Origin of the sequence: Nonomuraea cypriaca (assembly GCF_015645445.1) — a bacterium.
In the GTDB taxonomy this organism is placed as follows: domain Bacteria; phylum Actinomycetota; class Actinomycetes; order Streptosporangiales; family Streptosporangiaceae; genus Nonomuraea; species Nonomuraea cypriaca.
In genome coordinates, this window is the sequence record NZ_JADOGI010000049.1 from 1 (window position 1) to 54,882 (window position 54,882).

General features: G+C 70.1%; 49 protein-coding genes and 1 pseudogene. 18 read left to right on the forward strand and 32 right to left on the reverse strand.

The genetic code is table 11. The annotated features are described in order from the left end of the window. Positions 1–2: 2 nt before the first annotated feature. From ITP53_RS18115 to ITP53_RS18150, 8 genes are all read right to left on the reverse strand, one after another. On the reverse strand, positions 3–701 hold the full coding sequence (locus ITP53_RS18115) for a class I SAM-dependent methyltransferase (RefSeq protein WP_195896582.1): 699 nt from the start codon (positions 699–701) through the stop codon (positions 3–5). 5 nt (positions 702–706) lie between these two features. Then, a complete protein-coding gene (locus ITP53_RS18120) occupies positions 707–1,915 on the reverse strand; it encodes a glycosyltransferase (protein WP_195896583.1) in 1,209 nt (402 codons plus the stop codon). 120 nt (positions 1,916–2,035) lie between these two features. Then, positions 2,036–4,147: a hypothetical protein gene (locus ITP53_RS18125; protein WP_195896584.1), complete on the reverse strand. Its 2,112-nt coding sequence runs from the start codon at positions 4,145–4,147 to the stop codon at positions 2,036–2,038. Positions 4,148–4,150: 3 nt separating this feature from the next. Then, a complete protein-coding gene (locus ITP53_RS18130) occupies positions 4,151–5,359 on the reverse strand; it encodes an acyl-CoA reductase (RefSeq protein WP_328814905.1) in 1,209 nt (402 codons plus the stop codon). A 117-nt stretch (positions 5,360–5,476) separates the two neighbouring features. Next, positions 5,477–6,502: a LuxE/PaaK family acyltransferase gene (locus ITP53_RS18135; RefSeq protein WP_328814907.1), complete on the reverse strand. Its 1,026-nt coding sequence runs from the start codon at positions 6,500–6,502 to the stop codon at positions 5,477–5,479. A gap of 151 nt (positions 6,503–6,653) precedes the next feature. Next, the gene (locus tag ITP53_RS18140; protein WP_195896586.1) at positions 6,654–7,964 is read right to left on the reverse strand and encodes an AMP-binding protein; all 1,311 of its coding nucleotides are present in this window, start codon (positions 7,962–7,964) and stop codon (positions 6,654–6,656) included. Continuing rightward, positions 7,961–8,719: an SDR family NAD(P)-dependent oxidoreductase gene (locus ITP53_RS18145; RefSeq protein ID WP_195896587.1), complete on the reverse strand. Its 759-nt coding sequence runs from the start codon at positions 8,717–8,719 to the stop codon at positions 7,961–7,963. The genes ITP53_RS18140 and ITP53_RS18145 overlap by 4 nt, the downstream gene beginning before the upstream one ends. After that, on the reverse strand, positions 8,694–8,942 hold the full coding sequence (locus tag ITP53_RS18150; RefSeq protein ID WP_195896588.1) for an acyl carrier protein: 249 nt from the start codon (positions 8,940–8,942) through the stop codon (positions 8,694–8,696). The genes ITP53_RS18145 and ITP53_RS18150 overlap by 26 nt, the downstream gene beginning before the upstream one ends. 368 nt (positions 8,943–9,310) lie before the next feature. Here ITP53_RS18150 and ITP53_RS18155 point away from each other — a divergent pair, with 368 nt between their 5' ends. The 3 genes from ITP53_RS18155 (at position 9,311) to ITP53_RS18165 (ending at position 13,809) form a co-directional block, all read left to right on the forward strand. After that, positions 9,311–9,976, forward strand: coding sequence for a hypothetical protein (locus tag ITP53_RS18155; protein WP_236050937.1), 666 nt, complete (start codon positions 9,311–9,313; stop codon positions 9,974–9,976). Positions 9,977–10,261: 285 nt separating this feature from the next. Beyond that, on the forward strand, positions 10,262–11,884 hold the full coding sequence (locus ITP53_RS18160) for a methyltransferase domain-containing protein (RefSeq protein ID WP_195896590.1): 1,623 nt from the start codon (positions 10,262–10,264) through the stop codon (positions 11,882–11,884). 38 nt (positions 11,885–11,922) lie between these two features. After that, positions 11,923–13,809, forward strand: coding sequence for a glycosyltransferase family 2 protein (locus ITP53_RS18165; RefSeq protein WP_195896591.1), 1,887 nt, complete (start codon positions 11,923–11,925; stop codon positions 13,807–13,809). A 65-nt stretch (positions 13,810–13,874) separates the two neighbouring features. Here ITP53_RS18165 and ITP53_RS18170 read toward each other — a convergent pair whose 3' ends face one another. Both ITP53_RS18170 and pseB read right to left on the reverse strand, forming a co-directional pair. Continuing rightward, entirely contained in the window at positions 13,875–14,999 is a 1,125-nt protein-coding gene (locus tag ITP53_RS18170) for a DegT/DnrJ/EryC1/StrS family aminotransferase (protein WP_195896592.1), read from the reverse strand. Beyond that, positions 14,999–15,976, reverse strand: a complete 978-nt coding sequence (pseB, locus tag ITP53_RS18175) for a UDP-N-acetylglucosamine 4,6-dehydratase (inverting) (RefSeq protein WP_195896593.1) — start codon at positions 15,974–15,976, stop codon at positions 14,999–15,001. Before pseB ends, ITP53_RS18170 begins: the two co-directional genes overlap by 1 nt. A 112-nt stretch (positions 15,977–16,088) precedes the next feature. Between pseB and ITP53_RS18180 the strand changes: the two genes are divergently transcribed. Together ITP53_RS18180 and ITP53_RS18185 are read left to right on the forward strand one after the other, a co-directional pair. After that, positions 16,089–16,802: a cytidylyltransferase domain-containing protein gene (locus ITP53_RS18180; protein WP_195896625.1), complete on the forward strand. Its 714-nt coding sequence runs from the start codon at positions 16,089–16,091 to the stop codon at positions 16,800–16,802. Further along, positions 16,799–17,803 (forward strand): PseG/SpsG family protein, encoded by a 1,005-nt coding sequence (locus ITP53_RS18185; RefSeq protein WP_195896594.1) that lies wholly within the window; start codon positions 16,799–16,801, stop codon positions 17,801–17,803. Before ITP53_RS18180 ends, ITP53_RS18185 begins: the two co-directional genes overlap by 4 nt. 82 nt (positions 17,804–17,885) lie before the next feature. Here ITP53_RS18185 and pseI read toward each other — a convergent pair whose 3' ends face one another. Beyond that, positions 17,886–18,929 (reverse strand): pseudaminic acid synthase, encoded by a 1,044-nt coding sequence (pseI, locus tag ITP53_RS18190; protein WP_195896595.1) that lies wholly within the window; start codon positions 18,927–18,929, stop codon positions 17,886–17,888. Continuing rightward, positions 18,926–19,417: a GNAT family N-acetyltransferase gene (locus tag ITP53_RS18195; RefSeq protein ID WP_195896596.1), complete on the reverse strand. Its 492-nt coding sequence runs from the start codon at positions 19,415–19,417 to the stop codon at positions 18,926–18,928. The genes pseI and ITP53_RS18195 overlap by 4 nt, the downstream gene beginning before the upstream one ends. Before the next feature lie 167 nt (positions 19,418–19,584). On the opposite strand from ITP53_RS18195, the gene ITP53_RS18200 reads away from it, so the two are divergent. Genes ITP53_RS18200 through ITP53_RS18210 form a run of 3 tightly spaced genes read left to right on the forward strand, consistent with a single transcriptional unit; the run spans position 19,585 to position 22,952 of the window. Continuing rightward, positions 19,585–21,030 (forward strand): glycosyltransferase family 2 protein, encoded by a 1,446-nt coding sequence (locus tag ITP53_RS18200; RefSeq protein ID WP_195896597.1) that lies wholly within the window; start codon positions 19,585–19,587, stop codon positions 21,028–21,030. A 47-nt stretch (positions 21,031–21,077) separates the two neighbouring features. Beyond that, a complete protein-coding gene (locus ITP53_RS18205) occupies positions 21,078–21,890 on the forward strand; it encodes a CDP-alcohol phosphatidyltransferase family protein (protein WP_195896598.1) in 813 nt (270 codons plus the stop codon). A gap of 21 nt (positions 21,891–21,911) precedes the next feature. Then, a complete protein-coding gene (locus ITP53_RS18210; protein ID WP_195896599.1) occupies positions 21,912–22,952 on the forward strand; it encodes a sulfotransferase family protein in 1,041 nt (346 codons plus the stop codon). Positions 22,953–23,095: 143 nt separating this feature from the next. Here the strand turns inward: ITP53_RS18210 and ITP53_RS18215 are convergent, their stop codons facing one another. From ITP53_RS18215 to ITP53_RS18250, 8 genes are all read right to left on the reverse strand, one after another. Continuing rightward, the gene (locus ITP53_RS18215) at positions 23,096–24,148 is read right to left on the reverse strand and encodes a glycosyltransferase (RefSeq protein WP_328814917.1); all 1,053 of its coding nucleotides are present in this window, start codon (positions 24,146–24,148) and stop codon (positions 23,096–23,098) included. Next, complete coding sequence (locus ITP53_RS18220; protein ID WP_195896600.1) at positions 24,145–26,775, reverse strand: bifunctional glycosyltransferase/CDP-glycerol:glycerophosphate glycerophosphotransferase; 2,631 nt, start codon at positions 26,773–26,775, stop codon at positions 24,145–24,147. Before ITP53_RS18220 ends, ITP53_RS18215 begins: the two co-directional genes overlap by 4 nt. 91 nt (positions 26,776–26,866) lie before the next feature. Next, complete coding sequence (locus ITP53_RS18225) at positions 26,867–27,547, reverse strand: SRPBCC family protein (RefSeq protein ID WP_195896601.1); 681 nt, start codon at positions 27,545–27,547, stop codon at positions 26,867–26,869. A 79-nt stretch (positions 27,548–27,626) separates the two neighbouring features. Continuing rightward, entirely contained in the window at positions 27,627–28,481 is an 855-nt protein-coding gene (locus ITP53_RS18230) for an FAD binding domain-containing protein (protein ID WP_195896602.1), read from the reverse strand. After that, entirely contained in the window at positions 28,478–30,817 is a 2,340-nt protein-coding gene (locus ITP53_RS18235; RefSeq protein WP_195896603.1) for a xanthine dehydrogenase family protein molybdopterin-binding subunit, read from the reverse strand. The genes ITP53_RS18230 and ITP53_RS18235 overlap by 4 nt, the downstream gene beginning before the upstream one ends. Then, on the reverse strand, positions 30,814–31,296 hold the full coding sequence (locus ITP53_RS18240) for a (2Fe-2S)-binding protein (RefSeq protein WP_195896604.1): 483 nt from the start codon (positions 31,294–31,296) through the stop codon (positions 30,814–30,816). Before ITP53_RS18240 ends, ITP53_RS18235 begins: the two co-directional genes overlap by 4 nt. 71 nt (positions 31,297–31,367) lie before the next feature. Then, the gene (locus tag ITP53_RS18245) at positions 31,368–31,553 is read right to left on the reverse strand and encodes a hypothetical protein (protein WP_195896605.1); all 186 of its coding nucleotides are present in this window, start codon (positions 31,551–31,553) and stop codon (positions 31,368–31,370) included. Positions 31,554–31,584: 31 nt separating this feature from the next. After that, positions 31,585–33,267 (reverse strand): PspC domain-containing protein, encoded by a 1,683-nt coding sequence (locus ITP53_RS18250; protein ID WP_195896606.1) that lies wholly within the window; start codon positions 33,265–33,267, stop codon positions 31,585–31,587. A 113-nt stretch (positions 33,268–33,380) separates the two neighbouring features. Between ITP53_RS18250 and ITP53_RS18255 the strand changes: the two genes are divergently transcribed. Both ITP53_RS18255 and ITP53_RS18260 read left to right on the forward strand, forming a co-directional pair. Continuing rightward, positions 33,381–34,592 (forward strand): ATP-binding protein, encoded by a 1,212-nt coding sequence (locus tag ITP53_RS18255; RefSeq protein ID WP_195896607.1) that lies wholly within the window; start codon positions 33,381–33,383, stop codon positions 34,590–34,592. Next, entirely contained in the window at positions 34,589–35,221 is a 633-nt protein-coding gene (locus ITP53_RS18260; RefSeq protein ID WP_195896608.1) for a response regulator, read from the forward strand. The genes ITP53_RS18255 and ITP53_RS18260 overlap by 4 nt, the downstream gene beginning before the upstream one ends. Positions 35,222–35,248: 27 nt before the next feature. Here the strand turns inward: ITP53_RS18260 and pcrA are convergent, their stop codons facing one another. After that, complete coding sequence (gene pcrA / locus ITP53_RS18265; protein WP_195896627.1) at positions 35,249–37,471, reverse strand: DNA helicase PcrA; 2,223 nt, start codon at positions 37,469–37,471, stop codon at positions 35,249–35,251. 126 nt (positions 37,472–37,597) lie between these two features. Between pcrA and ITP53_RS18270 the strand changes: the two genes are divergently transcribed. Further along, positions 37,598–38,317 carry a PIG-L deacetylase family protein gene (locus ITP53_RS18270; protein WP_195896609.1) on the forward strand — a complete coding sequence of 240 codons (720 nt, stop codon included), beginning with the start codon at positions 37,598–37,600 and terminating at the stop codon, positions 38,315–38,317. Between the two features lie 172 nt (positions 38,318–38,489). Here the strand turns inward: ITP53_RS18270 and ITP53_RS18275 are convergent, their stop codons facing one another. The 6 genes from ITP53_RS18275 to ITP53_RS18300 form a co-directional block, all read right to left on the reverse strand. Further along, a complete protein-coding gene (locus ITP53_RS18275) occupies positions 38,490–38,702 on the reverse strand; it encodes a type II toxin-antitoxin system VapB family antitoxin (protein WP_195896610.1) in 213 nt (70 codons plus the stop codon). A 217-nt stretch (positions 38,703–38,919) separates the two neighbouring features. Then, positions 38,920–39,603, reverse strand: coding sequence for a CPBP family intramembrane glutamic endopeptidase (locus tag ITP53_RS18280; protein WP_195896611.1), 684 nt, complete (start codon positions 39,601–39,603; stop codon positions 38,920–38,922). Between the two features lie 31 nt (positions 39,604–39,634). Then, on the reverse strand, positions 39,635–41,275 hold the full coding sequence (locus ITP53_RS18285) for a transposase (RefSeq protein WP_207756088.1): 1,641 nt from the start codon (positions 41,273–41,275) through the stop codon (positions 39,635–39,637). Further along, positions 41,268–41,846 (reverse strand): IS607 family transposase, encoded by a 579-nt coding sequence (locus ITP53_RS18290; protein WP_195896612.1) that lies wholly within the window; start codon positions 41,844–41,846, stop codon positions 41,268–41,270. Before ITP53_RS18290 ends, ITP53_RS18285 begins: the two co-directional genes overlap by 8 nt. A gap of 275 nt (positions 41,847–42,121) precedes the next feature. Further along, complete coding sequence (locus ITP53_RS18295) at positions 42,122–42,379, reverse strand: WhiB family transcriptional regulator (protein WP_195896613.1); 258 nt, start codon at positions 42,377–42,379, stop codon at positions 42,122–42,124. A 98-nt stretch (positions 42,380–42,477) separates the two neighbouring features. Next, entirely contained in the window at positions 42,478–43,122 is a 645-nt protein-coding gene (locus tag ITP53_RS18300; protein ID WP_328814925.1) for a neutral zinc metallopeptidase, read from the reverse strand. A 678-nt stretch (positions 43,123–43,800) separates the two neighbouring features. Between ITP53_RS18300 and galE the strand changes: the two genes are divergently transcribed. Beyond that, a complete protein-coding gene (galE, locus tag ITP53_RS18305; RefSeq protein WP_195896614.1) occupies positions 43,801–44,778 on the forward strand; it encodes a UDP-glucose 4-epimerase GalE in 978 nt (325 codons plus the stop codon). 96 nt (positions 44,779–44,874) lie between these two features. On the opposite strand, the gene ITP53_RS18310 is transcribed toward galE, so the two are convergent. Beyond that, positions 44,875–45,660, reverse strand: coding sequence for a hypothetical protein (locus tag ITP53_RS18310; RefSeq protein WP_195896615.1), 786 nt, complete (start codon positions 45,658–45,660; stop codon positions 44,875–44,877). A gap of 368 nt (positions 45,661–46,028) precedes the next feature. Here ITP53_RS18310 and sucC point away from each other — a divergent pair, with 368 nt between their 5' ends. From sucC to ITP53_RS18325, 3 genes are all read left to right on the forward strand, one after another. Further along, positions 46,029–47,210, forward strand: coding sequence for an ADP-forming succinate--CoA ligase subunit beta (sucC, locus tag ITP53_RS18315; protein ID WP_195896616.1), 1,182 nt, complete (start codon positions 46,029–46,031; stop codon positions 47,208–47,210). A gap of 3 nt (positions 47,211–47,213) precedes the next feature. Continuing rightward, on the forward strand, positions 47,214–48,089 hold the full coding sequence (gene sucD, locus ITP53_RS18320; RefSeq protein ID WP_195896617.1) for a succinate--CoA ligase subunit alpha: 876 nt from the start codon (positions 47,214–47,216) through the stop codon (positions 48,087–48,089). Between the two features lie 362 nt (positions 48,090–48,451). Further along, positions 48,452–50,086 (forward strand): cell division protein PerM, encoded by a 1,635-nt coding sequence (locus tag ITP53_RS18325; RefSeq protein WP_195896618.1) that lies wholly within the window; start codon positions 48,452–48,454, stop codon positions 50,084–50,086. Positions 50,087–50,128: 42 nt separating this feature from the next. Here the strand turns inward: ITP53_RS18325 and ITP53_RS18330 are convergent, their stop codons facing one another. Then, positions 50,129–50,548 (reverse strand): hypothetical protein, encoded by a 420-nt coding sequence (locus tag ITP53_RS18330; protein WP_328814928.1) that lies wholly within the window; start codon positions 50,546–50,548, stop codon positions 50,129–50,131. 77 nt (positions 50,549–50,625) lie between these two features. Here ITP53_RS18330 and purN point away from each other — a divergent pair, with 77 nt between their 5' ends. From purN to ITP53_RS18345, 3 genes are all read left to right on the forward strand, one after another. After that, entirely contained in the window at positions 50,626–51,255 is a 630-nt protein-coding gene (gene purN, locus ITP53_RS18335) for a phosphoribosylglycinamide formyltransferase (RefSeq protein WP_328814930.1), read from the forward strand. Continuing rightward, entirely contained in the window at positions 51,252–52,790 is a 1,539-nt protein-coding gene (gene purH / locus ITP53_RS18340; RefSeq protein ID WP_195896620.1) for a bifunctional phosphoribosylaminoimidazolecarboxamide formyltransferase/IMP cyclohydrolase, read from the forward strand. The genes purN and purH overlap by 4 nt, the downstream gene beginning before the upstream one ends. Before the next feature lie 130 nt (positions 52,791–52,920). Then, the gene (locus ITP53_RS18345) at positions 52,921–53,097 is read left to right on the forward strand and encodes a hypothetical protein (protein WP_195896621.1); all 177 of its coding nucleotides are present in this window, start codon (positions 52,921–52,923) and stop codon (positions 53,095–53,097) included. Here ITP53_RS18345 and ITP53_RS18350 read toward each other — a convergent pair. The 3 genes and pseudogenes from ITP53_RS18350 to ITP53_RS18360 form a co-directional block, all read right to left on the reverse strand. Continuing rightward, complete coding sequence (locus tag ITP53_RS18350; RefSeq protein WP_195896622.1) at positions 53,094–53,450, reverse strand: cupin domain-containing protein; 357 nt, start codon at positions 53,448–53,450, stop codon at positions 53,094–53,096. The two genes, ITP53_RS18345 and ITP53_RS18350, sit on opposite strands and share 4 nt — an antisense overlap. A gap of 64 nt (positions 53,451–53,514) precedes the next feature. Next, on the reverse strand, positions 53,515–54,612 hold the full coding sequence (locus tag ITP53_RS18355) for an ROK family protein (protein WP_195896623.1): 1,098 nt from the start codon (positions 54,610–54,612) through the stop codon (positions 53,515–53,517). Continuing rightward, positions 54,612–54,882 (reverse strand): annotated as a pseudogene (locus ITP53_RS18360) (hypothetical protein); the annotation flags it as partial. The gene ITP53_RS18355 and the pseudogene ITP53_RS18360, both read right to left, overlap by 1 nt.

Consider the following 54,882-nt stretch of genomic DNA (forward strand, 5'->3'; position numbering starts at 1 on the left):
CGTCACCTTCGCAGCCGCGCCCGCAGGAACAGCGTCACACCCCTGAGCGACTTGACCGGCAGGTACCTCTCCATGCGCACGACCACCGACAGCCCCGCGTTGACCGGTCCGGGCATGCTCCGCAGGTCGCTGCCCTCGGAGCGGCGCCGGTGACAGGCCACGAGTGGCCGCAGCAGGACGTTCCAGCTCCAGACGCGATCGACCTTCAGCCCGGCCTGCTCGACGACGACGGTCAGGGACTCACGGCCGTACCTGCGTACGTGGCCGACGGCGTCGTCATGGGCCGACCACAGCGCCATGTCGCACGGCACCGCGATCAGCGCGTGCCCGCCCGGCGCCAGCACCCTGGCGATCTCCTCGGCGACCAGGTGATCCTCGTGTACGTGCTCCAGCACGTCGAACGCGGTGACCAGATCGACGCTGCCCGGCTCAAACGGCAGCGCCCGCGCGTCCGCCCGTACGGCGTTGAGCCCGCGCTGCCTGGCCAGCTCCACCGCCGCCGCGCTCGAGTCCGTCGCCGTCGCGTCCCAGCCCGCCTCGACCAGCACCCTGGTGTTCCCGCCGCCGGCGGCGCCGACGTCCACCGCCCGCCCTGGACGGCCAAGCCCGCGCAACTCCCTGCGCAGGATGGCCCGGCGCTCGCGGTACCACCAGTGGCGGTCCTCGAGCGCGATCAGGCGGCGGATCTCAGAGGGTTCCATGCGTTTCAGTTCCTTGTGCCGGAGAAGACCCAGCGGTCGAGTGCGATGAAGCGGATGAGGGTGAGCAGGCAGTACGTGGCGACGACCGCGCCCACCTCCGCCAGCCGTCCGGCGCCGGCGGGCACCGCGAGCACGGCCATGGTGGTGAGGGCGTAGTTGGCCAGGAGGAGCACGGCCGCGCGGAACCGCACGGCGGTCCGCCGTTTGAAGGTCCACCGGCGGTTGGCCTCGATGTTGATGATGCCGGCCAGGACGAGCGCGCCGAGATTGGTCATCGCTGGCGACCATACCTCCCGCAGCGGGAGATAGGTAAACGTGTACAGAATTCCGGAAATGACGCCTATGGCGGCGAATATCAGAAATTTCGCCAAGGTCACCGCCCGCGGCCGGGCCACCATCGCGTCCGGATGGGTCGGCGTGGGCTCGGACCTCGTCACTTCGACCCCGGCCCGTCCCATGGCCATCGACCAGCCCACCCTGGCCAGCCCCTTCAGGTCGTCGAGCGCCGTCCTGACGACCCGTACGCGGGAGTCGACGTCCTCGATCCAGTCGACCGGCACCTCGTGCACCCGCAGCCCGTTGTGCTCGGCCAGCAGGAGCAACTCGGTGTCGAAGAACCAGCCGTCGTCCTCGACCTTGGCCATGAGCGGCCGCACCACGTCCGTCCTGACCGCCTTGAAACCGCACTGCGCGTCACTGAACCCCGCGCCGAAGCCGTGCCTGAGCAGGGCGTTGTACGCCCGCGACACCACCTCGCGGCGGAGCGAGCGCCGGGTGCGCGCGCTGTGCGCAAGCCGCGTGCCGATGGCGATCTCGGAATGCCCGCTGGCCACCGCCGCGACCAGCGGGAAGAGAGCGTCGAGGTCCGTGGACAGATCGACGTCCATGTACGCCACGATGTCGGCAGGGCTGTCCAGCCAGGCCGCCCGCAGCGCCGCGCCCCGGCCCCGGATGTCCAGCCGCCGAGCGTGTACGCCCTCGAACTCCCCGGCCAGCGCGGTCGCGACCGGCCACGTGGTGTCGGTGCTCCCGTTGTCCACGATCGTGATGCGCCACGGCAGCGGGAAGCCCTCGAGGAAACCGGCCAGCGTACGCACGCAGCCCGGCAGCGCGCGCTCCTCGTTGAGCACGGGGATGACGATGTCGACGCTCGCCGGCCTGGTCGCCGAATCGAGGGTGCGCCGGCTCGGCTCCATGGCGGCACGCGTGTCCATAGAATCCCTTGATCTTGCTCCGTGGCCGTCCCATGGCCGTACGTCAAGGGAAATCGTGCTGGGGGCGTTCAGCGGGCCGCGTGCGGTTTCTGGTCGCCATTCCGTGAACGGGAAATACTTTTACGTTTGGGATAGCTCGTACACGGATGAGGTGGCGTTCCGGAATCGTAGCTGGGCGAATTTGTCCAAGCGGTGATTTATCCCGGTGAAAAGCCATTTAACGCCATATTTCTGGGCGAGATGTCGGACGTTCTCGGCCGACGGCCTCGCGAACACCGCGTCGTTCGCCGCCAGCCGGCCCGGATCCGCGAACGGCACCATGAGATACGACGCCCCGAACAGCTCCGTCCTGGACAGCGTGCTCTCGGCGTACGCCCAGCCCTCGACCAGCACCCGCCGCTCGCTGAACCCCGACACCCAGAAGTGCCTGCTGTCGCACGCCGGCCACCGGACCGGCCGGCAGTGCAGATCGGTGGCCACGACGTCGCCGGGGGAGGAGTGGTCACGCAGCCACCGCCCGGCCGCCCGCGCCCCCTCGGGGATCGACGGCACACGTACGACGTCCGCGGGCACCACGCGTCCGATCACCTCCCTGACCGACGTCGGAACGGCGTACCCGCCGAGCAGCGCCACCATCACCAGCGCGAACCCGCGCCGCCACACCAGCAGCGCCCCCGCCCCGAGCACCAGGTACGGCACCACCACCCGGGTCAGCGGCCCTCCCGGCACCTCGAACCCCTCGGCCAGCAGCGCCGCGCCGGCCCCCGCGACGCAGGCGGGCACCGCCCACCGCGCCCGCCGCCCGGCCGGCCCCGACACCACCCCGCACACGGCGGCGACCGACAGGTAGGGCCGGACGCCTTCCAGGAAGTAGAGCTGCGACTGCGACGGATGCCCGAGCAGCACCGCCGCACCGACTCCGGCGCCGCCCATCCCGAGCAGGAGCAGCATGGGCGGATCCAGCGCCCGCCGCCCCAGCGCCGCCACCCCGCCCCACACGCAGGCCAGGCAGAACAGATGCACCGCCGTCAGCACCCCCAGGGCCACCCCGGCGCCCGCCCACTGCGTCCGCATGGTGGCGAACGGCGCGAACGCCGTCCCTTGCGCCCCCTGCCCGAACACCACGAAATGCGCGACCACCAGACACGCGGCCGTGAGCCCGGCCGGCACCACCCACTCGGCCCGCAGCCGCCGCTCCACCACCCCCCGCACTGCCGGCACGGCCAGCAACCCGGCAAGCAGCAACGGCAGATACGTGGCCTTCGCCCCGATGAGCGCCGCCAGCAGCACTCCCAGCACCACCCACGCCCGCCGCCCGCCGACCAGTAGAAGCACGACGGGAGCGAACAACAACGCCCCGAACGTCTGCGTCGGACTCGCCCAGGCCGTGAACATCGACCGCGACGTGAACTCCACGCCGTCCCGCAGAGCCGGACTGACCAGCAGGTACGTGACCCCGACCGACGCGACCCCGGCCCACCACCGCCCGCCCAGCCGCCGCCCGAGCACCGCCACCAGCACGACCATCGCCGCCGTCATGGGCAGGGTGGACAGCCGGTAGACCAGCGTCACCGGCTCGATCCCGGTGACCCAACTCGTCGCGGCCATCTCCGCGTAGACGAACCAGTGGTACGCCAGCCGCTCGCCCAGCACGGTCGGCAGCGTGGGCGGCAGGTGATGCCTGACCTCCCCGACCAGGGCCAGGTGGTACGGCATGTCCACGTACGCGCTCGTGACCGGCACCCCGTAGAGTGCGAGCGCGCTCCACGCGATCAGGAAGCCGACGACCGCCGCGAGCGCCCAGGCGCACCACACCGGCATCCGCTCCCCGGCGACGGCCCCGCGCCAGTGCCGCCGCAGCCGGGGCACGCAGGCGAACGTGCCGATGACGGCCACGGGCGAGACCAGCACCAGCAACGGCACCCCCGCCGCGCGGGCCGGGAGGTAGGCCAGCACCTCGACCGCGTACCCCAGTGCCAACCCGGCCGCGATGTCCTCGGCCGGCGAGCTGCCGCCGCCCGTGAACGCCCGCCACAGCAACGTCCCCGGCAGAGCCACCCCGATCCCGATATATGCCGCGAAAACGGTCAGGTCGCGTACGGAGACTCCGCAACACAGGAACACGACGACCGCGCCCACGCACACCACGCCGGCGGGCACCCACCCGGAGCCGAGCCGCCCGCTCGGCACCCGAGGGCCGGCGAGCGCACTCTCAGGAGGGGCGAGGGCCATCCGTCACCGGATCACGGTCACCAGCCGGGTGAACTCGGCCGGCAGATCGACTCCGTCCCACACCCGGTGGAAGCTCAGCGCGCTGCCGACCGGCACCATCCGATCCACCCCGCGCCCGGCCAGCTCCTTGGCCAATTCCTCCAGCTCCGCCTTGCCGAACCCGAAGTGGGTCATCGTCTGGTCCCGCCGCTCCACCAGCGAGACCAGCTCCGCCAGCGACCCGAGCCTGGCGTGCGCGAACGTCCCCGCCCCGAGCCACCGGCGCGGCGCGGCTGCCGCGGCGGCGAGCGTCACGTTGGCCAGCGCGTTCCCGCGGAACTCGACGCTCTCCGCCAGCCCGTCGGCGGCCAGCCCGTACGTGGAGACCCGCTTCTCCACGGCCATCGCCGCGTCGACCCCCCACCCGCGCACGGTGACCACCCGCGACACGTGGTCGGTGAAGTCGGCCCGCGCGGCGTCGCAGTCGGCCTGCGCCCCCACCCAGAACACGGTCCGCGGCGAGGAGCAGGCGGCCTGGTCGAACCAGTAGGTGTCGTTCACGAACCCCTCGGCGGCCGTCACCCGCGCCGCCCTGGGCGCGCACAACCAGGCAGGCGCCCGGACCACGGCGAACGACGACCGGTCGGGGAAGACCAGGTCACGGGCGTGCGGCGGCAGCGCGTGCCGGCGGATCTCCAGCACCGAACGGTCCCCGCCCCACACCACCCGCAGGTCGCAGGCCGCCGACAGCGCCGCGGTCACGGCGTCGGAGCGGTCGTAGGAGATGATCCGCTGCGACCGGCCGACGACCGGATCGGCGTCGGCCAGTGCCTCGTGCAGCGTCTCCACGATGACGTCGGCGACCGGGCCGGAACGCGGTGAGAGGCGTACGACGTTGCGGTTGCCCATCAGCGCCGACAAGGCCCAGGAGTAGACGAAGACCGTGTCCACGTTGGCGGGAGGAAGGTGGAAGACCAGGCCGCGCGGGACGCGGACGTGCTCGCCGGCCAGCCCTTCGACGGTGCGGGCCAGCTCACTGGGGCGCAGGAAGAAGCCGAGCGAGCCGAGCTCGGGATGTCGCCGCGCCAGCGCGGGCCGCAGCAACCGCTTCCCGAACGCCGCCAGGAACTCCCTCATCCGCGCGTCCCCGACCTCCAGCCCTCCGCCCACCTGCCCCAGCAACACCTCAGCGGGTACGGGCGCGCCGACCGGAAACCTGACGTCGACTGCCACAGCACGATCGTCCGGCATCAGTCCTGCCCCAACGTGTCACTGCGGTCGTCCGGCATCAGCTTCGCCCCAAGGTGTCCACTGCGGTCGTCCGCCCCAACGTGCTGCGGTCATCCAGCATCAGCTCTGCCCCAACGTGTCACTACAGCCGCGCGCCTCCGCTCGCGGCAGCCTGCCGAGGACCTCGAACCGCTTGCCCGGCCAGGCCCCGTCGTCGATCCCGCGCACCACGCCGAGGTCCTCGGTCAGCAGCACGTGGCCCGGATACGACGTCGGCAGCGTGCTGACCACCTCGATCAGCCCCGGCACACCAGGGGGCGCCTCCTGCCAGGTCTCCGGATCCCGGATCACGACATTGGCGAAATCGGGGCAGTAGAGCCCTTCGCCCTCGGGTCCCTCCAGGAAGACGGTCCCGATCTGCTCGACCATCCCGTAGAAGTTGTGCACCCGGCTCAGCCCGCACTCCGCCGCCAGCCGCCGCCGGAACTCGGCGTTGTCCACCGCCTGCGCGGCCAGCCGCTTCCACCCGCCGGAGTGGATCAGGATCCCCCGCGACAGATCCACGCCGAGATCGCGCAGGTAGAGCCAGGCCATGAAGGTGAACCCGAACACCAGGAACCGCTCGTTCCCGTGCCGCGCCATGAACCCCTTGACCGCCTCGGCGTCCACCCTTCCCTGCTCGTCCAGCACGAACGTGTGGTCCCTGCCGAAGTTCATCATCCCCAGCACGCCGGCGCCGCGCGCGCTCAGCGTCGGGTCGCGCACGACGGAGCGGCTGTCGACGACCAGCATCGGCAACCGCCGATCGCCCAGCACCTGCCTGACGGTCGCCGCCAGCATCCGCGTCTGCGCCGCCGCCGCCTCCCTGTCGAGGTAGACGCGGCTGGGCCGCTGCCCGGTGGTTCCGCTGGAGACCAGCACCCGGAACACCCGCTCCTCGGGCACGCTACGCAACTCGTGCGTCTTGAACAGCCGCACCGGCAACCACGGCAGATCGGCGACCCGCGCGTAGGGTGCCTCGGCCCCGATGGCGTCGAGAATGCGACGGTACGGCGGGCACTGCGCCCGATGCCGCTCGGTCAGCGCCGCCAACTCCGTCGCCAGCGCCGCCTCCCGCACCTCCTCAACCATCGTGAATACGCTCACCCCACACCCCCAGCCCAGGCCGCGCCCGCGCTCCAGGCCGCGCCCGCACTCCGGGCCGCGCCCGCGCTTGCGAGCGCGCCCGCGCTCCCGGCCGAACCCACGATCGCGCCCCCGGCCCCCGCCCACGAGCCGGCAACCGTCCGCCAGGGGATCATGTGCGGGACTCCAGGGCGCGGTAGTCGATCTTGCCGGTCGCGAGCAGTGGCAGGCGTTCGATGCCGCGCACGTCGAACCCGCTCCAGTGCACCCGCAGCTCCGCCCCCAGCCGCCGGGCCAGCCCCACGCACCCGGCCGCGTCCAGCCCCTCGGCCCACACCGTCACCCGGTCGTCCCCGCTGGTGGCCGCCACCGGCCCGGAGCCTCGCAGCAGGCGCTCGACGTCGTCCAGATTGACCCGGACCCCGAAGATCTTGGCGATCCGCTTGAGCCGCCCGGTGATGTACAGGAACCCGTCGGAGTCGAGCCGGCCGAGGTCGCCGGTGCGCAGCACCCCGCCGAGGTCGTCGCCGCGAGCCAGGTCGGCGGCGGTTTCCGCGTAGCCCATCATGACGTTGGGGCCGTGGTAGAGGACCTCGCCGTCGTCGATGGCCAGCCGCCCGCCCGGCACGGCCTGTCCCACGGACCCGGGCTTGCCGGTGAGCCGGTCGGGCGGCAGGACGGCGATGCGGGCCGTGGCCTCCGTCTGGCCGTACATGACGAAGAAGCGATCGGCCTGCCCGGCGAACTGCGTGACCAGGTCGGGCCGGAGCCGCCCGCCCGCCTGCGTGAGCGTGGTGAGCGCCGGGTGCTGGGACCGGTCGAAGCGCAGCCGCCGCAGCATTTCGTACTGGTAGGGGACGGCGGCGAGCGATGTGCAGGCGTGCGCGTCCAGATGGGTCCAGAACGACCGCTCCAGCAGCCCCGCCTCCGTCAGCATCACGGTCGCGCCCGCCACCAGATGGCTGTTGAGCACCGACAGGCCGTAGCTGTAGTGCAGCGGCAGGCTGGTGGGCGCGATCTCGCCGGGCTCGATGGACAGCGCGGTGGCGATGGCGGTGGCGTTGGCCAGGACGGCCTGGCGGGAGAGGCGTACGAGCTTGGGGTTGCCGGTCGAGCCCGACGTGGCGAGCAGGACGGCGAGGTCGGGATGCGGCGCGGGCGACTCCCGGCGCGGCGGCGGCGAGCCGTCGGCCGCGTGCGTGAACCCGAGCAGCGCCACCGGCCTGAACCGCGCCACCAGCTCGGTCAGCGCCCCGGCGGACAGGTCGGGGTCGAGCAGCGCGATGGGCCGGCCCGACCGCCACGCGGCCAGGTAGCGCAACACGGAGGTGAGGTTGTTGCGCATGCCGCAGAACAGCGGCCCCGGCCGCAGCCGGGTCAGGGCCTCCGCGGTGCGGGTGACGTGGCCGGCCAGGTCGTCGCCGCCGAGGCTCTCCGGCTCGCCGGCGACGACGAGCCGGGCCTGCGGGTGTGGGAAGGTCACGGCGTCAGCCCGCCGTCCACACCGATGACCTGGCCGGTGACGAAGGAGGCGGCGGGCGAGAGTAGGAACGCGGTGACACGGGCGACGTCGTCCGGCGTGCCGAGCCGGCCGAGCGGGGTCGCCGCGATCGTGGCCTTGCGGGCCGCGTCGTCCAGCGTGGCCAGCATGTCGGTCTGGATGTAGCCGGGGGCCACGGCGTTGACCCGGATGCCGGTCGAGCCCAGCTCCTTGGCCGCGGCCAGGGTGAGGCCGATGACCGACGCCTTGGTGGCGGAGTAGACCGTCTGGCCTGCGCCGCCCGCGCGGCCCATGACCGAGGAGACGAGCACGGCGGCGGGATCGGTGCCGCGGCGCAGCAGCCTGATGGCCGACTGCAGGGTGTAGGTGGCGCCCAGCGCGTTGACCTCGAACAGCCGGTTGACCGTTTCCCGGCGGGTCAGCAGGAACGGCGCGGCGTCGTGGACACCGGCGTTGACCACGACTGCGTCCAGCCTGCCGTGGCGCTGGAAGATCTCGCGCATGATGGCCGCGACGAGGCCGGAGTCCGCCACGTCGCCGCTGACCGAGTCGGTCAGCCCGCCGGTCTCCTCGGCCACCTCGGCGGCGGCCTTCGCGGCCAGGTCGGCGCGGCGGCCATGGAGCACGACGAGGTAGCCGGTCGCGGCCAGCACGGTCGCGACGGCCCTCCCGATGCCCGTGGTCGATCCCGTGACGAGGGCGATCCTGGCCTCAGACGGCGGCAGCGCCGATGCCATGCTTCTCCAACAGCTCGACTGCCTTGGCGAACGAACTCGTGTCGATCATCTCATCGGTGTCGATCATGACGGAGAACTCGTCCTCCATCGCGGCGATCAACGCCATGTGGGCCAGCGAGTCCCACTGCGGGATGGCACGGTATTCCAGGCCGTCGACGCACGCGTCTGACGGAAGGTTGAGCGCCCTGCGGAAGACGGCCCGCAGGCGATCGAGATGACTCATGATCACTCACTCTCTGTCCTCAAGCCTCGACGTAGTGTAGCGGCACTTTCGCATGCGCAGAAATCAAGACCCCGTCCCAAGTAATGGAACCGTATAACGAAGCATGGGGCCCTTGGTGGGCTGGGAATGTCGGATTCGGCACGCCGACCGCTACGGGAGGAATGATGGACGAATCCAATCACTGGTACGGCCACTCGCGCATACTCGGCAGATACTGCGGGCTGCCGGACGAGACCCCAAAACGCATTCAAGGTTTCCTCCAGCACGGATGGAACTATCTCCACGGATTTCCCCCGAACGATCACTGGTGCAGCCCGGGGTATCCGCGTTTCCTCTGGTCCGACGTGCTGCGTCGCAGGGGATGGTCGATGGGCCGCAGGGGACAATATCTCATCGGAGCGCCCTGGATTTACCTTCTTTACCAGGAACCCGAGCTGGGCGTGACGTCCGAGCGCAAGGGTACGATCTGGTATCCCTTTCATGGCTGGGAGAAGTATTCCGTCAGCGGCGACCACTCGCGGCTCGCCGACGAAATCCGAAATGTCGAGACCGGTCCGGTCACGGTCTGCCTTTATTGGCTGGAATTCGCAAATCCGGACATTCGGCGGGCGTACGAATCTAGGGGCTTTCGAGTCATTTGTCATGGCGAGCGCGGATCCCGGTGGGAACACAAGGGACGCGACTTCCTGCGCAGGCAGCTGATCCAGTTGCGGCGCCACCGCAGGGTGGCCTCCAACCGGCTCGGCAGCGCCCTGTTCTACGGCGCCTCGGTGGGCTGCGAGATGGCCGTCTACGGCGACCCGATGCAGTACGACGACGAGCGACCGGAGTACGGCGGCACGGCCCGCCGCCTGCGGCTGTGGCCCGAACTCCACAGCACCCACGTCGACCCCGGCCTGGCCGGGGAGGTGGCACGACGCGAGCTCGGCTTCGACTACCAGGCAACCCCAGAGGAGCTTCGGCGAATGTTCGGCTGGAAGCCCTCAGGCGTCGGCACGGGGCGGACGAGCCCCCGGCACGAAGTGCGGCCATGACCAGGTTTTCGCGAGGGAGCGCCGTCGTCTGGAGGAGCGTAGGGAGCGTAGCGAGCGGAGTGGGGGAAGACGGCGGCATTGGGCGGACGAGCCCGCCTCCACGGGGTGGAGGCCATGAACACAGCGAGGGAGCGCCGTCGTCTGGAGGAGCGTAGGGAGCGTAGCGAGCGGAGTGGGGGAAGACGGCGGCATTGGGCGGACGAGCCCGCCTCCACGCAGTGGAGGCCATAAACACGGAGGTGGCGGATGGTGACTGAGCTTGTCTCACGAGGTGAGGGCACGCGGATGGATGAGGTACCGGAGAATGTGCGGTTGATCGGCGGGGAGATGCTGCTGTGGTCTGACATGTCCCACATGGAGAGCATGACGGACTGGCGGGGTGCGGCGCTGGAGCTGGTCAGGCGGATGGTCCCGGCGGAAGTCAGGGTGCTGCTGGTGGGGCCGCATCCGTACCTGCTGGTGGACGATGTGGTGGCGCGGGCGTCCTCGGTCGACGTGCTGCTGCGTTCCTACCCTGACGCCTGTGCCCTCGGCGAACGGCATCCGGAGCCGGAGGTGTTCTGCGGGCGGCTGGATCTGTTCGAGGCGGAGGAGCCGTACGATCTGGTGCTGGCGCTCGACGGGCTGCTGCGCACGCATTCCGCCGAGGCGCCCGCCGCGGCCTGGATCGAGTCGCTCGACGCGTTGGCCGGGCTGGTCGCGCCGGGCGGGCGTCTGGTCCTCGGCGTACGCAACGATCTGGGCGTCGACCGCTTCATCGAGGCCAGGCCCGTCGACCGCCAGGGTGGCGACGACCAGTGGGCGCCGCACGGCTTCGACCCCAGCTACCCCAGCGGTCCCGAGTCCCTCGACCGGGGCCTCGCGTCCGCCGGACTGAGCGTGCAGCGGTGTTACGCCGCCTATCCTGGCCGCGAGGCGCCCAGGGCGCTGCTCGCCCGCGAGGCCCTGGCCCTCGACCTGCCCGAGGCGCTGACGTTCCCGCTGAGCGCGCGAGGCGGCGACCGAATGATGGTGGCCGACCCGCTGCGGCTGACCCGGCTGGTGTTCAGGCACCGCCTGGGCGAACAACTGGCCCCTCTCTGGCTCGCCGTCGCAACCCCGATCCGCACCGAGGACGAAGCGCAGAACGAGGACGGGCGAGGGGCGGATCTGCCGTTGGGTCTCCTTGAGGAGGGGTCCCGGGTGTACGAGGTGACCCGGCAGGGCGTGCGGCGGTTGCCCGATGGGGAGGAGCGGCCGATCCCGGAGGGCCGGGTGGTCGAGGAGATCCTGGTCGAGGCGTGCGCGCGCGAGGACGTCCGTACCGTACGCGAGCTGCTCGCCGACCTGGCCACCTGGCTGGAGTCGGGCGGCGACGTGACGGCGGCGACCGACAGCCTGGTGTACGACGGCACGCGGTTCGCCGCCATCACCCCAGCCGGCGCCCCCGCCACGACCCCGAACCCGAGGATCGTGTTGTGCAGGATCCTGTGGCGGTTCGCCGTCAGGCTGCTGGCGGCCGGCCACCACCATCCGTGGCCGTGGCCGCTGGAGGCCGACCAGCTCACGCTGACCCTGTGCGGCATGGCCGACCGGCCCTGCGACCCCGGCGACCTGGACCTGGCCCGCAAGCTGGACGCCGAGCTGGGTCAGCCGGCCGAGCTCGCCGAGCAGCCGCCGACGTACCGGGATCTGCTGGGCACGCGCGACCGCCTGGCCGACCAGCTCACCGCGGCGCTGGCCAGGATCGCGCGGCTGGAGACCAAGCTCTCCTACCGCGAGCGCGAGCTCGTCAGGTCGAAGGCCAAGCTGCGCAGAACGCAGCGCAAGGCCAGCGCCTACCGCAGGACGCTCGGCTACCGACTCTCCCGCCGCCTGGCCCGCCCCAGAAAGGTCGCCCGCCGCGTGATGCGCCTGCTGTCCGGATGACCGACCCCCGATGGCCGACGAAACGATGAGGAGTGCCTGTGCCGGTCCTTTCGGTGATCGTCCCGTTCTACAACGTCGAGAAGTACATCGGTCCCTGCCTTGACTCCATCGCCGCGCAGACGCTGGCGGACCTGGAGGTGATCTGCGTCGACGACGGCAGCGTCGACGGCGGCCCGGCCGTCGTCGAGTCCAGGCAGGCGGAAGATCCACGCATCAGCCTCGTCAGTCAGGACAACCAGGGGGTGGGCAGCGCCCGCAACGTCGGCGTCCGCCGGGCGAGCGGCCGCTACCTGGCCTTCGTCGACGGCGACGACATGGTCCCGCGTGCCGCCTTCAAGCGGCTGGTGTCCTCGCTCGACTCCACCGGATCCGACCTGGCCTGCGGAAACGTCATGCGCCTCCACAGGAACCTGCTCACCCCGTCGTGGGCGCACCGGCAGGCGTTCGCCAGGCCGATCAAGCGCACCCACATCACCCGCCACCCGCTGCTGATCCGCGACCGGATGTTGTGGAACAAGGTCTACCGCCGCTCGTTCTGGGACCGCCTCGGCCTGAGCTTCCCCGAGCGCATGTACGAGGACCAGCCCGTCGCCATGGCCGCCCACGTCGGCGCCGAGTCGGTGGACGTACTGGCCGGGATCGTCTACCACTGGCGGCAGCGTGACGAGCCGGGCACCTCGATCACCCAGCGCTGCCTGGAGCCGGACAACCTGCGTGACCGGCTCCTGTCGGTGCTGGAGACCTCCGACCTGCTCAGCAGGGGGGCGCCCAAGCTGAAACCGGACTTCGACTGCGACACGCTCGACATCGACATGTCCGTCGCCGTGGCGGCACTCGCCACCAGGCGGACTCCGGCCGATCGGGAGCTGCTCGACCTGGCGGTCCGCTATCTCGACGGCGTGTCGCGGGAGGCGTGGGAGAGCATCTCGTTCGCCGACCGCCTCCAGGTCCACCTGCTGCACCAGCGTCGCCAGGACGCGCTGGCCCAGGTGTTCGCCCGGGCCGTGGCGGGCCACCTGCAGCCCAGGGTCGGCTCGGCCGGGTTGCTGCGCAAACGCTGGTACGGCAGGCACCCGGCGATGCCCGCCCACCTGTCCGAGGTGACCCACGAGCTGCGGCTGACGGCCAGGCTGGTGAGCCTCGAGTGGCAGGACGGCGTGCTCAGCGGCGCCGGCCGGGCGGCGATCGGCGGCTTCGACGCGAGCGAGCTGCGCCGGGTGCGCCTGCGCGTGTGGATGCAGGAGCGCAGGACCGGTGCGACCGTGCCGCTGTCCGCCGAGTACGCCACGCCCACCTGGGAGAACGTCGAGCAGGAGGACGGCGAGGCGGTGCCCGAGCACGGGTTCCCGTTCGGGTTCGCCTTCGACCCGGCCATGCTGTCGCCCGCCCAGCTCGCCCGGCGCGGCCACTGGGACCTGCGCCTGCAGCTCAGCGGCCACGGGCTGAAGCTGGCCGGCCGGGTGGCGGGGCCGCGCTGGTCGCCGCCGCTGATCCCGGCGCCGCGGCGCAGGTCGGGGGTGTGGCTGGTGCCCGTACGCACCGCGAAGGGGGCCTGGGGGCTGCGGCTGCGCAAGGCGGAGGCGATCATCGGCGAGTGCCGGGTGGACGGCGGCGACCTGGTGTTCTCCGGCGAGATCAGCGACGTCGGCGACGGGGAGCCGGTGGTCAGGCTGAGACGCAGGAGCGACGGCGAGGAGATGTACTTCCCGGTGACGCTGGCGGGCGGCGGCTTCCAGGCCAGGGTGCCGCTGGCCGGCATCGACGAGAGCGTCGGCCACGAGTCCTGGTGGGAGGTCGTCATCGACCAGGGCCGGCCCATCCGCCCGCTCGTACGCGCCCGGCATCACCCGGTCGCGACCGTCGCCGACCGGCGCTTCCTCGTCGACCGGAGCGAGGACGGCGGCCTGCTGCTCGCCGAACGCTGATGCTCGGTCTGCTGCTGGCCGAACGCTGATGCCTGGTCTACTGGCGGCCGAACGATGAGCGGTGATCAGCGCAGGATGCCCGCCAGCGTCTCGACGACCCGGTCCTGCTGGGCGTCGGACAGATCGGGGAACAACGGCAGCGACAGCTCCTCGGCGTAGTAAGCCTCCGCTTGGGGGCAGAGCCCGCGCCGGTAGCCGAGGTCCTCGAACACCGGATGCCAGTACGCCGGCAGGTAGTTGACCTGGACCCCGATGCCCGCCGCCCGCATGCGATCGTAGACCTCGCGGCGCCGCCCGTCGCGGACCCGCACCGGGTAGAGATGCCAGTTCGGCGCGACGTACGCACGTTGAACCGGCAGCGTCAGCCCCGGCACGTCGCGCAGCAGCGTGTCGTAACGCGCGACGAGCTCGATCCTGCGGGCGCGGAAGCGTTCGAGGCGGCGCAGCTGACTCAGACCCAGCGCGCACAGCACGTCCGGCAGCCGGTAGTTGAGCCCGAACTCATGCACCTCCTGATGCCACCCGCCCTGCCCGGGATCGCGCTGCTCGGCCGGATCCCTGACCAGCCCGTGGTTCCTGAAGCGGACGGCCCGCGCGTGCCGCCCGGGGTCGGCCGCCGCGACCGCGCCGCCCTCCGCCGTCGTCACCGTCTTGGTCGGGAAGAACGAGAACGTCGTCAGATCCGCGAGCGCCCCCACAGGCCGATCCTTGTACGCCGATCCGATCGAATGCGCCGCGTCGGCCACCAGCACCGCCCCGACCCGGTCGGCGACCGCCCCCAGCTCGTCGTAGTCGGCCGGATGGCCCGCGTAGTCCACTGCCGTGACCACCCGCGTCCGGCACGTGACCAGCGCGGCGGCGGCGTCGGGGTCGAGGTTGCCCGTGTCCGGCTGCACGTCGGCGAAGACCACCCGCGCGCCGAGCAGCGCGGCCGTGGCGGCGGTGGCCACGAACGTCAGCGGCGACGTCACCACCTCGTCGCCCGCCCGCACCCCGGCCGCGACGTACGCCACGTGCAGCGCGGCGGTGCCCGAGGTGACCGCCACACACGGCACCCCGCCCGTCCAGCGGGCCAGCTCGGCCTCGAACCGGCCGACGGCGGGCCCGGTCGTCAGCCAGTCGCCGCGCAGCACCTCGGCGACCGCCGCCACGTCGGACTCCGCGATGGACTGCCGTCCGTAGGGCAGCATCAGCCGGCCACCATGCCGCGCAGGTCCTCGACCGAGAGCCAACGGTCGTTGGTGTCGGAGCGGTAGGAGAAGCCCTCGGGCAGCTGCTCGCCGTGTCGCGGCGGCACGTAGCCCCAGGTGGCGATCGTCGGCTGGACGACGTACCGGTCGGCCAGGCGCAGCGTCCTGCGGCCGTCGTCCGGGCCGATCATCTCCTCGTGCAGCTTCTCTCCCGGCCGGATGCCGATCTCGTAGACGGGGCTGTCCGGCGCCAGCGCCTCGGCCAGGTCGGTGATGCGCATGCTCGGGATGCGCGGCACGTAGAGCTCCCCGCCGCGCATCAGGTCGAAGGAGTCGACCACGAACCTGACGGCCTGGTCGAGCGTGATCCAGAACCTCGTCATGCGCTTGTCGGTGATCGGCAGGCTGCCGCCCTGCTCCGCCAGTCGCTGGAAGAACGGCACCACGGAGCCCCTGCTGCCGACGACGTTGCCGTAGCGGACGACGGCGAAGCGGGTCTCGTGCGCGGCGGCGTAGTGGTTGGCCGACACGAAGAGCTTGTCGGCGACCAGTTTCGTGGCGCCGTACAGGTTGATGGGGCTGGAGGCCTTGTCTGTGGAGAGGGCGACCACCTTGCGGACGCCGCAGTCGATCGCGGCCTCGATGACGTTCTGGGAGCCGGCGACGTTGGTGCGGACGTACTCGAAGGGGTTGTACTCGGCCGTGTCGACCTGCTTGAGCGCCGCCGCGTGGACCACGAGGTCGACGCCGTGCATGGCGCGGGTCAGCCGGTCGCGGTCCCTGACGTCGCCGATGAACCAGCGAAGCCGCTCGTCGTCGCGGAAGAGCTGCCGGGTTTCGTACTGCTTGAGCTCGTCGCGGGAGAAGACCACCAGGCGGCGCACCCCGAGCGAGTCGAGTGCGTGGCTGATGAACGCCTTGCCGAAGGACCCCGTGCCTCCGGTGATCAGAATCGATGATCCACTGAGTATGCTCACGTGGGCCCCCTGAAATCGCGCTTACGCGCTGTAGTCGTACGAGCAGCCGGTAGCATAGCGCGATCGGTTGACGACGGACGGTCACACGGGGGCTTCGGTGCGTACTGTCGGGATGGTTCAGGCGCGGATGGGATCGACGCGTCTGCCGGGAAAGGTGCTTCGGGAGCTGGGCGGCCGTTCCGTGCTGGGATGGGTGGTCAGGGCGGCGCGTGACTCGGGGGTGCTCGACGATCTCGTGGTGGCCACCACGACCGAGGCCGCCGACGACGCGGTGGTGGCCGAGTGCCGCAGGCTCGGCGTGGCCTGGCACCGGGGGCCGGTGGACGACGTGCTGACGAGGTTCATGGAGGCGCTGCGGGGGCGCGAGGGGGAGGCCGTGATGAGGTTCACGGCGGACTGCCCGCTGCTCGATCCTGCCGTGGTCAGGGAGGCGGCGCTGGTCTTCCGCGCCGTTCCCGGGCTGGGTTACCTCAGCACCGGCCTGGCCCGTACGCTGCCGCGCGGGCTCGACGTGGAGATCGCCGGCCGGGCCGCGCTCGAGCGGGCCGACCGGGAGGCGGAGGGCTTCCACCGCACCCACGTGACCTCCTACATCTACGAGCATCCCGGTGACACGCGACTGCTGGGGCTCGCCTACCAGCCGGTCGCCGGCGACCTGCGGGTCACGCTCGACACCGAGGACGACTGGCGGCTCATCTCCCGCGTGGTGGCCGACCTGGGCGACGGGCACGTGCCGGTCGGCACGCTGGTGAGCTGGCTCCGGGCCAGGCCGGAGGTGTGCGGGCTCAACGCCCACGTACGCCAGAAGGCCCTGCGGGAAGCATGATCGGCCGGGTCGGGTTCCGTTGCGACGCCGGGGCCAGGATCGGGGTCGGTCATCTGGTGCGCTGCGTGGCGCTGGCCGAGGAGCTGTGCGCCCGGGGCATCGAGGTGGTGTTCCTGGGCGAGGTGCGCGACTCGGAGTGGGCGCGGTCGCAGCTGCGGGATCGCGGGTTCGCGCTGGTCGATGCGCCTCCCGAGCCGGTACGCCTGGCGGCGCTGGCCCATCGGCTGCGCCTGGACGCCGTGGTGCTCGACTCCTACGACCTGCCGGAGGAGACCGGCACGGTCCTGCGCGGCGGCGGCCTGGCGGTGCTGGCCATCGTGGACGGCGACCCCCTGGGCCGGCAGGCGGACCTCTACCTGGACCAGAACCTCGGCGCAGAGCGGCGTACGTTCCGGCTCCCCGCCCCACGACTGGCGGGCGCCCGGTACGCGCTCCTGCGCGACAGCGTGCGGGTGCGCGTACGCGCGCCGAGCGCCGGGGCCGTGTCCGGAGGGCGGGTGCCTGCGCCGGGTGCCGGGCCCGTGCCTCGGGTGTTGTGCTTCTTCGGGGGCACCGACAGCGCCGGTGTCGCGCCCGCCTGGGCTAGGGCGCTGCTGGCGACCGGGGTGCCGTTCCTTGGCACGGTGGTCAGCCCCGTGTCGTTCGAGGCGGGCGGGTCGATCACCGTCGTCCCGCCGACCGACCGGCTGCCTGAGCTCATGGCCGGAGCCGACCTCGTGGTCACGGCGGCCGGCTCGGCGGTCTGGGAGCTGCTCCATCTCGGCGTCCCCACGGCGCTGAGCTGGGTGGCGGACAACCAGCTCATCGGCTATCAGGAGCTCGTGCGGCGGGGCGTGGCGGCCGGGCTCGGGCCGGAGCCCGATGGGGCGGCCGTCGGCGTGCTCGCCCGGCTGCTCGCCGACCCGGCCGCCCGCGAGGAGCACGGCAGACGCGGTCGCGGCCTGGTGGACGGCAAGGGCAGAGCACGCGTCGCCGACGCCCTGCTGGCCCTCAGACCCTGACCGTTCAGACCAGACGCCCTGCTGGGGGTCAGGCTCTGACCATTCAGACCAGGACGGCCTGCTGGCACTCAGGGTCTGGCCCTCAGATCAGGTCCCAGCTCATGGGGGTGCCGAGCGGTACGTCGTGGGCGAAACGGCGTCCCAGCACCTCGGATGCGGCGTCGGGCGGCAACCCGCCGGCCGGCCGGATCGAGCGTACGTTGTCCGTGGTCACCGGCTCGCCGGCGCGTACGTCGCGGACGACGTAGAGCGAGCGGCGGAACCGCAGCCCCTCCCGCTCGGACTCGCGCGGCCCGATCACCGCGCCGCCCAGCGACTGCCAGGCCCGCTCGCTCTCCACCACGAGCGCGGCCAGCTCGTCAGGCTCCAGGGAGAAGGCCGCGTCCACCCCGCCGCCGCTCCTGGACAGCGTGACGTGCTTCTCGATCAGGCAGGCGCCCAGCGCCACCGCCGCCAGCGGCACCCCGATCCCCGGCGTGTGGTCGGAGACGCCGACCATCTCGCCTGTGAGCCCGGCCAGCAGCGGCAGCGCGCGCAGGTTGCTCTCGGCGGGATCGGCGGGGTAGGAGGCCGTGCAGGCCAGCACGGCGAGCTGGGTGCAGCCGGCCGCGCGGGCGGCGGCCACGGCGGCGTGGATCTCCGCGACGGAGGCCATCCCCGTGGAGATGATCATCGGCTTGCCGGTGGCGGCCACGAGCCGGATCAGCGGCAGGTCCACGATCTCCGAAGAGGCGATCTTGTACGCCGGCACGCCCAGCTTCTCCAGCAGCTCCACCGCGGTCGGGTCGAAGGGCGAGGAGAAGGCGACGAGCCCGTGCGAGCGGGCCCGCTCGAAGATCGGCTCGTGCCACTCCCAGGGTGTGTGGGCGCGTTCGAAGAGCCGGTAGAGAGTCTCCCCGCCCCACAACTCGTGGTCGTCGCCCAGCCGGAACGCCGGGGCGTCACAGTCGACGGTCAGCGTGTCCGGCCGGTAGGTCTGCAGCTTCAGCGCGTGCGCCCCGCAGGCGGCGACCGCGTCGACGATGGACAGCGCCCGGTCCAGGCTGCCGTCGTGGTTGCCGGACAACTCGGCGACGACGAACGGCGGATGAGCGGGCCCGATCGCCCGCCCGGCGATGGAGATCACGCGTCCTCCTTCGTGAGCTGGACGCACACGATGTCGCGGCGTACCCCGTCGATGACGCGCTGGTACGTGTCCACCTCGGCGAACCCGAACCGCCGGTGCAGGCACCGCACCGCCTCGTTGTCCGACAGCACGGACCCGCGCAGGATCGTCAGCCCGAGGGGTCCGAAGGCGTGCTCGATGGCCGCCCGCTCCAGGCCGACCCACGCCCGCAGCAGTGCCCCCGACTGCTCCAGACCGTCCAGGTCCAGGTAGTAGCCCCAGTAGGCGATGTCGCTTTTCACGCCGTTGAAGGTCACCACGCCCGCGGCGCTCCCCTCGTGGTCGTAGATCATCACCCGCCGGTCGTCGTCCGCGCGGACGCCCTCCCACCAGCGCGCGTGCTCCTCCTCCGCGATGGGGTGGGTGTTGAAGCTCACTTCTCGCACGCGCGGGTGGTTGCGCCATCGGCGCATGACGGGCAGGTCGTCCTCCTGGACATGTCGCAGCACAGCTCCCCCTACTCTTCGTGCCGGTCTCGATGCACAACGTAGCGGATTATGCGTCCGGTAAAGAGCTGATCAGGGACGGACCTCCGGCGCGTACCGCGAGGCATGCTGCCCTCGACCCCCACCCGACCCCACCGAGACCCACTCCAGGACACAAGGAGAGATTCGGCATGATCCCCCTGCTCAGCATCGTGGTTCCGTTCTACAACGTGGAGCCCTACATCACCGAGTGCCTGAAGTCGCTGGCCGCGCAGTCGCTGGACGATCTGGAGGTCATCCTGGTCGACGACGGGTCCGAGGACGGCAGCAGGCGGGTCGCCGAGGACTTCGTGGCGCGCGACCGCCGATTCGTGCTGATCGAGCAGCGCAACCAGGGGCCGGGGCCGGCCCGCAACGCCGGGGTGCGCCAGGCCCGCGGCACCTACCTGGCCTTCGCCGACAGCGACGACGTCGTGCCGCCGAGGGCGTACGAGTCGCTCGTGAGCAAGCTCGCGGAGACCGGCTCCGACCTCGCGTGCGGCGCGGTGGGACGGCTCGTGGACGGCGTGCTGGAGGAGTCGACGTTGCACGAGAAGGTGTTCAGGCGGCCTCAGCTGTGCACCCACATCACCGACAAGCAGGTGCTCGTCAGAGATCGCACGGTCTGGAACAAGGTCTACCGCCGCGACTTCTGGGAGCGCTGCGGCCTGAGGTTCGCCGCCGGCATGTACGAGGACGTGCCCGTCGCCATGCAGGCCCACGTCCTCGCGACCGGCGTGGACATGGTGGGCGAGGTGGTCTACCACTGGCGCAAGCGCGACGAGGGGGAGACCTCGATCACCCAGCGCCGGGCCGAGGCGGCCAACCTGTCCGAGCGGCTGATCGCCATCCGCGCGGTCCGCGGCTTCCTGGAGGAGCGGGCGCCCGAACTGCTCGACGGCTTCGACGCGCTGGTGCTGGAGAAGGACATCATCTTCCTGTTCCAGGCGCTGGAGAACAGCGAGCGGCCGGCGGCGCTGCTGGAGCTGGCCCACGAATGGGTGGCCACGCTGGGCGCGAAGTCGCTGGCCACCGCGCCGTCGCTGCGCCGCCTGGAACTGCACCTGCTCGGCCGCGGTCTCATCAGGGAGTTGTGCACGGTACGCGACTTCCGCCGCGCCCGCGTGGACGCCGCCAGGATCGTGCCGCGCGGGCTGCGTACCACCGAGTGGTACGGCGACTATCCCTTCTTCCGCGACCGCCGGCTGCGGATCCCCGACCACGTCTTCGACGCCCGCGACGAGATCAAGCTGATCGCCAAGGTCGAGGAGTGCGAGTGGACGGGCACCGAGTTCCGCCTGCGTGCCCACGTCTCCATGCACCGGGTCGATCGCCGGGTCGGCAAGGTGGGCCTGTGGCTCTGCGAGGGCCGCCGCCGCCGGGTCCCCCTGGAGGTGCGCCGTTCCGGCCGCCATGGGGTCGTCGCGGCCATCGATCCGGCCAGGCTCGCCCGCGGCGGGCCGACCTGGAAACTCATGGTGCGTGCGGAGACGCGCGAGCTCGTGCTCAAGGACTGGTGCAGGGACGGCGACAGAAAGGCGGCGTGGCGGTTCTCCGTGCCGGGTTGGTCAAGAACCGGCATGGACATCACCCAGTAGTTCCAGACAGTGGTCGTTCGAGCGCGTTGCGTGTCCATGCTGGATCCATGAGGACCTATTCGCTCGATGACGTCTACGAGACACGCAAGCGGAGAGACTCCTGGTGGACCGTGTATTTCGTGGACCCGGTCGCCTGCCGGGTCGCTCTCCCCGTGGCCAACCGCACCCGGCTGACGCCCAACTCGCTCACCGTGCTGTCGCTGGTCCTCGGCATGGCGTCGGCCGTCTGTTTCGGGACGAACCAGCTCGTAGCAGGCGCCTGCGTTTTCTATCTCAGTTTCATGATCGACTGCGTGGACGGCAAAATCGCCCGGCTCAAGGGCACGGGCACGCCCTTCGGGCTCTGGCTCGACTACGTGGGGGACCGGGTGAGGGTGGTCCTGTGTGCCGCGGGGCTGGCATACGGCCAGTACGCCCTCACCGGGGATGTGCGGTTCATCCTGCTCGGCGCGGCGGTGGCCGTGCTCGACCTGTTCAGGTACGTCAACGCGCCGCAGATGAAGCGCGTACGCGAGATCGTCAGGGAGGCCCGGCTGGGCCCGCTCACGGCTCAGGAGCTGGAGCGCCTGGAACAGGAGCGTTTGGAGCGGCTGCCGCGGGGGCGCAGCTTCCCCAAGCGGTTCAACAGGTTCCTGGCCCGGCACCGGGTCCGCTCGCACCTGATCAGTGGCATCGAGTTCCACGCGGCGGTGTTCGTGGTCGCGCCCCTCGCGGGGGCATGGGCGCTGATCCCGCTCTCCGTGCTGGCCGGGGTCCTGCTGCTGGTCAACGAGATCTTCCTGGTGTACCGGATGTGGCGCTTCACGCGCAGGCACCGCGTGGCCTCCTCTCAGGAGAGCCGAGAACACGTACTCGTCTAAGTTTTCGGGGGTTAGTACGAAATGTCCGACAGGCCAGTCTTCGTCATCGGATGCCCGCGCTCCGGCACCACGATGCTCCAGCTCATGCTCCATTCGCACCCGCGGATGGCGGTGCCGCCGGAGACGCGCTTCCTCGTTCCCGCTTATTACCGGCGCCGCGCCTGGGGCGACCTGCGGATCGACCAGCGCCGGCGGGCCCTGGCGCAGTGGATCGCGACGGAACGCAGCACGAAGTTCCGCGAGCTCAAGATCGACAAGGACGAGTTCGTCAAGCAGGTCATGGACGGGCCCGGCTCGCTGGGATCGGTCATCGGAACGGCCTTCCGCATGTACGCCGACCGGTTCGACAAGGCCCGCTGGGGCGACAAGAGGCCGAGCTACGTCAAGCAGGTCGACATGCTGCTCCGGCTCTTCCCCGACGCCCAGTTCATCCACCTGATCAGGGATGGGCGCGACTGCGTGGCCTCGCTGAAGGAGATGCCCTGGTTCACCCTGGACTCCTTCCACGCCGTCTCCACCTGGGCCGAGGCCATCGACGCGGGCGGCCGGCTGAAGCGTACGCTCGCCGCGGACACGTACTACGAACTGCGTTACGAGGACCTCACCGACGACCCGGCGACCGAGCTGAAGAAGCTCTGCCACTTCCTGGAGGAGGACTTCTCGCCGTCGATGGTCTCCCCGCGCGAGGCGGCCAGCGTGGCGGTGCCGCAGCACAAGGTCTGGCACAGCAACACCCACGGCGAGGTCACCCGCAGCCGGATCGGCAGCTGGGCGAACCGGCTGGACCCCTGGGAGATCGAGCTGTGCGAGCACATGCTCGGCGACCGCCTGGAGGCCATGGGCTACGAGCTCAGCGGCGCGCCCAAGCCGGCCAAGGAGTACGTGGCGACCTGCCACAAGACCATGCAGAAGCGCAAGGCCAGCCGGATGCGCAAGCACGTACGCGACCGCTTCAACCGGCTCCGCGAGCCGAGCCCGGTCGCGGCCATGCTCACCTCGGGCCAACGCTCCCTCGCCGGCATCCCACACCAGCGGTCCGAGCTCACCGAACCCGCGGTCTGACCCACAGGCGGCGAAGCCCTCCAAGGTCAGACCGCGGGTTCGGCCTCGAGGGCGAAGCCCTTGAGGCGGTAAGACGCCCGCGCAGCGGACCAAGCCTTTTATGGGGGGCACTTGGGGGGCGAAGCCCCCCGAGGGAGGCCGCTTCAGCGGTCGACGTGGTTGAACATTGATTCCCAGCGGTCCAGTACGTGGTCGAGGTGGAAGGTTTCGGCTCGTGCGCGGGCGGCGGCGCCCAGCCGCCGCCGGTCCGCCGCGGAGTCGATGAGCCCCGCCAGCGCGGCGCCGAACGCCTCGACGTCGCCGGGCGGCACGAGCACCGGCCCGGCCGACCGCACCCCGCCGGACACGTCGAACGCCACCGACGGCACCCCGTGCGCGGCCGACTCCAGCAGGACGATGGGCAGGCCCTCGTGTTCGCTGGTCAGCCCCAGGATCGAGGCGTTCAGGTATTCGGCGGGCATGCGCGCGGCCGGCACGAGCCCGCGGAACACCACGCGGTCGCCGACGCCCTCCCCGGCCGCGTGCGCGCGCAGCCGTTCCAGCTCGCCGCCGTCGCCGATCAGGTGCAGCTGCCACGGCGGCGGCGCGCCCGAGCGGGCGAAGGCGCTGATCAGCCGGTCGAACCGCTTTACCCCTTCCAGCCGGCCGACGCCGAGCACCCGGGGTGCGTCGAGCGACGCGGGCTGGGCGGGCCAGGCGGCCAGCGGGTTCGGCAGCGCCCAGGTGTTGGGCAGCAGGGCGTGCTCGGAGAACAGCCAGGCGTCGTCCTCGCTCAGGAACACCGCCTGGTCGAGCCGGGGGTAGTGCTTCCTGATCGAGGCCAGGTGCCAGCAGCCGCGGGCGTGGTCGTACGAGCCGTGGTACTGCCCGACCTGGCGGAATCTGGCCGGCAGCAGCCCCGCGACCCTGGCCACCGCGGACGGGGAGGTCATGACGGCGTAGCCCGGCCCGATCGCCCCGAACAGCTTCCTCAGCCTGCGGTCGGCCGGCCTGCGCGCCAGGCGGTCAGGCGCCCGGCTGATCACGTGGTGGTGGTAGAGCGGCCGGTCCACGTAGCGGAACGGCGCGGCGGCCCGGTGCAGCCCGATCACGTGCACCTCGTGCCCCCGCTCGGCCAGCCCCTGCGCGAGCGTGTGCGTCACCTGCTGGACGCCGCCCAGCGTGTCGGCGTCCATGCAGGTGAAGACGACGCTCACCGGAGCTCCTCGAAGAAGTCGGCCACGATCCGGGCCGCGGCGGTGCCCCGCTCGTCGGCGCACCACATCCTGCGGAAGGCCGCGTACCGGTCGGCGTAGGCGGCGTGGAGGTCGGGCAGCGCCCTGATCACGCTGATCAGCTCCTCAGTCGTGGAGACGCACGGGCCGGGCGCGATGGCGGGCAGGTCGTGGTAGACGCCGCGCTCGGACAGCCGGTAGTCGTCCCAGTCGTCGACGTAGAACACCATCGGCTTGCCGGTGATGGCGTAGTCGCACATCACCGACGAGTAGTCCGTCAGCAGCGCGTCCGAGGCCAGGATCAGGTCGTTGATCTCGGGATAGGAGCAGGCGGGGCGGACGAAGTGTCTGAGGTGCTCGGGCGGGTGGTAGCGCTCGACCGGATGCGTACGCAGCACCAGCACCCATTCGTCGGCCAGTTCGTCGGCCATCAGTTCCAGGTCGGCGCGTACCGACCGGCCGCTGCCCTTGGCCCAGTCCCGATATGTAGGCGCGTAGAGCAGGACCTTCCGCCCGAGCGGGATCTCCAGCCGCTCGCGCACGTCACCCGTGGCCGCACCCCTGACCAGGGCGTCGCATCGGGGGGTGCCGTACCGGTAGACCTTGCCCTCGTAGCCGTTGGACGGCAGGAACAGCCGGGAGAACTCCGCGCTCGGCGACACCAGCGCGTCCCAGCGGGCGACGGCGGCCCGCCACTGCCTGCGCGGCTTGTCGAAGTCGGCCCGCAGGTCGGGCGCGTCGAACCCGATCGACTTGATCCCCTGCCCGTGCCAGGTCTGCAGGTAGCGCGTGCCGCGCGGCTTCGGGTAGTCCAGCGGGAACCCGTGGCTGTCCACCCAGATCCCGGCCCTGGCCATCGTCCAGACGTAGCGCCAGCTGCCCCGGCGCACCAGTCGTACGTCGCCGGGGAAGTTGCCGCGTCCCCTTGCCACCGACCACACCACCTCGACCGGCAGCGAGCGCCGCCGCAGCTCCTCGTAGATCGCGCGCGGGCTGCCGCCGTAGCTCTTGCCGACGTCGGACTCGAACAGGGCCAGGTCCCCGCGCCGCGGGACCACCTTGATCAGCACCTTGTACGCCCGCAGCTTGTTCCTCGGCGTGTTGAACCGCTTGATCAGCCGCCGCCTGACCCGTCGCCACAGCGATCGCACGCCGGGGCCGGGCCGTACGCACAGGTAGGACGCGTACCCCTCGACCCGCACCGTGCCGCCGGGCAGCTCGATCGGCTCGACGCGCGGGTCGGCGATGAGCCGGTCGGTCGTCGTGTGCCCGTCGGAGGCCCGGGTGAAGCCGATGCGCGGATCGCATCTGCCCGAGGGCGTGAAGGTGACCTGGCTGACGTACCCGCCGTCGCTGGACGGCTCCGGCGTGATCGGGATCCGCCGGCCGCCGAGCTGCAGGAACGCCGTCCAGTCCAGCGGCAGCACACCGAACGGGTCGAAGGTCCGCACGGTCATCCGCACCCGCTCGCCGTCCGAGACGATCCTCGACACCTCGTGCCGCAGCCTGGAGGCCGTGTAGGGCAACTCGGCCATCCGCAGCTTCGTCATGTCCATGTACGGGGAGGCCGACGTGCCCCAGTACGTCCGCCCGTCGAGCTGCACCGCCGCCCGTGGCGGGGCCTTCGGCCCGGTGAGCGAGGCGGCCGCCACCCGCAGGTCCTCGGCCCGGTCGTCGAGGATGAGCCCGCAGCAGACCCGGTGCAGCGGCTCGATCCCGTCCAGCACCGTCGCAGGGATCTCCTCCAGGTAGGGCCGGACGATCGAGGCGAACTCCTTGACCCACACCAGGTCGCGCGCGGGCAGCGGGTTGAGGTAGACCCGCAGGTCCTGCCGCAGGAACCGGCGTTGCCTGTGCGGCACCAGGTCCTCGGCCCCGTACGCGCGCAGGAGGTCGTCGCTCTGCCTTGCGGCGATCAGCCGTTGCCGCACGTTGTCCAGGTCGTCGATGCTGAGCGAGATCGAGGTGTTCGTCCGTGCCCGGTGCCAGAGGTAGACCACCCACGGCACGACCGCGAACCTGCGTGAGACCGCGTACAGCTCCGCGGCGAAGACGTGGTCCTCGTAGTAGATGTCCTCGGGGAAGCGCAGCAGGTTGTCGCGCAGCCAGCGCACGTCGTAGATCTTGTTCGTGCTGAAGCAGTCGAGGAACAGCTCGGGCTCCTCCCGGATCCCCTCGACCACCCGCCGCCTGGCGAACAACGAGGGGTAGTACGGCAGCAGCCGCCCGTCCGACTCGAACAGCCGCGAGATCTGGCCCGACACGAAGTCGGCCCCCGTCCGCTCGATCTCGGTGAGCAGGCTCTTGCACGCGTGCCTGGGCAACTCGTCGTCGCTGTCCAGGAACATCACGTACGGCGCGGCCGCCGCGTCCACCCCGTCGTTGCGCGGCGCGCCGCATCCTCCGCTGTTGACCTGTCTGCGCAGGTAACGGACGCGCGGATCGCTCGCCACGAGCCGGGAGGCCACCTCGGGGGTCCCGTCCGTGCTGGCGTCGTCGGCGATGATCACTTCCAGGTCGTGCAACGACTGGCCGAGCACGGAACGTACGGCCCTCGGCAGGCGAGCCGCGTCGTTGTAAGAGATCACGACAACGGTGCAGTCCGGCATCCCACGTCCCCCCGCTGGTCCAACCCCGCGGAATGGGACTTTCCCCCTGCCTATAGGAAGTGTCCGGACTTGATTGAGTGTTTGCCGAAAATCAGCGCGTAAGCCGACGAATCACCCAGATGATGACCAGCAGCGCGACGAGTGCGCCCGCGATGGGCGCCGCCCGCTTCAGCAGCGGCTGACCGGCGACCTCCAGCAGGTCGAGCGCCTCCTCGTCGGGGGTGCGGGACGTGCGCAGCGTGCCCGTGGGGTGTACGTCCTCCTCCGGCGCGGGCACCGCGGCCAGGTGCCGCTCCTCCTCCTGCGGGGCCGGCTCCACGGTGGACTCCGACAGCAGTTGGGCCAGGTTGCCGGCGAACTTGTCGATGAGCTTCGCGCCCACCTCGGCCATCACCCCACGCCCGAACTGGGCGGGCCGCCCGGTCACGTTGAACGTCGTCTCCACGGTCACCGCCGTGGCCCCCTCGCTCGGCGTCATGCGCGCCCTGACCGTGGCTGAGGCCGTGCCCGAGCCCCTGGCCTCCTTGCCCGACGCCTGGATGGCGAGCGAGTGGGAGTCCTTGTCGACGTCCTCGAACCTGGCCGTGCCCTGGTAGGTCACCGTGATCGGCCCGACCTTGACCTTCATCCTGCCGGTGAACTCGTCGCCCTCGAAGACGTCCAGTGACGCCCCGGGCAGGCAGGGCGCGACCCGTTCGACGTCCAGCAGCACCGCCCAGGCCTGCTCGATCGGAACCGGAACAGTGAACTCGTGCTCGAACCGCATCGCCATCGATCCGCTCCTTCTCCCGCTGACTGTGACACTACGTCGGGGCGGGGGCGCCCCGGAAGAGGCGCCCCCCTGCACGGAGTCAGGGTGATCCGGCCGCCGTGCGTACCGCGCGGTGGGTCAGGACCTCGGCCAGGTGCCTGCGGTAGTCAGGCTGGGCGTGCAGGTCGGCCGGTGGTGAGGTGCCGGCCGACGCCTCCCTGCAGGCCTGCCGTAGCCGGTCGCCCAGCTCCATGCCTTCCAGGGCCGCCTCGACCGCGCGGGCGCGCAGCGGCGTCGGCCCCATGCTCGTCAGCCCGATCCTGGCCTCGGAGATCGTGCCGTTGGAACGCTTGACGGCCGCCGCCACGCCGACGATCGACCACGCCTGCGCGGTCCTGTGGAACTTCTCGTAGTGGAAGCCCCAGCCTGTGCCCAGCTTCGGGATCTTCACCCCGACCAGGATCTCGCCCGTCCGCAGGGAGGTCTCCAGGTAGTCGACGAAGAACTCGGTGGCCGGGATCTCCCGCTCTCCGTCCGCCGACCCCGCCACGAACACGCCGTCGAGCGCCAGCACCACGGCCGTCAGGTCGCCCGCCGGGTCCGCGTGCGCCAGCGACCCGCCGAACGTGCCCCGGTGCCTGATCGCCGGATCCGCCACCGTGGCCGCGGCCAGCGCCACCAGCGGGCAGCCGGCGGTCACCGCGCCGGAGCGCATGACCTCGTCGTGCGTGGCCAGCGCGCCGATGAACACGTGGTCGCCGCGATCGTGCACGCCCTTCAGCTCGTCCAGCCGCCCGACGTCGACCAGCATCGACGGGTACGCCAGCCGCATCCGCAGCAGCGGCAGCAACGACTGCCCGCCGGCCAGGACCTTGGCGTCCTCGTCCGAGGCCACCGCCTGGGAGGCCTCGGCCAGCGAGTCCGGACGTACGTAGTCGAACTGCGCGGGGATCATCGCCGTACTCCTTCCAGTGCCCGCCAGATGCGTTCCGGGCTGCACGGCATCTGGATGTCGTTGATGCCGAGCGGGCGCAGGGCGTCCACGATGGCGTTCACGACGGCCGGGGTCGAGGCGATCGTGCCCGCCTCGCCGACGCCCTTGACGCCCAGCGGGTTGCTGGTCGCCGGCGTCTCGGTCCTGTCCAGGGTGAACGACGGCAGGTCCGCCGCCGACGGCAGCAGGTAGTCGGCCATCGTCGTGGTCAGCAGGTTGCCCTCGGCGTCGTACACGGCCTCCTCGAACAGGGCCTGCGCCACGCCCTGCGCGATGCCGCCGTGCACCTGGCCCTCGACGATCAGCGGGTTCACCACCTTGCCGACGTCGTCGACCGCCACGTACGAGCGGATCTTCGCCATGCCCGTCTCCGTGTCGACCTCGATCGCGCACAGGTGGGTGCCGTGCGGGAAGGAGTAGTTCTCCGGGTCGAACGTGGCCTCCGAGTCGAGCCGCGCCTCCACGCCCTCGGGCAGGTCGTGGGCCGTGAAAGCGGCGAAGGCCAGCTCCTGGATGGTCTTGCGCGACTCGGTGCCCCGCACCTGGAACGCGCCCGCCTCGAACTCCAGGTCGTCGGGGGAGCACTCCAGCACGTGCGCGGCCAGCCTGCGAGCCTTGTCCTTGACCTTGTCGCACGCCTTGAGCACCGCGACGCCGCCGATGACGAGCGAGCGCGACCCGTACGTGTCCATGCCCTTGTGCGCGATCGCCGTGTCGCCGTGCAGCACCGTGATGTCATCGAACGGCACACCGAGCGCGTCGGCCGCGATCTGGCTCCACGACGTCACGTGTCCCTGCCCGTGCGGCGAGGTGCCGGTGATGACCTCCACCTTGCCCGTGGGCAGCATGCGCACCGCGCCGTGCTCCCAGCCGCCCGCCGCGTAGTTCGCCTCGCCGAGCAACCTGGACGGGGCCAGCCCGCACATCTCCGTGTACGTGCTGACGCCGATCCCGAGCTGCACCGGGTCGCCCCTGTCACGCCGGTCGGCCTGCTCGGCCCGCAGCTTGTCGTAGCCGAACAACGACATGGCCTTCTCCGTCGCCGCCTCGTAGTTGCCCGAGTCGTACGTCAGGCCGGAGACGGTGGCGTAGGGGAACTCCTCGTGCTTGATCCAGTTGCGTTTGCGTACCTCCACCGGGTCCAGCCGGAGCTCCGCGGCCAGTTCGTTCATCATCCGCTCGATGGCGAACGTCGCCTCGGGGCGGCCCGCGCCGCGGTAGGCGTCCGTGGGCACCTTGGTGGTGAACACGCCCGTGCAGCCGAACTCGTAGGCGTCCATCTTGTAGATCGCGTTGAACATGGACGCGCCGAGCATCGGGATGCCCGGCGTGATGAGCATCAGGTAGGCGCCCATGTCGGCCAGCAGGTCGACCTGAAGCCCGCGGATGCGCCCGTCGGCGTCGGCGGCCAGCCGCAGGTGCTGGATCTGGTCGCGGCCGTGGTGCACGGTCAGGTTGCCCTCGGAGCGGGACTCGGTCCACTTGACCGGCCTGCCGAGCTTCCTCGTCAGCAGCAGGCACAGCACCTCTTCCGCGGTCACCTGCAGCTTGGAGCCGAACCCGCCGCCCACGTCGGGCGCGATCACCCGGATCTGGTGCTCAGGGATGCCGGTGACCACGGCCAGCATCACCCGCAGCACGTGCGGGATCTGCGTGGACGTGTAGATCGTGAAGCCGTCGCCGTCGTTGCCCGCCAGCACGGCCCGCGGTTCCATGGCGCTCGGGATGAGCCGCTGCTGGATGTACGTGCGGTCGATCACCACGGGCGCGTCCCTGAACGCGGCCTCGATGTCACCCGAGGTCGTCTTCATGGTGAACGCCTGGTTGCCCGACTCGTGCACCTTCGGGCTGCCCTCGGTGAGCGCCTCCTGCATGTCGAGCACCGGGGGGAGGGGCTCGTACTCGACGTCGATGGCGTCCAGGGCGTCGGCCGCGCGGTAGCGGTCGGTCGCGACCACGCAGGCCACCGCCTCACCGACGTAACGCACCTCCGCGACGGCCATCGGCGGGTGGTCGGGGACGACGGTGTTCTCGGTGACCGGCCACGCGCACGGCAGGCTGCCCTGCTCGGCCGCGAAGTCCTGCCCGCTGAACGCCGCCACGACCCCGGGCAGCTCCCGCGCCCCCGACACGTCGACCCTGGTGATCCTGGCGTGCGCCATCGGGCTGCGCAGGAACGTCACGTGCAGCATCCCCGGTTGCGAGAGGTTGTCCGTCCACCGCGTGCGCCCCGTCAGCAGCCTGGCGTCCTCTTTGCGCTTCCTCGGCCGTCCAACTTCGGCCTCCTGGATGGTCACGGCGTGCTCACCGCCTGTCCCATCTCCTGCGCGCCCCGGCGTACGGCACGCACGATGTTGCAGTAGCCGGTGCAGCGGCAGAGGTTGCCCTCCAAGCCCTGCCTGATCGTCTCCTCGGACGGCTCGGGGTCGTGCTTGAGCAGGTCTATCGCGGCCATGACCATGCCGGGCGTGCAGTAGCCGCACTGCAGCGCGTGCTCTTCGTGGAAGGCCTGCTGCATCGGGTGCATCGACCCGTTGACGCCCAGGCCCTCGATCGTCACGACGTCGCAGCCGTCGGCCTGCACGGCGAGGACGGAGCAGCTCTTGACGCTCTGGCCGTCCAGCATGATCGTGCAGGCACCGCAGTTGCTGGTGTCGCAGCCGACCGGTGTGCCGGTCTTGCCCAGTCGTTCTCTCAGTAGGTGGACGAGCAGGAGCCGAGGCTCGACGTCCTCCTCGTACGTGGTCCCGTCGACGGTGACGGTGATTCGGGGCATACGTCCTCCCTCAGGAGCAGGGGAAAGGCGGACACTCCCGACCGTACGCTTGTGCTATTCGCGGTCAAGGGTCACTTACCGCGAACCGCCCTCGCGATGATCGCAACCAGCCCCGCGAACGCCAATCCCAGCACCATGACGCCGATCAGGACCAGCGGATCCGTGATCGCGCGTGTTACCACCAAAATGCCCAGAACTACGAACAACATGCCGCTGAGCAGCGCCATCCAGTCGGTCCTGTGGAGCTGCGTCTTCATGGCCTCACTCCGTTCGGCGGGCTCGGTCGCCTCACGCGGCACGTCGCACCTCCATGTCGCCGACGCCGCCTCTCAGGTTGAGGACGATGGTGGACACCTCTCCCTTGGGCCGCAACTCCGGCTCCAGCACCTTGTCTCGCCGGATGTCCACGCCGCCGATGATCGACTGGTCCAGCTTGATGTCGCCGACCCTGTTGGAGGCGTGCACCTCCACCCTGACCGTCGGCGGCACGATCACGACCAGTTCGCCCACCGCGACCGAGGCGTTGACCGTGGTGCTCGCCCCCGGCGCCAGGACCAGCTCCGACAGGTCCAGCCTGCCGTCGCCGATGCCGACGTCGTAGAGTCTGCTCGTCTCCGCGAGGCTGAGCGGGCGCCAGGCGGACTCGCCGATGTTCCTCGGCACGCCGCCGAGCATCAGCCCGAAGCCCACGATCAGCACGATCGTGGTGCCCGCGGCCACGAGTCCGGCGCCGCGCCCCCACCAGGCCGCGACCAGCAGTCCGGCGCCGATGGTGATGAGCATGGCGCCGCCGACGATGGTCGGGCTCACTCCGGCGGCCGACCTGGCTTGGACCGCCACGACGATCCCTCCAATGATGAATGCCAGCAGGATGGTGATGACGCCGATGAACGACCTGGGCCGCTGCTTCTTCCCCCTCTTGGGGACCGGGGCGCCGTGCAGGACGGGGTCGTAGGGCGAGTAGCCCTCTCTCCGGGCCGGGTCCAGCGGCCGGTAGGGGCCCTTCGGCGCGAAGGGCTCGCCGTAGCTGGTGTAGTCGACCGCGGTCCTGGGCTGGGGCCGGTAGGCGGGCGGCCGGCGCGGCGGGACCGGGTGCTCGGTGGTCGGGGCGTCCGCGCCTGCCCGGTGCTCGGCGGGCACGGTCTCCGACGCGGCCGGGCTGTCCGACGCGGCCGGGCTGTCCGACGCGGCCGGGTTGTCCGGGGCGGCCGGGTTGTCCGGGGTCGCTGGGGTGTCCGGGGCGGCTGGGCGGTTCGGGTGCTCGGCGGTGACGGCGTGCGCGTCGGCCGGGATGTGCCGTCCGGGCTCGTCGGCCGGGAGGTCTCGCTCGGGCTCATCGGCGGGCTCGTGGGTGTGCTCTTCGCCGGCGAGCGGTGTGGGGACGTCCTCCATCGGCCGGCGGCCGGGAGGCTCAGGGAACCTGCTCGGTGCGGCCGTCGGCGCGGGCCGGACCGGGGGAGTGGGGCGTACGGGAGAGGTGGACTCGGGACCGGCGTGCGGCGGCGCCATCTCCTCCTCGCCCTCGCGCCTGCCCCGGGTGAGCCGCTCGGGCATCGAGCGGGCCAGCCCGAGCAGGTCCACCCCGCTGGCGTGGGCGGCCAGCAGCGACACGGCCAGGAACACGGCCACCACGAGCGTGCCCGTGCCGAGCCAGACCGTCGCCAGGTTGATCGCCAGCCCGAACGCCAGCACCGCCGTCAGCAGCGCCATCACGGCCTCGGCGTCGAAGTCGCGGCGGGTCCACTGCTCGATGATCCCTGGCCGGCCGTTCGGCTCCTTCATCAGCAGGAACGCCGCCAGATACAGGAACAGTCCGACGCCCGAGCCGAACAGCAGCACGGCGAAGCCCACGCGGAAGACCACGGGGTCGATGCCGGTGTACCGCCCGAGGCCCGCGCACACTCCCATGAGGAAGCGTCCCTCGCTGCTGCGTCGCAGCACTCTGGGGGGACTGGGCGGAGCTTCTGTCATGACACCATCGTGGACCTACGAGCGGTGTGCCCGCATCCGGGACACCCCTGACCCGACCCGGGGGTTGTTCCCTGATGCCCGCATCGCCCGCGACGTGTGACTATGGCCATGCTATGGCTGACCAAAAGACACTCGCCGAGCCCAGCGGCGACACACCGTATCGCCGGATGCAGCGCCCCATGGAGGGCCGCCTGCTCGGTGGCGTGGCCCAGGGGCTGGCGACGCAGATCTCGCTTGACCCCGTGGTGGTCAGGCTGATGTTCGTGCTGCTCAGCGTCGTCGTTGACGGGGTCGGCATGGTGGCTTACGCCGTGCTGTGGATGGTCACGCCGCGGCAGCCGTACCAGGGGCAGCCGCCGCAGCGGGACTGGAGCCAGCTCGCCGCGTTCACCGCGATCGGGGTGGCGCTGTCCGCGTTCGGGTGGCTCACGGGGGCGTCGCAGGGCGGCATCGGCATGTTGCCGTTCGCCGTGGGCGGCATCGGCGCGCTCATCCTCTGGCAGCAGGCCGATCCTGAACGCCGCCGCAACTGGGTGAGCGGCGCCGCGCTCAGCATCAGGAAGAATCGCGTACGCACGATGCTCGGCGTCGTGCTGGTCGTCGTCGGCGCCATCGGCTTCCTCGCCGCCGAGGGCGAACTGGCCCAGGCCGGCCAGAGCCTGCTGTTCACCGTGGTGGTCGTCGGCGGCCTGGCGGTCGTCGCCGCGCCCTGGCTGGCCGGACTGTGGAAAGAGCTGCAACTGGAGCGGCGCGAGCGCATCAGGCAGGAGGAGCGCGCCGAGGTGGCCGCCATGGTGCACGACTCGGTGCTGCACACGCTCACCCTGATCCAGCGGGTCGCGCACGACCAGCGCGAGGTCACCCGCCTGGCCCGCTCCCAGGAGCGTGAGCTGCGCAACTGGCTCTACCAGCCCGCCCAGGACGCCGACGTCTCGCTCGCCGCCGCCGTACGCAGGATCGCGGCGGAGGAGGAGGACGCGCACGGCGTGCCCATCGAGGTCGTCTGCGTCGGCGACATCGGCCTGGACTCGGCGGGCAAGCTCGCCGCCACCTTGAAGGCCTCCCGGCAGGCGATGGTCAACGCGGCCAAATACTCTGAGAGTCCATCTATTTCCGTCTACGCGGAAGTAGAGGGTGAAGAAGTCACGATTTTCGTGAAGGATCGTGGCAAGGGGTTCGATCTCGAGGCGGTGCCGCTCGACAGGATGGGGATCAGGGAGTCCATCATCGGCAGAATGGAACGTCACGGCGGCACGGCCCGGGTCCGCACCTCGCTCGGAGAGGGCACGGAAGTGATGTTGACGATGAAGGTGGAGAAGGCATGACGCGCGTACTGATCGTCGACGATCACCGGCTGTTCCGGTCCGGCGTACGCGCCGAGCTGGGCGACTCGATCGAGGTCGTGGGCGAGGCCGAGGACGTGGATACGGCCGTCAAGGCGATCGCCGAACACCAGCCCGACGTGGTCCTGCTGGACGTGCACATGCCCGGCGGCGGTGGCCAGGAGGTCCTGCGCCGCGTCCTGGGCGCCGGCTCCCAGGTGCGTTTCCTGGCCCTGTCGGTCTCCGACGCCGCCGAGGACGTCATCGGCGTGATCAGGGGCGGGGCGCGCGGTTACGTCACCAAGAACATCAGCGGCAAGGAGCTGACCGATGCCATCCGGCGGGTGGCCGAGGGCGACGCGGTCTTCTCGCCGCGGCTGGCCGGCTTCGTCCTGGACGCGTTCGCGTCCTCAGAGGCGCCGTCGATCGATCCGGAGCTCGACTCGCTGACGCAGCGGGAGCGCGAGGTGCTGCGGTTGATCGCCCGCGGGTACGCGTACAAGGAGATCGCCAAGGAGCTGTTCATCTCGGTCAAGACGGTGGAGACGCACGTCTCGTCCGTCCTGCGCAAGCTCCAGCTCTCCAACCGCCACGAGCTCTCCCGCTGGGCCACCGCCCGCCGCCTGGTCTGACCGCACGGCTGGGGGCGAGCGGCTCGATCAGAGCTTTTCGAGCGGCGCGTACGCCAGCAGCAGCGTCTTCTCCCCGCCACTACCGAAGTCGATCTTGACTTTGGTCTTCTCGGCCACCCCGTCCACGGCCACCACCGTGCCCAGCCCGAACGCGTCGTGCGAGACCCGGTCGCCGGGCGTGAGCGAGGGCACCGTGCGCCCGCCACCGCTCTTCGGCGCCGGCCGGGCGGCGGGCTCCCGCCGGGTGGCCGCGCTCCAGGCCGACTTCTCCGGATCGGTACGCCAGTCGACGAGCTGCCCGGGGACCTCGTTCACGAACCGCGAAGCCGGGTTGAACGACGGCGACCCCCACGAGCTGCGCACAGCCGCCCGCGTGAGGTAGAGCCGCTGCTGCGCCCTGGTGATCCCCACGTAGGCCAGCCGCCGCTCCTCCTCCAGCTCCTTGGGCTCGCCCAGTGACCGGATGTGCGGAAAGACCCCGTCCTCCATCGCCGTGAGGAAGACGACGGGGAACTCCAGGCCCTTGGCCGTGTGCAGGGTCATCAGCGTGACGACCCCCTGCCCGCCGTCCGCGTCGGGGATCTGGTCGGCGTCGGCCACCAGCGACACCTGCTCAAGGAACTCCACCAGCGTCCCCTCCGGATTGGCCTCCTCGAACTCGGATGCGACGGAGATGAGCTCGTTGAGGTTTTCCAGCCGGGACTCGTCCTGCGGATCCTCCGACGCCTCCAACTCGGCGCGGTAGCCGGTGGCCACCAGCACCTCCTCGGCCAGCGCCGACGGCGGCATGCCCGCGGCCTTGGCGATCAGCTCCTCCAGCATGGCGACGAACTCGTGCACGGCGTTGAGCGAGCGCGTCGCCATGCCATACGCCTCGTCGGCCCGGCGCAGCGCGTCCCAGAACGAGATCCGCTCCCGCGACGACAGCGCCTCGATCGTCGCCTCGGCGCGCTCGCCGATGCCGCGCTTGGGCACGTTGAGAATGCGCCGCAGCGACACCACGTCGGCCGGGTTGGCCAGCACCCGCAGGTAGGCCAGCAGGTCCTTGACCTCCTTGCGCTCGTAGAAGCGCACACCCCCGACCACCTTGTACGGCAGCCCGGTGCGGATGAAGATCTCCTCGAACACGCGCGAGGCGGCGTTGGTCCGGTAGAAGACCGCGACGTCGCCGGGCTTGACGTCCTCCTCGTCGCTGAGCCTGTCGACCTCCTGCGCCACGAACATGGCCTCGTCGTGCTCGTTGTCCGCGACGTATCCCACGATCTTGGGGCCGTCACCCTGGTCGGACCAGAGGTTCTTCGGCTTGCGCGACTCGTTGCGCGAGATGACGGCGTTGGCGGCGGCCAGAATGTTCTGAGTGGAGCGGTAGTTCTGCTCCAGCAGGATGGTCCTGGCGTCGGGGTAGTCGCGCTCGAACTCCAGGATGTTGCGGATCGTCGCGCCGCGGAACGCGTAGATGGACTGGTCGGCGTCGCCCACCACGCACAGCTCCGACTGGTCGGCCCCGGCGCGCACCACGTCGCCGTCCGCCGTGCGCAACTCGGGATGCCCCACCAGCTCCCTGATCAGGATGTATTGCGCGTGGTTGGTGTCCTGGTATTCGTCGACCAGCACATGCCTGAACCGCATCCGGTAGTGCTCGGCCACCTCGGGGAAGAGCTGGAACAACGTCACCGTGTTCATGATGATGTCGTCGAAGTCCATCGCGCCGGCCTCGGTCAGCTTGAGCTGATAGGCCTTGTACGCCTGCGCGAGCGTCTTCTCCAGATGCGAGCCCGCCTTGTCGATCGCGGTCTCGTAGTCGATCAGCTCGTTCTTGAAGTTGCTGACCTGCGCGGAGAAGGATCGCGGCGGATAGCGCTTCGGATCGAGGTCCATCTCCCTGCAGACCATCGCCATGAGCCGCTGCGAGTCGGCCTGGTCGTAGATCGAGAAGCTGGACGGGAACCCCAGCCGCTTGGCCTCCCGCCGCAGGATCCGCATGCACGCGCTGTGGAACGTCATCACCCACATCGCCTTGGAACGCGGCCCGACCAGCTTGTCGATGCGGTCCTTCATCTCGCGCGCGGCCTTGTTGGTGAAGGTGATCGCCAGGATCTCGCCCGGATGCACCTTGCGCTCGGCCAGCAGGTAGGCGATGCGATGGGTGAGCACCCGCGTCTTCCCTGATCCTGCCCCCGCCACGATGAGCAGCGGGCTGCCATGATGGATCACGGCCTCGCGCTGCTGTGGGTTGAGACCGTCGAGCAAGGGGTGGTCAACAGAGACTTGGGTCGGCACCTACCTAGGTTATGACCCTCCACCGACAAACGGCGCCCGGAATGCCATCGACGGGGCACCGGTTGTGTTCCACGGATGGTCCAGAAAAGGGGAGACATGCTGCCGGAAGCCGAGATCAACCGCGTACTCGTCGTGACCGCTCACCCGGACGACGCCGATTTCGCATCTGCGGGGAGCGTGGCGCTGTTCGTCGACAGGGGTGTGGAGGTCACGTACCTGCTGGCCACGGATGGTGACGCGGGGGGTAACGAGCGCACTCTCGACAACTCCGGCATGGCCGCGCTCCGCCGGACCGAGCAGCTGGCCGCCGCCAAGGCGGTCGGCGTGACGGACGTCCGATTCCTCGGCTACTCGGATGGCCAGGTGGTCCCCTCGCTCGATCTGCGGCGCGACATCGCCCGGGTGATCCGCCAGGTCAGGCCGGACCTGGTCATCACGCACCACCCCGACCGCAACTACGTGTTCGTCGCCCCCAGCCATCCCGACCACCGCGCCGTGGGCGGCGCCGCCCTGGACGCCGTCTACCCCGACGCCCGCAACCCGTACGCCTTCCCTGAGCTGGTCGAGGAGGAGGGTCTGGAGGCGTGGACCGTACGCGAGGTGTGGCTGAACGGCGGCTCCACCCCCAACCACTGGGTGGACATCACCGACGCCATGGACCGCAAGCTCGCGGCCTTGCAGTCGCATGTGAGCCAGGTGTCACACAACGAGGGCTTCGCGGAATTCGTCAAATCCCGCTTCGCGGCCTGGGCCGAACAGGCCGGCTTCCCCAAGGGCCACTATGCAGAGGGCTTCCAGGTCGTCCCCACGGCCTGAGCCGGTCAGGGGGCCCGAGTCGGTTTGAGTACGGGCCCGAGCAGACCAGGCACGGGCCTGAGCCGGTCAGGGCACGGAACCGGGCGGCACCACCCAGAGCGACGGCTGCCCGGTGACCTCCATCGACAGCAGGCGCAAGCCCGCACGCAGATGAGGCAGACCACGCCCGTGGCTACCACGCATCCTTCGTGATCTCCGGATCCAGCAGATCGGTGTTGTCCCGGGTGCGCCAGAACTCGAACGCTTCGATCGCGCTGGCTCTTTCCTCGTCTCTGTCGACGACCGCCTGCAGCGCGGCGCGAACCGTCTCCTCAATGGTGGGCGCCCCCAGTCGCTGCTGCGCGGCTTCCAGGAGCCCCTTGTCGATATCGACCACCAAGCGCATACAACCTCCCGTATATCAGAATTCGTGGTCTTGATATACGCACTTCCCAAGCCGGTACTGAGTCCGGGATGTGCGTCCCGGCGAAGTTAGAGCATCGAAACGATATTTCTCTGGAACGCTCCATGATCGGGTGGCGGATCTTCGCCCGGCTTGTAAGGATCCTCATCCCCGGGAGGATTCGAGCGTCGGCCCACAGGACGGATGCGGCGTGTGGTGCTTATTTGCGCTTGGCGGCGATGCGGGCGAAGAGGTAGCCGAGGGAGTTGGTGGCCAGGTGCAGCATGGCCGGGGTCAGGAGGCCGTTGCGGCGGCGTAGCTCGCAGAACAGCACCCCGGCCGCCGCCGTGGACACCACGCTCCCAGCCACGACCCGCGCGGTGTCGAGGTGGCCGGGGGACTCGCCCGCCGTCAGGGAGCCGAGCGCGGGGTTGGCGCGGGCCATGTCGATGGCCGGCAGGATGTGCCAGAGCCCGAACAGGGTCGAGGAGACCGCCGTGGCGGCGGCCGTACCGTGGTGACGGCGCAGCATGGCGTACAGGGCTCCTCTGAACCCCACCTCCTCCAGCAGGACCGTGCCCAGCGGGACCTGGACGAGGGCCTCCTCCAGCACGCGGGCGCGCGAGAGCGACAGGGCGCGCTCGTCGTGGAAGAGCGGCCTGGTGCGCGGCATCGCGATGCCGACGGTGTAGACGGCGGCCACTGCCGCCGCCAGCGCTCCGCCCGCGACGGCACCGCGACGGCCGTGCTCGAACCCGATCTCCTCCCACGACAGGCCGGACCTGCGCGCCATCGCGACTAACGCGCCCGTCGCGGCGGCGGAGGTCAAGGGCCCGAGGCGGGGGGCGATCTTGTTGTTCATGATGTTGGCGGCGGCGAGGATGGCGATCGACCGAAGCAGCACCCTTGCAGGCTACGTCCCACACCGTTCCTAATCAGTGATCAGAAGTGAGTCTTGGACCCATGTCCCGGCACTGCGCGCATCCCGAACGGTTGTGGATGCACTGGTCTCCCGCGTTCCTTGATTCCTCCGTCCGGGCACGTGCATCGTGTGCGCGGTCCGTGACGGGGCGGCGGGTTTCCTCACGCCCTCGGTCACCGATATCGGCCTGGACAGTCCGATGCCCACGACGATCGCTCTGGCCGTCGTGGGGCGGTGCCGTCCGTCGCCGTATCGGGTGTCCGAGGGCGCGTCGTCCGATCGCGATGCTTGCCGCATCGTGTCGGGTGGTGGTGCGGCGGGGCGCGGCGATGGGTTTCTGCCAGTGCTGTGCACCCCACTGTGAGGTGTAGGCCGGATCAACGGCCACGATGGACAGGTCCATCTCGGCGGCCATAGAGACGAGTCGCGCCTTGAGGTTGCCGGTGGGGATGCCGGAGATGAGGTGCCGGAACCGCTTGTTGCGGCCGTGCTTTTCCCGGGTCTTCTCGGTGGTGAAGTCCAGGTCCTCGATTCCGATGGCGGCCACGCCGGCACGCTTGGCCCAGTGCAGGAGGCGGGTGATGGCGTGCCGGATCTGCGCGTCGCGATGGGTGGCGGTGCCGGAGAGGTCGTAGGAGAAGCGGTGCGGGTCGCCGGTCGGGTTGCCGTGCCGATCGAGCCGGTAGGCGGCGAAGTGGTCGGCGTTGGTGTCCACGCCGATCATGCCGTTGGCCCGCGCTGTCTCCAGCAGGATCGTCGTGACGACAGGGCGTTGCCAGGAGGCGGTCAGGTACCAGCGACCGCGCTGCACGTCGTAGTGGATGCGGTAGGCCATGGCCCGGTTGGCGTTGATGCGGTCGGCCCATTCTTCGCCCCGGTGGGCGAAGGCGACGCGGGCCGTCAGGACATATCGGCCGTGCGTGGTGTTGGCCAGATGGGCATACGGCGCCGGGAGTTTGATGCTGACCTCGCCGTCGGGTGTGACGCGGATGGTCTCGTTGCCGTACCGCTTGCCGGACTCGCCGTCAGCGGCGAAGAACCAGCGCTCCGCCTCCCAGCGCTCCCGCCACTCTTGCTCGGTGAGCTGCGCCTTTTCGAGATTGTGGCGCTTGTTGAGCAGCCGTTTCCCGCCGCGCACCACATGCACGACCCCGGCCTTTTGGTCGGCGCGCTCCCGCTCCAGCCGGTCGGTCAGCGTCGCCAGGCGGCGGGACTTGTGGAACCACTCGTGTTCGCTGCGGTATCCGCCCGGGGCCCGCTTGCTGCCCTTGTCTCCGATGGGCAGGGACAGGCGGTGCATCAGGGTGCGAGCACCGGCCTCAAGGCCCTGGATGTGGGCGAACTGGCAGCGCCGGGCCAGCGCCCACTGATCGTGGGTGGCCTTCGTGATCGACCCGGCCCAACGGGAGGACGACTGCTTCGTCAGGTCCCGTTTGCGGGCCGCCCACGTGTCGGTGGAGTGCTCCAAGCCGTCCGCGCAACGCTGCTTGAGGTCACGGGAGGCCAGCGAGCCCAGGTGCCTGCCCACCGCGCGGAGAACCTTCTCGTCCCCGGGTGTGAGGTTCTTCAGGCGGTCGCGTATCGCCACACCGGACGGCCCGAGCGCCACGAACGGCGGATCGATGGCGCGGAGCTTCTTCTTCTGCTCACTCATCGGCAGCCGCCGCTTCCAGGGCCTTCTTCGCCCGGTGCTTCGCCGAGCGGCGACCGTACAGGCGGGCGCAGAACGAGGTCAGCACCTCAACCATGTCCCGCACGAGGTCGTCTTCGACTTCACCGTCATCAAGGACGACAAGACGACGACCGGCGGCTTCGAGGGCGGCTTCGACGAGTTCGGTGTTCATCCGGCCCAGCCGGTCGCGGTGCTCGACCACCACGGTCGTCACCTTCGAATCGGCCAGCAGGCGACGGGCCTTCGTGCGCCCGCCGTTCATACCGGAGGCGATCTCGAACTCGATACGGACGACCGTGTGCCCTGCCTTCGCTGCCCACTGGGACAGTCGGGCGACCTGGCGTTCCAGGTCCGCCTTCTGATCGTGGGAGGAGACGCGGGCATACAGACCCACGCCTCCGGTCACGGACGGTGAGGTGTTCGCATCGATGTTGACCAGGATCGTGCGTGGCCCCACTCGCTCCGCAGGGACCGGCAACGTGCCCTCACGGAACCAGCGGTACGCGGTGCGGGGAGCAATTCCCTGCGCTCGTGCCCATTCCGTCAGGTTCATAGACCAGAACACTACACCACTCTTGAACAGCGATGGTCACTCATGAACACTAAATCGGCAGCAGTTACCAACCCCGCCCCACCGCCATCCCTCAAGGACGCCGGGAGCCGACGGCGCGAAGACATCGAGCGCGGGGTGTCAGGGGGCAGGACGCCGAGCACCGGCGTCACGAACGAAGTCGCCGAGCGTGGTGCATTCATTGCGCGCCAGGAACGACGAGTGCGGGCGAGGTGCCGGGCCCGGCCCGGCGTGTTGTGGGCAACACGCCGGGCGGGTCATGAGGCGGCGGGGCTGCGCAAGCCTTTGGGGAAGCGGGTGCGGCGGCGTTCCTGCGGCGTGAGACCGCCCCAGATGCCCTCCGACTCGCCTGCCCGTAAGGCATACGAACGGCACTCCTCGATGACCTGGCAGCCTGCGCAGACCGCCTTGGCGCTCGCTTCCTGCGAGGGGGAGGGGGCGAGTGGGAAGAAGAGGTCCGGGTCGCTGGATCTGCACGCCCCCCGGCGCAGCCAGCTGATCTCCTCCAATGGCATGGGTCCAAGGTAAGGCGTGGCCATGATCGGACACATCATCCTGTGGGTTTACCCGCAAATACATCCCTGGGTCCCACGGGCCGGCAGCGTGTACGACCTCAGCAGCCGCCAACCCCGTCCCGGTAGCCGATCACGAACGACGCCTGGCGTTGTTCCGCCGTGCCGTGGGCGGCCGGGTTGAACCAGTCGTCCGTCGGGTCACCGGCGGCGGCCAGGCTGAGGAGCAGCTCGTTCTCGTCTCCATCCTGCGCCTGGAGCACCCCCGAGCCGACCAGGGCCGACAACGTGCCTCCCGCGTAGCAGTCAGCCTGCAGCTCCGCCTGTACGTTCAGCTCGAACCGGGTCTCGAGCTGAGCCTGCACCGCATGCCCGAACTCATGAGGAATGATCACATAGACCGACCCGTCCCCCATCTCGTTCCACAATGACTCCATCCATTGCTTATCAAAGGCAATGAAATGGCCGAGGGGACAGTAAAAGGCATTGTTCGGCACGGACTCCTCCCCGCCGCAGCTCGGCCCGGAACGGCCCGAGTAAGGGATGAAGTCGGCGATGGGCCGATAAGTCTGGCCGAGCTGGCTGAACTGCTGCTTCCAGAACTCCTCCGCGAGCGTACGCGCCGTACGGATGTCGTCCTCGAACGAGTCGGCTCCCTCAGTGTCCATGGAGGGTTGCCTGACCAGGCCACAGCCCGCCAGCAGCAGGACCAGACCGACGATCAGCGCACGAGTCACGGGCTTCACGCATCCCATGCGTGCACGGACTCTTCGGTACGAATCCGCTCGACGCACCGGAGCCTCAGGGCACGCAACGCCCCCTGCCCCGCGCCGTTCACGTCCATGATGTCGTGATTGGCCTCAGCCCCGTGACCGTTCATTCGAGGCCGAAGCAGGACCCCCGCATATAAGCGAAGACATCGAGCCATCATCATCCCTTTTCCGGATATTTCCGCCCGATCCTCCTGGACCGAACATGACGACTGCCACGCCGTTGCGCATATCACGAAATGTCGCACGCCACCCCCAACCGAGACCAGCCCCCAGCCCGCCAGCTTCTAACCCATCCCCGCCTACGGCCTCCGACCCCGGCCTGAGCCCCCGCATCCCTGATAACCACGGCGCCGCTCCGACTGGGCCGGGTGCTGGTCTACTTCCGGCTCGGCCTTGGGTCCGGCTTTTGGCCACGGAGTCGGCCCACAGAGCGCGCCGTAGCGGCGGCGAGCCACTGAAGGGCTCAGAGGCCGTGTTCCTGGAGTGCCGTCAGCCACCTGCGGCGGGTGGCGGCCCGCTTGGCGCAGCCGTACAGGATGGAAGGGGTTGGGAGATCAGCTGTCGCGGGGGTCAGCCATCGCGGGGGCATGGGAGATCAGCCACGTACGGCGCTCAAGGACAGGTGCACAACGATGGAGTTAGGGTGCTGGGATGCGTGTATTGATCAGCGGTGGGGCCGGATATATCGGCAGTACGGTCGCGTCGGCGTGTCTGGATGCCGGGATCGCACCCGTCATTCTCGACAGTCTCGTGACCGGGCGGCGGGAGTTCGCTGAGGGGCGGGTGTTCTATGAGGGGGATATCAGCGACGGCTCGCTGATTGACAAGATATTCGCCGAATATCCGGATATAGAGGCGGTCATCCACTGCGCGGCGCTCATCGTCGTTCCGGACTCCGTGGCCGACCCCGTCGGCTACTACCGCGCGAACGTCGCCAAGAGCCTCGAGTTCACCGACCACCTCCTGCGCAACGGCTGCAGCCGGATGATCTTCAGCTCCTCGGCGTCGATCTACCGCGCCGGCGACGACCACACGGTCGACGAGAAGTCCCCGCTCGACCCCCAGAGCCCTTACGCGCGGACCAAGGCCGTGTGCGAGGCCATGTTCGCCGACATCGCCGCCGGCCGCCCCATCGACATCCTCTCCCTGCGCTACTTCAACCCGATCGGCGCCGACCCCCGGATGCGTACCGGCCTGCAACTGCGCCGACCCAGCCACGCCCTGGGCAAGATGATCGAGTCGTACGAGGACGGCGTCCCCTTCCAGATCACCGGCGCCGGCTACCCGACGAGGGACGGCACCGGCATCCGCGACTACGTCCACGTATGGGACCTGGCGGCGGCGCACGTGGCGGCCCTGCGCCGGTTCGACGAGCTGGACACCGACGTGATCAATCTGGGCACCGGCGCGGGCACCACGGTCCGTGAGCTGGTCGACGCGTTCAACCGGGTCGTCGACCGCCCGATCGAGGTGACCGAGGCCCCCGCCCGCCCTGGAGACGTGGCCGGCGCCTACACCCGCAGCGACCGCGCCCGCCGCCTGCTCGGCTGGCAGGCGCACTACTCCGTCGAGGACGGCATCAGGCACTCGCTCGAATGGGCGGCGCTGAGAGAGTCCCGGCTCGGTTAGGGTCCCGATCACGGCTGTCCAGCGACGCCGCCAAAGTGCCGGCACCGCCCAAGACGAGGCTCTCCCGCCGAGCCGGCGGGAGAGCGGCTGCCGGAGTTAGCCGGCGAGCGAGTTGATCGAGTTCTCCGGGATGCTCTGCGGAACCTCGGTGTCCGCGCCGAGGTCGTCCACTTCGATCCACTGCGACTTCGGCGGAGCCTTGACGCTCACCTTGGAGCCCCACCCGGTGAACCGGGTGTCGGTGGTGGAGCGAGCCTTGCCGAGGATGCCGAAGTCCATGCCCCAGCCCGAGACGAGCCTGGTCGCCAGGCCCTTGGAGTTGACCGAGAGCTGGTAGTCGATCTTGATCTTGCCGATCACGCCGGTGAGCTTCTGGCCGTAGATCTTGCTCAGCTCGGAGTAGGTGAGCGAACCCTTGTAGGTTCCGCCCTTGAAGCTCTTGGCCTTCGAGACGATGGCCTTCAGCACCTTCGAATCGAAGATGTCGATGATCTGGTTCTGCGTGGTGCCGCTCGCCGCACCGGTGTAGCGGACCCACTTCTTGCCCTCGGGGAGGTCCTCGCTGAACAGCCCGCCCTGGACGTAGCTGTGACCGCCGATCGTGATGACGCGTGGCGGAGTGAGCAGGTCGGCCTTGCCGCTGTTCCTGAGCTCCGAGGCGACGACCCCCGACTTGCCGAACACGAGAGAACCGGTCGTCCTCGAGGTCTGGCTCTTGCCGTCGGACGTCATTTTCGAGGTCTCGGAGATTCGTACCCCATGCCCCGCCACGAACTGCTTCTTCAGTGCCTTGACCGGATCCGCGGGCGCCGCCTGCGCCGGTGCGGCCGTCAAGAGCGCGGCGGCCGCGGTTAACGCCACGCCCGCGAGAATTCGCTTCATACGTTTCCTTCGATTCCAAAAGGAGAGGGAGCAGGGATTCTGCCAATCGAAGATCACGACCATATATCGGCAGTCAGTACGTACGCCGCCGAATCGGTGCGAAGTTAGGCGCGGAGGCCGAGTGGAGAAGTGAGATGAGTGTCACAGAGCGAGAGAACCACCACCCGATGACCTGGGCAGGTCAAGCTTCGGGCTAGGCTTCACTGGCGGAAACGCCCGGCACGCACGGGGTTGCCCGGGCCGTCGAACATCAGTCGGAAAAGCACGGAGCGAACCCGACACAGCGAGTGGAGCGGAAGGCCGAGGACGAGGCAGTCCGCGAAGCGAGTGAGGAGGGCGAGCGACCAACGGAAAGAGGACGGACCCTCGTGGACCTGTTCGAACATCAGGCGAAGGAGCTCTTCGCTGACTACGGCATCCCGGTGCCACGCGGCATCGTCGCCCACACCGTGGAGGAGGCGCGGGCGGCCGCAGTGCAGCTGACCGGCCGCGTCGTCGTCAAGGCCCAGGTCAAGACCGGTGGCCGGGGCAAGGCCGGTGGCGTGAAGGTGGCCGACGACGCCGCCGACGCCGTGACCAAGGCCGAGGCCATCCTGGGCATGGACATCAAGGGCCACACGGTCCACAAGGTGCTCGTGGAGGAGGCCAGCGCGATCGCGGAGGAGTACTACTTCTCCTTCCTGCTCGACCGCGCGAACCGTACATTCCTCGCCATCTGCTCCGCCGCGGGCGGCATGGACATCGAAGAGGTCGCCCACACCGCGCCCGAGAAGGTGGCCAAGGTGCCCGTCTCGGCGCTGACCGGTGTCGACCGCGCCAAGGCCCGCGAGATCGCGGCGGCGGGCGGCCTGCCCGAGAAGTCGCTCGACGGCGCCGCCGAGCTCATCGAGAAGCTCTGGTGCTGCTTCGTCGATGAGGACGCCACGCTCGTCGAGGTCAACCCCATGATCCTCTCGGCCGACGGCCAGGTGAAGGCGCTGGACGGCAAGGTCACGCTCGACGACAACGCCACGTTCAGGCAGGCCGACCACGAGGCGCTCGCCGACAAGGCGGCCGAGGACCCGCTCGAGGCCAAGGCCAAGGAGAAGGACCTCAACTACGTCAAGCTCGACGGCGACGTCGGCATCATCGGCAACGGCGCCGGCCTGGTCATGTCCACGCTCGACGTGGTCGCCTACGCCGGTGAGGCGGTCCCGGGCAAGCCGTCCCCCGCCAACTTCCTCGACATCGGCGGTGGCGCGTCGGCCGAGGTCATGGCCGCCGGTCTGGAGATCATCCTCTCCGACCCCGCCGTGAAGTCGATCTTCGTGAACGTCTTCGGCGGCATCACCGCCTGCGACGCCGTCGCCAACGGCATCGTCTCGGCGTTCAAGCTACTCGAAGGCCGTGGCGAGGCCGTGACCCACCCTCTGGTGGTCCGCCTCGACGGCAACAACGCCCAGCTCGGGCGGCAGATCCTGGCCGACGCCGCACTCCCGCGCGTCGAGCTGGTAGACACGATGGACGACGCGGCCAAGCGGGCCGCCGAGCTCGCTGCGGTAGGTGCGTGACACATGGCCATCTGGTTGACTGAGAACAGCAAGATCATCGTTCAGGGCATGACGGGCGGTGAGGGCACCAAGCACACCCGCCGCATGCTCGCCTCCGGAGCCCGCGTCGTGGGTGGTGTCAACGCCCGCAAGGCTGGCACCACGCATGTGGGCCTGCCCGTGTTCGGCACGGTCAAGGAGGCCATGGAGCAGACCGGCGCCGACGTGTCGGTCGTGTTCGTGCCCCCGGCGTTCACCAAGGACGCCGTCATGGAGGCCATCGACGCCGAGATCCCGCTCTGCGTGGTGATCACCGAGGGCGTGCCCGTGCACGACTCGACGGCATTCTGGGCCTACGCCGTCGCGAACGGCAACAGGACCCGCATCATCGGCCCCAACTGCCCCGGCATCGCCTCCCCTGGCGCCTCCAACGCCGGCATCATCCCCGCCGACATCACCACCGCCGGTCGCATCGGCCTGGTCTCCAAGTCAGGCACCCTGACCTACCAGCTGATGTACGAGCTGCGCGACTTCGGCTTCTCGACGGCCGTCGGCATCGGCGGCGACCCCGTCATCGGCACCACGCACATCGACGCGCTGCAGGCGTTCCAGGAGGACCCCGGCACCGACGCGATCGTGATGATCGGTGAGATCGGCGGCGACGCCGAGGAGCGGGCCGCCGCCTACATCGAGCAGCACGTCAGCAAGCCGGTCGTGGCCTACGTCGCGGGCTTCACCGCTCCCGAGGGCAAGACGATGGGCCACGCGGGCGCCATCGTGTCCGGCTCGGCCGGCACCGCCCAGGCCAAGAAGGAGGCCCTGGAGAAGGTCGGCGTCCGCGTCGGCAAGACCCCCTCCGAGACCGCCCGCCTCATGCGCGAGATCATGCAGGCCCGGTAACAACTCCCAGGACGGCCCCGCGAGGTTCCCCACCACGCGGGGCTTCCTTTTGCCCAAGGATGACTGTGGTACGCATGTGACCACGGAGCCGGCCCAGTGGGCGTCGTAGCGGCGGCCGGCCACTGACCGGCTCAGCAAGCGTCTCCCTGGACAGAGCCCGGCCCGGGTCGGCGGTTGGGGCAACCCCGTCGCAGCGTAAATGATGATGAAAACACGGACGCCGGCATAGAAAGCGGCGAGCAACCCCGTCGCGGCGTAAAAGACGACCGTGGGAGACACGAACGCCGGCCGGACAGACAAAATGGATCCGCGCGGCGCGTCAACCAAGCGCCGGTCGGGAAAGATTGAGAAAATCCCCTACTGTGACGGCGATTCTCGACCAGTTGCGTGCCGCCCCCCGGTCGGTGCTCGGCAAGCTCCCCGGGGTCTCAAGCGACGACGATGAGGCCAGGCGGCCGCTACCGGTGTCGGGAATGCTGGCCGCGGCCTGCACTCTGGGCGTCGGGCTGGCCGCACTCACCACGCTGACGCTGGTCGGCTGGATCGCCGCCCCGCGCGGCACGCTGGGTGCGGGGTTGCCGGGTGTGTTCCGTACGGCGGCGCAGTTGTGGCTGGCCGCGCACCACGCCGGGTTCGCGATCCCCAGCGGGCGGGTCGGGCTGCTGCCGCTCGGCCTGATGATCCTGCCCGCGATGCTGCTCTACCGCGCGGGGCGGTGGATGGCGCGCGACGCCGACCTGCGGCTCCGGCTGCCCGCGCGGCTGCCCAAGAACAGCCCGCGCGAGCAGGCCAACGCCCGCCGCCGAGCCCAGCTCGTCCTGGTGGCGCAGGCGGGGGTGTCGCTGGCGGCCCCGTACGCGCTGCTCGCCGGGCTGATCGCGCTCGTGGCGGACAACGAGATCACGCAGCCGTTCATCGGTGAGGCGCTGTTCAGCCACTTCGTACTGGCGTTCCTGGCGGGCGCGCTGGCCACGGCGCGGATGATCGGGCCCTGGCAGGTGATGTTGCGGCTGCTGCCCGAGCGGATACGCGCCCTGACCGTCGGCACGGCCGTCGCCACGGCCGTCCTGCTCGTGGCCGGGCTCCTGCTGGTGCTGGTCGCGGTCGTGCTGAACTTCGGGCAGGTCAGGGAGCTGTCCGAGGTGCTCTCGCCGGGGTTCGTCGGCGGGGTGCTGCTGATCCTGCTGCAACTCCTCTACCTGCTCAACACCGTCATCTGGGGCGTCTCCTACATCGCCGGTCCTGGGTTCGCCATCGGTGCGGACACCTTGGTCGCGCCCACGGGGGTGCACCTGGGCACGGTGCCGAGCCTGCCGCTGCTGGGCGCGCTGCCCGAGAGCGGGACGGTGCCGGCGTGGATGATGGCGGTGATCGCGCTGCCGTTCGCGGCGGGGGCCGTGGCGGGCGTGATGGTGGCCAGGATCTCGCCCTCTCCCTCGTACGAGGCCGCGCCCCTCTGGGGCTTCCTCACCGGGGTCTCCACCGGGATCGTGGCGGGGGCGCTGGCGGCGTTGTCCGGCGGGCCCATCGGCGGCGGGCGGCTGGCGGCCGTCGGTCCTTCGCCGTGGGAGGTGGCCCTGTCGGTGGCGCTGGAGGTCGGGGTGGCCGCGGGCACCTCGGCGGGCGTCGCCAACCTGCTGCTGCTCAACAAGCGGGCCAGAGCGCCGCTCGACAAGGCGACGGCTCCCGTGCGCAAGGCCGGGGCGGCCATCGCCAAGGCGGCGAGCAAGGTGGGGCTGGCCGAGTCGGACCCGCGTCCGCTGCCCGGCCACTGGATGGACGCCACCGAGGCCGACACCCAGCAGATCCCGGTCATCCGGGACGACTGGCAGGACGAGCACGCCTCGGCCGAGGCCGAGACGATGTCACAGGCCCGCCCGCTCCTGACGAAGCCCGACCCGGTCGTACGTCCGCCGCGGCCGGACATCGTGGACGAATCCGACGACCGCGGCGGCCACGTCATCTACGTCGACCCGTACGCCTGGGACCGCGACTGAGCGGCCCTTACGCCGCTGAACGGCCCTTTCGCTGACCCGCGCTTACGGCTGCATGGTGCCGAGGAGTTCGAGCACGTCGGCGGGGAGCTTGCGCTGGGCCGCGTCCCTGAACTGGGTGAAGCACTCACCCTGCGACATGACCGTGCCGGCCCCCTTCATGCACTCCTGAAGGGCGGAGTATTCGTTCATCAGGTAGAGCTGCATCCCCGTGGCCATGGCGGACAACGCCAGTGCGATCGAGGAGACCGTGATGCCGCTCACGGCCATGCCCGTGGGCTTGCCCGCGCCTTTCAGCAACGGCAACGCCCGGATGCCCGTCACCAGCGCGAACAGCGCCATGACCAGGCCGGCGAGCGGCAACATGAACGTCATGGCCAGCGCTGCGATGGACAACCAGATCGCTCGGCGGCCCGCTGAGTCAGCGGGCTGCTGGCCTGCCGGTGCCTGCACCGGTGTCGACACCTGACCTCCTCTGCGTCGCCGGACGAGGAACGGATATCCTTGTCACCCCCACCCTGTTTCCTCTTTGGAGAGTGTGCGTGTCTAAGGCTGGGCGGCTCGTCGTCCTCGTCTCCGGCTCTGGAACCAACCTACAGGCCCTGCTGGACGCTTCTGCCGACCCGTCGTACGGGGCTCGGGTGGTAGCGGTCGGCGCGGACAGGGATGGGATCGAAGGGCTGGTCAAGGCATCGAAGGCCGGAATCCCGACATTTGTTGAAAAATTGGGCAATTATCCGACACGGGCGGACTGGGATGCGGCAATCGCCGCCAAGATCGCAGAGTATGACCCCAGCCTCGTGGTGTCGGCAGGCTTCATGAAAATTTTGGGCGCGCCGACGCTGGAGGCGTTCCCCGTGCTCAACACCCACCCGGCGCTGCTGCCGTCGTTCCCCGGCGCCCACGGCGTCCGCGACGCGCTGGCCCACGGGGTCAAGGTGACGGGCTGCACGGTGATGCTGGCCGACGCGGGGGTCGACACGGGGCCGATCGTGGCGCAGGAAACGGTGCCCGTACTCCCGGATGACGACGAGGCGGTGCTGCACGAGCGGATCAAGACCGTCGAGCGCCGCCTGCTCGTCGAGATCGTCGGCCGGATGGTCCGCGAGGGCTGGACGGTCAGCGGACGTATCGTCCGAATCGGCAATCAAACAGGAGGGGAATCCACGTGACTCGCATCGCCATCCGGCGCGCGCTGATCGCTGTTTACGACAAGTCCGGGCTCGAGGAGCTGGCCAGGGCCCTCGACGGCGCGGGGGTGGAGATCGTCTCGACCGGTGGCACGGCCGCCGCGATCTCGTCGTACGGGATCCCGGTGACCAAGGTCGAGCAGCTGACCGGCTTCCCGGAGTGCCTCGACGGCCGGGTCAAGACGCTGCACCCGCGCGTGCACGCCGGACTGCTGGCCGACGTCACCAAGCCGCACCACGTGGCCCAGCTGGACGAGCTGGAGATCGACCCGTTCCAGCTGGTCGTGGTCAACCTCTACCCGTTCCAGGAGACGGTGGCCTCCGGCGCCTCCGACGAGGAGTGCGTCGAGCAGATCGACATCGGCGGTCCCGCCATGATCCGGGGCGCCGCGAAGAACCACAACACCTGCGCCGTCGTGGTCAACCCCGGCTTCTACGGCGACGTGCTCACCGCACTGGCCGAGGGCGGCTTCACGCTGACCGAGCGCAGGCACCTCGCGGGCATCGCGTACGCGCACACGGCCTCATACGACGTCGCCGTGGCCAACTGGTTCGCGGGGACGGCCGGGGGCGACGAGTTCCCTTCGTTCACCGGCGCCACGTACGAGCGCGAGGCCACCCTGCGCTACGGCGAGAACCCGCACCAGCGCGCCGCCCTCTACACGGCCGGCCAGGGCGGTCTGGCGGGTGCCGAGCAGTTGCACGGCAAGGAGATGTCGTACAACAACTACCTCGACTCCGACGCCGCCTGGCGCGCGGCGTGGGACTTCGCCGAGCCCTGCGTGGCCGTCATCAAGCACCAGAACCCATGCGGCATCGCGATCGGCTCAGACGTGGCCGACGCGCATCGCAAGGCGCACGCGTGCGACCCCGTGTCGGCGTACGGTGGCGTGATCGCCGTCAACCGCGCGGTCACGGCCGAGCTGGCCAGGCAGATCTACGACGTGTTCACCGAGGTCGTCATCGCCCCCGCCTATGACGCGGAGGCGCTGGAGGTGCTGCGCGGGAAGAAGAACCTGCGCCTGCTGCTCTGCCCGCAGGGCCCGGCCGAGCCGACCGAGTTCCGCAAGATCAACGGCGGCCTCCTCGTACAGACCGTCGACCGCGTGGACGCGCCCGGCGACGCGGCGGCGCAGTGGGAGCTCAAGACGGGCGAGCCCGCCTCACCGGAGCTGCTGGCCGACCTGGAGTTCGCCTGGCGCGCCTGCCGCTCGGTCAAGTCCAACGCCGTCCTCCTGGCCAGTGGCAAGGCGACGGTGGGCGTCGGCATGGGCCAGGTCAACCGGGTCGACTCGTGCCGCCTCGCGGTCACCAGGGCGGGCGAGCGGGTGGCCGGTTCCGTGGCGGCGTCGGACGCGTTCTTCCCGTTCGCTGACGGGGCGCAGGTGCTGATCGACGCGGGCGTACGCGCGATCGTCGAGCCCGGCGGCTCCATCCGGGACCAGGAGGTCATCGAGGCGGCCGAGAAGGCCGGTATCACCCTGTACTTCACCGGCACCCGCCACTTCTTCCACTGATCGTCCACCGGCCAACCCCAAAAGGCGACATGATCGTTTATGTCGTCTTTTGGGCGTTTTGGGGCGAGCACTGACTCTTTCCGGTTAGCCTGATGGCCTTCCCTGCTCCGCCCAGCCCCGGGAGTCTCCCTTGCTCGACGTGATCCTGCAGGCGTTCGTCACCCTGAACGGCTTCTCCTCCAGCCCCTTCGTTCTCGTGATCGTCGCCTTCATCGGCGCCTATCTCGGCAGCCGCGTCGTCGAGGTCATCCCACTCACCCGCCGGATCATCGAGCGCCGCGAAGCCCAGGCCGCCGAACGCGACTAGCTGCCGGCCGCCGAGGACGATCCGTACTGCCCGGTCTCCGGGCGCTCGATCATCAGGGCATGCGCGGCGCGCGCGGCCACGGGCCGATGCCTGGTGCCCCTGGGCACGACGAACAACTCACCCGCGGACAGCGTGACCGGTTCGCGACCGTCCAGTTCGATGCGGAAGCTCCCGTCCCAGCACAGGAAGAGCTCGTCCTCATCATGCTCGTGCCAGGGGAACTCGCCCTCGAACCGGGCGATCCGAACCACTGTGTCGTTCGCCGTGACCAGATCACGCTGCTGAAAGGGGCCGGGCAAGGTCTGGATGACCTTCTCGATCGACACCGGACCTGTCTCGTGTGTAGTCGTCATGGGCCCATGCTCCAGGTGCGACAAGACGTCATCCAGGGCCAATCTCCGGTTATTGGCATGCGGTTCAGCCGTTCGCTGTGATCGCTAGCCAGGCCAGGTTGGCTGCTCCGGCCAGGGATGCGTGGACGCCGAGCGTGCTCTGTCTGACCTGCACCGCTCGTACGAAGGCCAGCCCGGCCACGTCGTCGAGGGCTCGTTCCAAGGGCTCGAACAGGACCTTGCCCGCGGCGGACACCCCGCCTCCGATGACCACGGTCGTGACCTCAGCGGCGGCCGCGGTCGAGGCGATCATGCCCGCCAGCGCCCTGGCCCCTCGCTCGAACGCCGCCACGGCAACCGGATCCCCAGCCGCGGCATCCCGCGCCAGCGCCCGGGCATCAGCCTTCTCACCGTTATGCTTCACCGTCGTGCCGGCCCCCAGGCCCGCATCTCCGGCCTTCCCGCTCGCACCTTCGGCCCTCAAACTCGCATCTCCGGCCCGCCCGTCCGCGCCTTCGGCTTGCCCGTCCATCGCCTCAGTGCCGCTGACCGCCCGGCCGGATCCTGCGGAGTTCCCTGTCGGGTCGGTGGGATCCTCATGGGGAGACCAGCCATGCTCCAACGCCCAGCGCGCGAGGTTGGGGCCGCTGGAGTAGCGCTCCACGCATCCGCGCCCGCCGCATTCGCACCGTTCGCCGTTGGGGTCGATGCTCATATGGCCCACATGTCCGGCGTTCCCGGTCGGCCCGAGGAGTGGCGCGCCGTCGATCACCAGGCCCCCGCCGATCCCTGTGGACACGACAATGCCGAGTAGCGATGTGCTGCCGCGCCCGGCGCCCAGCCAGTGCTCCCCGAGCGCGAAGCACTGGGCGTCGCCGGCCAGCACGGTGGGCAGCCCCGTCAGCTTCCGTACTTCCTCACGCAGCGGGAACCCGCGCCAGCTGGGCATGTTGACCGGGCTCACGGTGCCGGTGGCGAGATCCAGCGGACCCGCGCAGCCGATCCCGGCCGCCTCAGGCAGAGGGCCGCCGTTCATCACCTCCGCGATGAGGCCCGCCAGGGCGGACATGACCTCCGTACGCGGCGTCGGCCGGGTAGCGGAGCGCAGCATGGAACCGGCCTCGTCCACCAGCGCGGCGGCGAGCTTGGTCCCTCCGATGTCAATCGCGAGTACGCAGGTCATCAATGTTTGTGGTGGTTGTCGGGCTGGCGGGGGTCGCCAGGGTGCTCCAGGCCGGGGACGAGTCGTACCTTCATGGCGCGCATCTCGTCCAGCCACCGCGCGAAGGCCTGCCGCCGTGCGGCCTCGATGAGTCGAACGTCATGGTGGGTCGCTCCGAGCGAGTGAAGGGACGGTTGCCGAGCGGTGGCGCTCTCGGGCACGGGCTGCTGGGTAGCGCCCTCAGGCACGGCGGTGCTCTCAGGCACAGGCTCCTCGGCGGTGCTCTCAGGG

Bases quoted from the DNA above. Each gene is read 5' to 3' on its own strand.
- ITP53_RS18115 (WP_195896582.1), bottom strand. From the start codon at position 701: ATGGAACCCTCTGAGATCCGCCGCCTGATCGCGCTCGAGGACCGCCAC.
- ITP53_RS18120 (WP_195896583.1), bottom strand. From the start codon at position 1,915: ATGGACACGCGTGCCGCCATGGAGCCGAGCCGGCGCACCCTCGATTCG.
- ITP53_RS18125 (WP_195896584.1), bottom strand. From the start codon at position 4,147: ATGGCCCTCGCCCCTCCTGAGAGTGCGCTCGCCGGCCCTCGGGTGCCG.
- ITP53_RS18145 (WP_195896587.1), bottom strand. From the start codon at position 8,719: ATGGCATCGGCGCTGCCGCCGTCTGAGGCCAGGATCGCCCTCGTCACG.
- ITP53_RS18150 (WP_195896588.1), bottom strand. From the start codon at position 8,942: ATGAGTCATCTCGATCGCCTGCGGGCCGTCTTCCGCAGGGCGCTCAAC.
- ITP53_RS18155 (WP_236050937.1), top strand. From the start codon at position 9,311: ATGGGCCGCAGGGGACAATATCTCATCGGAGCGCCCTGGATTTACCTT.
- ITP53_RS18160 (WP_195896590.1), top strand. From the start codon at position 10,262: ATGGATGAGGTACCGGAGAATGTGCGGTTGATCGGCGGGGAGATGCTG.
- ITP53_RS18170 (WP_195896592.1), bottom strand. From the start codon at position 14,999: ATGCTGCCCTACGGACGGCAGTCCATCGCGGAGTCCGACGTGGCGGCG.
- ITP53_RS18180 (WP_195896625.1), top strand. From the start codon at position 16,089: ATGGTTCAGGCGCGGATGGGATCGACGCGTCTGCCGGGAAAGGTGCTT.
- ITP53_RS18185 (WP_195896594.1), top strand. From the start codon at position 16,799: ATGATCGGCCGGGTCGGGTTCCGTTGCGACGCCGGGGCCAGGATCGGG.
- ITP53_RS18200 (WP_195896597.1), top strand. From the start codon at position 19,585: ATGATCCCCCTGCTCAGCATCGTGGTTCCGTTCTACAACGTGGAGCCC.
- ITP53_RS18205 (WP_195896598.1), top strand. From the start codon at position 21,078: ATGAGGACCTATTCGCTCGATGACGTCTACGAGACACGCAAGCGGAGA.
- ITP53_RS18210 (WP_195896599.1), top strand. From the start codon at position 21,912: ATGTCCGACAGGCCAGTCTTCGTCATCGGATGCCCGCGCTCCGGCACC.
- ITP53_RS18220 (WP_195896600.1), bottom strand. From the start codon at position 26,775: ATGCCGGACTGCACCGTTGTCGTGATCTCTTACAACGACGCGGCTCGC.
- ITP53_RS18225 (WP_195896601.1), bottom strand. From the start codon at position 27,547: ATGGCGATGCGGTTCGAGCACGAGTTCACTGTTCCGGTTCCGATCGAG.
- ITP53_RS18230 (WP_195896602.1), bottom strand. From the start codon at position 28,481: ATGATCCCCGCGCAGTTCGACTACGTACGTCCGGACTCGCTGGCCGAG.
- ITP53_RS18240 (WP_195896604.1), bottom strand. From the start codon at position 31,296: ATGCCCCGAATCACCGTCACCGTCGACGGGACCACGTACGAGGAGGAC.
- ITP53_RS18245 (WP_195896605.1), bottom strand. From the start codon at position 31,553: ATGAAGACGCAGCTCCACAGGACCGACTGGATGGCGCTGCTCAGCGGC.
- ITP53_RS18250 (WP_195896606.1), bottom strand. From the start codon at position 33,267: ATGACAGAAGCTCCGCCCAGTCCCCCCAGAGTGCTGCGACGCAGCAGC.
- ITP53_RS18255 (WP_195896607.1), top strand. From the start codon at position 33,381: ATGGCTGACCAAAAGACACTCGCCGAGCCCAGCGGCGACACACCGTAT.
- ITP53_RS18260 (WP_195896608.1), top strand. From the start codon at position 34,589: ATGACGCGCGTACTGATCGTCGACGATCACCGGCTGTTCCGGTCCGGC.
- ITP53_RS18270 (WP_195896609.1), top strand. From the start codon at position 37,598: ATGCTGCCGGAAGCCGAGATCAACCGCGTACTCGTCGTGACCGCTCAC.
- ITP53_RS18275 (WP_195896610.1), bottom strand. From the start codon at position 38,702: ATGCGCTTGGTGGTCGATATCGACAAGGGGCTCCTGGAAGCCGCGCAG.
- ITP53_RS18285 (WP_207756088.1), bottom strand. From the start codon at position 41,275: ATGAGTGAGCAGAAGAAGAAGCTCCGCGCCATCGATCCGCCGTTCGTG.
- ITP53_RS18290 (WP_195896612.1), bottom strand. From the start codon at position 41,846: ATGAACCTGACGGAATGGGCACGAGCGCAGGGAATTGCTCCCCGCACC.
- ITP53_RS18295 (WP_195896613.1), bottom strand. From the start codon at position 42,379: ATGCCATTGGAGGAGATCAGCTGGCTGCGCCGGGGGGCGTGCAGATCC.
- galE (WP_195896614.1), top strand. From the start codon at position 43,801: ATGCGTGTATTGATCAGCGGTGGGGCCGGATATATCGGCAGTACGGTC.
- ITP53_RS18310 (WP_195896615.1), bottom strand. From the start codon at position 45,660: ATGAAGCGAATTCTCGCGGGCGTGGCGTTAACCGCGGCCGCCGCGCTC.
- sucD (WP_195896617.1), top strand. From the start codon at position 47,214: ATGGCCATCTGGTTGACTGAGAACAGCAAGATCATCGTTCAGGGCATG.
- ITP53_RS18350 (WP_195896622.1), bottom strand. From the start codon at position 53,450: ATGACGACTACACACGAGACAGGTCCGGTGTCGATCGAGAAGGTCATC.
- ITP53_RS18355 (WP_195896623.1), bottom strand. From the start codon at position 54,612: ATGACCTGCGTACTCGCGATTGACATCGGAGGGACCAAGCTCGCCGCC.